This window comes from Legionella jordanis, from assembly GCF_900637635.1.
GTDB lineage: Bacteria > Pseudomonadota > Gammaproteobacteria > Legionellales > Legionellaceae > Tatlockia > Tatlockia jordanis.
In genome coordinates this window covers 853,872-911,542 of the sequence record NZ_LR134383.1, presented here as the reverse complement: position 1 = coordinate 911,542, position 57,671 = coordinate 853,872, and the positions used below count along the sequence as shown (strand labels likewise).

The following is a 57,671-nucleotide window of genomic DNA, read 5'->3' as shown; positions in this document are numbered from 1 at the left end:
AACGCCATCCACATCTGTGTAAATTTGACATTCATCGGCATTTAAGGCCGCAGCGATTGCAACGGCTGTGGTATCTGAGCCGCCACGACCCAGGGTAGTGATATTGCCGTCCCCGTCTACACCCTGGAATCCTGCAATAACCACGACAGTCCCTTGTTCAAGATCCTTAAGAATAGGTTGCGTATCCACAGCTTGAATACGCGCTTTCTTAAATTGGCTGCAAGTCTGAATTCTTGCCTGCGCTCCCGTATAGGAGCGGGCTTTAATGCCACGATTAATCAAAGCCATGGCCATTAAAGCCATTGAAACCTGCTCACCTGTGGAAACTAGAGCTGCGTATTCACGCTCATCCGGAAGTTCACTGATGTTATGAGCAAGGCTGATTAATTTATCCGTTTCGCCACTCATTGCTGAGACGATTACAACCACGCTATGACCCGCTTGCTTCGCCTTGGCGACAATGTCAGCCGCATGATTGATATGCGCAAGCGTAGCCAACGACGTTCCCCCGAATTTCTGCACTAGTAATGCCATTTCAGCGCCCCGTCTTATTCTTATTAAACCGCGTGCTCAACGATCATGGTCTGAATCTGTGAAATCTTTTCCTCAAGATCTTGCGGAACACGTCCCCCACCTTGAGCCATATCTTCCCTGCCGCCTCCTTTGCCGCACAAATGTCTAACCAAATCGGCAGCTGTCGGTACCCGGCCTAGAAGGCTTTTGCTCACACCAACAACAACATTCATCTTATCTTGATCAACAGCAATCAACACGATAACGGCATTATCCAGACTGGATTTCAGCTGATCCAACGTTGTTCTCAGCGTTTGACTGTCCCTATTCTCAAACTGCTTAATGAGCAAGTTAACACCATTTAGCCTCTGTACATCTGAAAGCAGATCAGCACTGGATTTTGCAGTTAATTTATCCTGTAAACGCGCCAATTCTTTTTCCTGCTGCTTAGCATCATGCAAAAATTGTGACAATTTTTCAGTCACATTTACCGTAGAGGTTTTTAATTTTGCAGCAATGCTATTTAATTCATCGATTTGTTGATTAACCCAATCGAGCGCATATTGACCGGTTACCAATTCAATGCGTCTTATACCACTGGCAATCCCATACTCCGCGAGAATCTTAAATAGACCAATATCCCCAGTCCTTGCGGCATGGGTGCCGCCACATAACTCTTTTGAGAAACCACCCATTGAAAGCACCCGCACTGAATCACTGTATTTTTCACCAAAAAGAGCGACAGCCCCGCTTTTTTTGGCTGAATCAATGTCCATCACTTCCGTTACTACTTCTTCATTAGCTCGAACTTGTCCATTTACCAGGGCTTCTATTTCCCTTAATTGTTGGGCTGTGAGTGCCTCAAAATGAGAAAAATCAAACCTGGCCCTTTCCGCATCCACCAGGGAGCCCTTCTGCTGCACGTGAGGACCGACAATGGCTTTAAGCGCAGCATGCAAGAGATGGGTAGCGGTATGATTTAGGCGAATAGCTTGGCGGCGAGAAGCATCGACTTCAGCGCGAATGTTTTGCTGAGGTTTGAGCTCCCCTTTACAGAGTTTTCCATGATGGACAATAGCCTCGCCAATGCGTTGTGTATCTTCTACTTGAAAAACCGCATTGCCTCCAGTCAACTGGCCTCTGTCGCCAACCTGCCCCCCACTCTCAGCGTAAAATGGAGTGTTTTCAAGAATGATGGCGGCATTTGAACCTTCAGACAGGTGATTAACTTTTTCCCCATCGCGAAGAATCGCAATGATCCTGGAATCCAGAGCTATTTTTTCATAACCATGAAAAACAGTAGATTCTGCCAATTGCGTTGTGCTCGAGTAATCTGTGTTGAACTGACTTGCAGCTTGGGATAATTGCCGTTGTTGTTGCATGCACTGATTAAAGCCGTCCATATCAATGGATAAATGTTGCTCTCTTGCTATATCAGCGGTTAAATCCACTGGGAATCCATAAGTGTCATATAACTTGAAAGCCACATCTCCTGGAATTTCCCTAGTCTTTAATTGCTGAATTTGCTCTTGCAATAGACGCAAACCTTGATCCAGGGTGCGGGCAAATTGATTTTCCTCTAACGTTAAAACACGTTCTAATTGCGTACGGTTGCTAATCAGCTCTGGATAGGCATCACCCATCACCTCAATGAGAGGTTTTACTAATTTGTAGAAGAAGGGGCTTGGCAAACCCAATTTATGCCCGTGACGCACCGCGCGACGTATGATTCGACGAAGGACATAACCTCGGCCCTCATTACCGGGCATGACACCGTCTGCAATCAGAAAAGAGCAAGCACGAATATGATCCGCAATTACTTTTAATGAGGGGTTATCGGCGTCGACCCCTGGAGCCAACTGGCAAATGGCTTTGATTAAATGCTGGAAACTGTCTATTTCATAGTTGCTATGGACGCCTTGCACCACTGCAGCAATGCGCTCAAGTCCCATCCCGGTGTCTACTGAAGGTTTGGGCAAGGGGTGCAAATGCCCTTCCTTGCCGCGATTGAATTGCATGAATACCAGGTTCCAAATTTCAATGTAGCGATCCCCATCGGCATCCGGGCTTCCCGGAGGACCGCCAGCAATATCAGGACCATGGTCGTAGAAAATTTCAGTGCATGGGCCGCAAGGACCTGTATCACCCATCGACCAAAAATTGTCTTTTTCACCGCAACGAGAAAATCGCTCTGGCGATACAGCTATTTCTTTTAGCCAAATATCGGCGGCTTCATCGTCGTCTTTATAGACGGTTACCCACAAGCGTTCTTCCGGGAGTTTCAACACCTTGGTTAAAAATTCCCAGGCGTATTGAATCGCATCGCGCTTGAAATAATCGCCAAAACTGAAATTGCCGAGCATTTCAAAGAACGTATGATGTCTGGCTGTATAACCTACATTTTCAAGGTCATTATGTTTACCACCAGCTCGCACACAACGCTGCGAGCTGACCGCGCGGCTGTAAGGGCGTTTTTCCAACCCCAGAAAAGTATCTTTAAATTGTACCATTCCTGCATTGGTAAATAATAAAGTGGGGTCATTTGCTGGAACCAAAGAACTCGACTCCACCACTTGATGGCCTCTTTCGGCAAAATAATTGATAAACGCCTTTCTGATTTCTGAACTGTTCATGCTTTTATAATTCATAATTAATTATAGCTTTGGGTTAATTCGAATAAGGAAATACAATTTTAGCAATGATATCAGCAGGAAAGCCGCGGTAAGACAAAAAGCGCTGTGCCTTTTGTAATTCCGCGAACGATGGTTTGCTGAGCTGTTTAAATTTCTTATCCCATACAGCTTGTGCATAATCACGCCAATTCTCGTGTTCTTCCTTAAGAATTTCATCAATCAACTCACGAGAAATGTGCTTGTTTTGCAATTCCTGAATGATTTTTAAAGGACCACAACCTTGGCGAATACGCAATCGGCATCGTGATTCAGCGAAACGGACATCACTTTGCAAACCGAGGCTCTGGCATCGAGCAATGGCTTCATCAATATCAGATGAGTTATAGCCCTTTTGAGCTAATTTTTCAGCCAATTCTCGAGCACCATGCTCGCGCCTGGCCAGCAGGCGCACGGCACAGTCCAAAGCTTTATTCATCCACGCTCTCAAGTGTCTCTTCCGCCTCAGCATTTACTGGTAATTTTTTAACCAGCAACTCCGCTCTGATTTGTTGTTCCAATACTTGGGCCACTTGAGGGTTTTCTTTGAGGTATAGACGAACGTTGTCTTTCCCCTGGCCAATTTTTTCCTGTTTATAACTGTACCAGGCACCTGATTTTTCAATTAGACCCAGTTGAGCCCCAAGGTTAATAATCTCGCTTTCGCGCGAAATACCTTCATTATAAAGAATATCAAAATCTGTCGTCTTAAACGGTGGCGCCACTTTGTTTTTAACCACTTTCACTCGGGTTTCACTGCCCAAGATTTCATCACCCTTTTTAATGGAGCCCACACGTCGAATATCCAGGCGCACGGAAGCATAGAATTTAAGAGCATTACCACCCGTAGTGGTTTCAGGGTTACCAAACATCACGCCAATTTTCATACGGATTTGGTTAATAAAGATAACCAAAGTGTTGGAACGTTTAATATTAGCGGTTAATTTGCGCAATGCCTGCGACATCAATCTCGCTTGTAAGCCCACATGAGCATCGCCCATTTCCCCTTCAATTTCAGCCTTGGGCGTTAGTGCCGCCACTGAGTCGACAATGATCACATCAACTGCAGCCGAACGAACCAGCATATCGGTAATTTCCAGCGCCTGTTCACCAGTATCGGGTTGAGAAACCAATAACTCATCCACATTCACGCCTAATTTGGCCGCGTAACTGGGATCTAAGGCATGCTCAGCATCAACGAAAGCAGCCGTGCCGCCTTTTTTCTGGCATTCCGCAATCACTTGCAGGGTAAGCGTAGTTTTTCCTGAAGATTCAGGACCATAAATTTCGACAATTCGGCCTCTGGGTAGTCCGCCAATACCTAAGGCAATATCAAGCCCCAAGGATCCGGTAGAAATGGCTTCAATGTCGCGCACTGCTTGGTTATCACCCATGCGCATGACAGAACCTTTACCAAATTGGCGTTCAATTTGAGCGAGAGCCGCACTTAGAGCTTTTTGTTTATTGTCTTCCATTATTTCACCCGACTTTTGTGCAAAGCCGAAATTATCACACAGATATGAGTCGGCAGCAAACTGGCTTTCCAGGGCTAAATCAGGTCCATCGATAACATTCGACAAGCCATAGAATAAATGGTTTGGGATATAATTATTTAACCTATTATTTTAGAACAGAAATGATGCCTTCTAAAGCTCGGATGCAAGCTTTTTCCCGAATCTTTTGCCTTGATGGTTCAGAAAAATGGCATCGCAGGGTTATTACAGGAAAATCCCGCATAGCCCAGGCAAAACAAACTGTGCCAACAGGTTTTTCGCTACTGCCTCCATCAGGCCCAGCAATTCCTGTAACCGCTAAAGAAAGATCGGCTGCGCTGTATTGAAGCGCTCCTAAAGCCATCGCCTCAGCAACCTGCTCACTTACCGCTCCATGACGCTGAATCAGTTCGGATTTAATACCCAGCATTTCTTCCTTAGCCAAATTGCTGTAAGTCACAAATCCCCGCTCAAACCAGTTTGAACTTCCTGGAAGCTCCGTAAGTAACCCGGCAATTAAACCGCCCGTGCAGGATTCTGCGGTAGCAATTTGTAAATGCCTGCTACGAAGTTCATTCGTCACTTTATCAACTAACTGGTTGAGATTGCTCATTCTTCTCTCATATAAAAAACCCCGCATAGGCGGGGTTTTAACAGGAACTATATATTATTGATTTGTTTTGTTCGTGTTATCGGTAGTACCTGTATTTTGGCCTTGAGTTTGCTCTGTAGTAGTTGCAGCGCCATTTTCAGCTTTTTTTTCTGATTGGTTGCCACAAGCAGAGATTAATACTGCCAGTGCGGCGGTTACAGCCAAAAGAGCTATACGTTTCATAATCATTTCTCCGTAGTTGATCATAGGTTTTTATTAGTCCCTTCCATAGTCTAGCAAAAATTTCTCTTAAGTGAAGAACTTACGCAAGATTTGCTGCAAATAAACTTTGATATCTTTCTTAGGCAGCCTGGATTATGTCCTTAGGCAATTTACCTAAACTTAATCACTAATCAAGCGCTCTTATGAAAAAAATTTACTCCCTCACACAGTAAATATCCGTTTGAATTACCTCATGATCGAATGGATTAAAAAAATCCTTGTTGTCCATTTTTGCCACACATGATACATTTAGCAATCATTCGGCTATTGAAGTTGCACAGCATGTTTAGATTAAGAAAACCAAAAATTTCAGAGTACCTCGTAGATATGGATGCTCATTCGTTCACTGTAAAAAACACTCTCTTAAAGACGCACGGGGTTAGCACTTGCATTGCTATTGCAATGAGAGGTTGTTTCCGTGAAGGGGATGATTTGATTCGCTTTTGCGGCCTTTGGCATTGGTCTGGATTTCAACATGCTGCACAACAGCCTACAGGTGAAGACATTCTAAATACCTTTTTTTACCATGCACAAGATGCTTTAGACTTTGAAGATGATGCCATCTTGCATTTGGATGAGTTGAGTTTCATAGGTGGTGAGAAAGAGCAAAGAGACGAGAACGGAGATATCCTGCTGAGCGGAACCGAAAGAGAGGTTCAAGCCCTGCGGAATGCCGTATCCAATTTGCAAAACCTCGATTTTTCAATTGAAATTGCTCCCTCAAACATTCATTGGCATAATTTTTACACTCAGGATGAGATGAGCATAAGCGTAGAGGTTCAGTTAAATTCAATTGTATACAAGATAATTATTGAAGAAGCGCTCATATTAAAACCTTAGAAGTAGCCGAACTCGAACCGTCTGTGTAAAATCCGTGAACTTATGCTTGCTCCTTAAGCAACTCAATCGCATCAGCTAATAATATTCAACGACGCAAGGATTCATCCAGTTGATCACGAATTTTGCCAGTACGCGAATGTGCAGGAGCATGAGCTATTTTTGCTGCAATATTTTGATAGTGAGAATCAGGAAAATTCTTTGTTTGTTTAAAAATTCCAAAAAAACTACTGCTGTGCCGGAAAGAATAATTATGTATAGCTCGGAATAAATTTTCATTAGAAGAATTGACATCCCCTGAATTTCGGGCAAGAGCCCAAGCCATAGCGCTTCTACCATTTGGATGCAGTTTTATATAGGCCGTTATATCGGCAATTGAAAGATCCGGTTTGCAGAGTAAGGGGCTTTTTCTTTTAAAAAATGAACTTTGCCCGTCGTATAAAGCAAGATAAATTTTCTGAAAGGCTAAAATTTTTTCTGCCTCTTTCGCTGAGCTTACTGAAGCAATTTTTTCCTGGTTTTGGGTATTTCCAGCTCGAATTCTTTCTGCAGAAGATCTAAAGATACTAGGCAGGCTGTGATAATCAAGCATACAAAAACCCAACTCGTTATTTGCTGTGGCATTTCCATAGGTTTTGGCTGCATCAATGGTCTTTTTAAGAGAGGGCTCAAGCTTTGCCATTTGCTGTTGAACTTCTTGAAAAGAAAGATTCTGATTTTTAGGAATTAAAATGCATTCCGCCTTTGAGTCAAGCTCAAAATATTTAAGATTGCGAAGGGATAATTGCCTTCGATATTCCAGATACCTCGGACAACCGACAATTACTATAAACCCATCCTCAGCGGTCATATCCCAAGTGTTCTGAAACCCCCTGACTCCTGCATCTCGCCTTTGTTGGGGATAGTCGTTATATGCGGTGAAATCAATGCATTCCAGAAGAGTAAGTTTAAACCGGTTTTTAAATGGTTCCGGCAAAAGATGAGTGATATTGAATTCAAAATCCGGGTTTTGTGAACCGTTTGCGTCAATGGTATAAAAATTTTCCTCATCATCATGTAAATGCTTTGTACTGCAAAAACTATGGAAATGAGAACATCCAATAACAACAGCTTGACCATTAAAATGAGTAATTGAGCGGCCCATAGAGATTTTATCTATACGACAGAGCAATGATTATAACGAAAGAAGATTAAGTAATTATTAGCTCGTTTTTCAACCACATCGGGAATTGATTAAGCAAGAGCATTCCTCTTTAGAGAAATTTTCTTGCATGGCCGAGCGCTTTGTTGTGCTGTTGAAAACAACCGAAGGGGTTTCGTTTACTGACTTAAGGCGGCTCCTTTGTTAAAATTCCAAAATAATTGTCGGTTTGTAACTCCATCATGTCTGTAACTCATACTCCAATGATGCAACAATATTTAGGCATCAAATCCGAATACCCTGATATGCTTTTGTTTTATCGGATGGGTGATTTTTATGAGTTATTTTATGAGGATGCCAAAAAGGCAGCCCAACTCTTGGATTTGACTCTTACCCATCGCGGACAATCTGCCGATAAACCAATCCCTATGGCAGGAGTGCCTTATCATGCCGTGGAAAATTACTTAGCCCGCCTTCTAAAACTTGGCGAGTCTGTCGCCATTTGTGAGCAGACAGGCGACCCAGCCTTAAGCAAAGGGCCGGTAGAGCGTCAGGTCACTCGCATCATTACACCAGGAACAGTTACAGATGAAGCTTTGCTCGATGCCCGCAAAGACAATATTTTGCTTGCCATTCACAAGGCGCCCGGGAACTATGGCTTGGCCTGGGTGGATTTGAGTGCCGGGCGCTTCCATTTGCTGGAGCTTAAGGATGATGCTGAATTGTATGCCGAACTTAGTCGCTTAAGTCCGGCAGAAATTTTGGTAGCCGATTCTGTTCTTCCCAATCAATTAAGCACCCAGTACACCATAAAAATACGTGCAAATTGGGAGTTTGAAACGCAAAGGGCGAGACAGCTGCTTTGTGAGCAATTCTCTGTAACTCACCTGGAAGGTCTTGGAGAAAAACAATATAGCCAGGCTTTTCGTGCAGCTGGATGTCTGCTCGGTTATTTACAAACGACACAACGACAGTCTCTCCCGCATCTAACACAGCTTACTTTAGAGCAAAGTCAGGATTATTTACAGCTCGATGCGTCCACGCAAAAGCATCTGGAATTGTTTGAAAATGTTCAAGGAGGCAAAGAGAACAGTCTCATTGCCATTCTGGACAGCACAGCTTGTGCGATGGGAGGCCGGCTTTTAAGGCGCTGGCTTGGGAAACCACTTAGGGATCGCAGACTGATTCAAAAAAGACAAGAAGTGGTAGCTGAGATTTTGCAAAAGAACCAATTGGCCGCTCTCCATGCTCTACTCAGGCGAATTGCCGATGTTGAAAGAATTGCTTCACGCGTCGCATTAAAGTCGGCAAGACCACGAGATTTGTTGCAACTACGCGACACCTTAACGTTGCTGCCTGAGCTTAATAAGGAATTACAAAACAACAACGCCCCCCTTCTGAGGAGTTTGTCGACACGCCTTGCACCTCAACCAGAATTACAGGAGTTACTGGCGAGCGCCATTGTTGATAATCCCCCAATGCTCATACGTGATGGAGGTGTGATTGCTTTGGGTTTTGATGAGGAACTGGATGAATTAAGAGCTTTAAATGACCATGCTACGGATAAATTGCTTGAGTTAGAAGCGCTTGAAAAGCAACGCTTAGGGCTTTCATCATTGAAATTCGGCTACAACCGCGTTCAGGGTTACTACATTGAGGTTTCACGTGGACAGGCTGAGAAAGTACCCGCCTCTTACCAGCGCAAACAAACCTTGAAAAACGTCGAGCGTTACATCACACCGGAATTAAAATTGTTTGAAGAAAAGGTATTGTCAGCGCAAGTGAAAGCTTTAGCACGGGAAAAATGGCTTTATGAGAAACTGCTAGAAGAAGTGGGTCAATACATTACAACTCTGACACAAATGGCGCAGGCACTGGCAGAAATTGACGTGTTAGTGAGCTTTGCGGAACGAGCCCAATCCTTAAACTGGACTCGACCTCAGTTGATTTCAGAACCGGGGATTCATATTAATCAAGGGCGCCATCCCGTCGTAGAACAAGTTTTACAGGAACAATTTATTGCCAATGATCTTCAGTTAAACCAAGCGCAAAATATGTTATTAATCACCGGGCCGAATATGGGAGGTAAATCAACCTATATGCGGCAAACGGCTCTCATTGTCCTTTTAGCCCATTTAGGCAGCTATGTCCCTGCTTCACAAGCGCGAATAGGTCCAATTGATCAGATTTTTACACGTATTGGGGCCAGTGATGATTTAGCCTCAGGCCGTTCAACATTTATGGTAGAAATGACGGAAACAGCGCATATTTTACGCCAGGCTACTGATAAAAGCCTGGTATTAATCGATGAGATTGGCCGTGGCACAAGCACTTACGATGGTATGGCTTTGGCTTATGCTACTTGTGCCTATCTTGCAAGTACTGTGAAAGCTTATTCGTTATTCTCCACCCATTATTTTGAATTAACCACTTTGACTCAAACCTTTTCTTGCATTAAAAATATTCACTTGAAAGCCACCATCGCAAGTGGCCGCATCGTGTTTCTATATCGAGTGGAAGATGGGGCTGCCAGCCGCAGTTATGGTCTTGAAGTCGCAGAGCTGGCAGGAATTCCTAAAACGGTGCTGGAAATTGCAAGGCAACAATTAAATGTTATGCAAGCTCCCTTAGAAACACTTGAGTCAGGGATAGGAAATACCACAGAATCAGCTTTACTGATTGAATTAGCCAAAATTGATCCGGATAATTTATCAGCTCGGGAAGCTTTAAATGTTGTTTATCGATTAAAGCAGCTGGAAATGGAACAAGCTTCAATTTAAAAGGAGACAGACCGATGCATCGATTTTTTACGATATGAACAATAAATTACGACTCTTCATTGCATTAATTGTTTTGCCTCTCTGTGTGGCAGCTGCATCAGAACCCAATTTTAAAATTTCGGGGGTAGAGGATGTGGTTGTTCATAATATCGAAGAACGCCTCAAAGAGTTGGCCAATGAAAAACAACTCAGTACTCAGTCGAAAGAAGAATTAAAAACCCAAGTGGCCAAAGCCATGCAGCCCTATGGTTATTTCAAGCCAGACATAGATGTCTCGGGCAGCAACCCTTTAAAAATTACCATTAACCCAGGTCCTCAAATTCACATCAGCGGCATCAGAGTAGAAATAAAAGGGGAAGGTTCTGATAATTATTCCATTAAAAAAGTCCTCCAACCTCTTCCTATTAAAAAGGGAGACCCTTTAAATACCATTAAATACGAGGATTTAAAGCAAAGTTTACTAAATGCAGCAGAACATCAAGGATTTTTGCGGGCTAATTTTGAAAAAGCCGAGATTCTAATTCAGGCTGAGGATAATACTGCTTACATCAGCTTGATTTTAAATACAGGACAACAATTTTACTTTGGTCAGGTTAAATTTGATCCGACTTACATCTCGCCGGAACTGTTGCGGCGCTACATTCCTTTTCAATATGGCCAGCCTTATTCCACCGACCAGATTTTAACGCTAAACAATCAATTGTCTGCAAGCGGGTATTTCAGCAACGTTTCGATTAAGCCTGAGCTGGATAGTGAACGATATATCCCTGTTGACGTACATCTGCAACCAGCCCCAAGAAATAATTATTCACTGGGTGTGGGCTTTGGTACCGACACTGGCTTGCGTGGCAGGCTTGGCTATCATGTTATCCCTGTCAATCGCGCGGGACATAAATTCAATGCCATCGCATTAGGCTCCTTTAAAGAGAATGGAATTCAGGGCCAATATGTAATACCAGGAACCAATCCCATCACGGATCAATATTCAATCTCTGGAAATCTTGCCCATCTTAATTATGACAGCGGCTCAAGCAGCTCGTTCTTGCTGTCTGGAGCACAACAACACACCACGCCAAGATTTCAGAGAACCTTGTCTTTGAATGGTTTATTTGAACGCTTTAACTATGTTGCCACCCCCAAGGAAGAAAAAGACACCCTTTTCCCCAAGATGACTTTCACCTGGACGAATGCTGAAAACAAATTATTCACCCCCACAGGTTATGCTTTAACCCTCACAGGCCTTGGAGCCAGTAAAGCCATATTATCAGAGGTTAATTTTGGGCAAATTGCAGCAAACTTCAAAGCCGCCTTAACCGTGGAAGCGATAAGAACTCGATTCTACTTCCACTCGATACAGGGAATAACAGCCATACATGATGTCAATCAAATGCCTCTCTCGCTGGCTTTTTTACTGGGTGGCTCTGATAATCTTAAGGCTTACAGTTACAACTCATTAGGCCCCGGAAAAATCCTGACTTACAATGGATTTGAAATTCAAAAAGAAACCGTTAAAAATTGGTATTTTGTCACATTTTTTGACAGTGGCGACGTTTACATGCCAATATCGAGAAATTTAAAAAACGATGCGGGTATTGGTTTGATGTGGGTCTCTCCGGTGGGTCCCATTAAAATCGGTGTGGCTCAAGCCTTAGACGATCGTTTCAATCGCAATGATAAAAAACCAAAGCTGGTCATTAATATGGGGCCTGATTTGTAGATGCTTAAACTGAAGCAAATAGCCAAATTGTTACTTCGCAAACTGCTCATTATTTTTATTCTGATGACTGCAGTTATCGGCTTGTTGATTAGTACTAACCCAGGCTTGGTTCTGCTGTTTAAAGTCGCTGGTTATTGCGTGCCTGGAACACTGGAGGTAGAAAATATCCATGGCAGTTTATTGAGCAAAATAAGCTTTGACCGACTGAGTTATCATGACAAAACCATGAACTTGAATCTTCGCAATGCGAGCTTAAGTTGGGGCATTACCGCTTTATTGCATCATCAACTGCTCGTTAAGTCCATCACAGCGGATGAAATTCAATTTGAAACCAGAACAACAGAGGATGAAAGCAAAAAAACCACTCCACTTAAATTCCCCCACCTTCCCTTTGAGCTGCTGTTGCAGCAAGTCTCCATTGCTAAAATAAAATACATCCATGGCGCAAGCAACCATCAATTTGAACATTTCTCATTGCAAGCCCAACTGAACAATCAACAATGGCTCGTGAATCATTTGATTTTCGATTATCAATCGATTCATCTTGCCTCCGAAATAAATGCAGAACCTGTGTTCCCTCATCAGCTCCACGCCAGTTTTAAATTCAACAATCCATCGGGCAAAAAACCCTTGCTCCAAGGTAATCTGAACGTAAGTGGTGATTTCTTCCTGTATCATTGGCAAGGTCAGCTCATGCAACCAGGTTCTTTGACCTTCAATGGCATCATTAAAAATGGCAAGGAAGTTCATAGTCAACTTCAATGGCAAAACTTAAATGCACCTATTGGCGGAGTTAAGTTAGCCAGTGAAAATGGTCATCTCAATATTGATGGGCTCTTTCCTGATCTCAAAATGACATTTGAAGCTCAAACCAGCTCTCCTTTGAAATCAACCATTGCAGCTCAGCTAGATAGCAATGCGCAGGGTTTTAATGGTCACGGGACCATTGATTTTCCCGAAGGTCATCTTGATTTTCATAGCAACTACAATGGATCAGCCTCACCCAGTCTAATAGGAAGTGTTAAAGCGCAAGCAGGCTCATTGGGGGCTCCACCCAATCAACTTAAACAGTTTAAATGGTCTTCGCAATTTTTTGGTAATACCCTTGAAGACATCGAATTTGTAGGCCAATTTAGTGGCGACTGGTCAGGCAATGAATTGCTGACTGATATGAATTATCGTAATCAGCAGCTGAATGTCCGGGCTGAATTGGCAGAAAACAAACTGGAAATTTTCGGCAAATTCCCCCACCAGTGGCAGATTAAAGCTGCAATTCCCAAGCCTAAATTCCTTCACCCTGAATTAGCGGGACTGGATACCAACATCAATCTGGACGCCTCTCTACAAAATCCTCAAGCAGGAACAATGAATTTAAGTATTTCACCGGGATCTTATCAATTATCCCAAGATGAGAAATCCAGAAAACTTGAATTCCATGGTGGCAAGCTTAACGCGGTGTTGTCATCCAAATCGCTGAAATTATTGGGTAACATAACCATTGATGACAGCAAACAACTGGATTTAAATTTAATCCTGGAACATTTTAAACTGAACGAAAGCATCCCGGATAAACAAAAAATTCAGGGAAATCTCCGTTTAACAGTTAACTCACTTAATTTCTTACAAAATCTAAGTCCAGACATTTCCAAGCCTCAAGGACGTTTGCAGGCACAATTAAAAGCGAAAGGTACACTCGCCAAACCCAACATTGAGGGTAATCTTAGCTTGAAGGAAGGAAGAGTTTCACTACCTAATTTCGGCCTGGACTTAAACTCCATTGAATTTGAGTTGACGAGTCGTAATAAACGTTGGCAGGGTAATGGCCTAATTCGTTCGAATTCTCAGGCATTAACCATTAAGGGCCAAGGAGTATACGACAAAGGACTGGCAGGCACATTCAATCTGGATGGCGACAGCTTTAATTTGATTAATACCAAAGAATATTCAATCGCCATTTCCCCTAAACTACTTGTTGAATTCAGCCCAGATTCTCTGTCTTTGAAAGGTCAAGTTCTCGTCCCTAAAGCGGAAATCAAACCTCAGTCTTTCAGCAACTCAGCGACCCTTTCAGAAGATGTGGTATTTTCAGAAGCTAAAAAGCCGGATAATCCCTGGCACATGAGCACTGATGTTCAAGTGGGAATGGGTGAGAACGTGGCAATTAGTATAAAAGGATTAACTGGACGATTGATTGGCGCCGTTCATTTAAGTCAATTGCCAAATGAACCTCTCAATGCCAATGGTGAACTTAGTATCCAGGATGGCAAATATAAAGCTTACGGGCAGGATTTAACTGTGGAAGAAGGTCAATTACTATTCACCGGCCCCATGCTTACCAATCCTGGCCTGCGAGTCAAAGCGGTGCGTAAATTCAAAAACAATGCGGCCAATTTCCCCGGGAGTGGGCAATTGTTTGACTTTAACCCTTCCAATTTAGACACACTGAATTTAAGCAATAATGTCACTGTAGGTATTGCCGTCACCGGCCGCGTCAATTCGCCAAAAATTGAATTATTTTCAACTCCAGGCAATCTGTCCCAGGCCGATATTCTTTCCATGCTGCTGTTAGGCAGGCCGGCAAACCAGGCCAATAAGGCAGGGGGACAATTGCTGTTGGCTGCCATTTCCTCCATGAATCTCAACCAGGGGACTGAGGGCACGCAATTAATGGAGCAACTTAAACAAGCTCTAGGCGTTGACGTGAATCTCGAAAGCACAAGTCAATACGATAAAAAAACCAATCAACTTACAGACAGGACTTCAGTCGTGGTGGGCAAATCCATCTCCAAGCGTCTGTATCTAAGCTATAATTTCGGCTTGGCCCAAACCGATAGTAATGTCGTCACCCTGACCTACTTGCTGAATAAATTTTTCAGCATTCAAGTCAACTCCAGTGTGGCTGGCAGTGGCATCGATTTACTTTATACTCATCGAAAGGAATGAATATGACATACAACTTAGCCTTACGCCTGAAACGGTTGCGCCAAACTGAAGTATCACGAGGCTTGGTTCAGGAAACCCATTTGCACGTGCAGCAATTTATTGCTCCTCTCTTTATCAATGAGCGTTTACAAGAAAAACGTGAAATTAAAAGCATGCCTGGACAGTTTCAGCTGTCTTTAAACGACTTAGGCCAAGAGATTGAAGAGCTCACAAACCTGGGCATTCATTCAGTCTTGCTGTTTGGTATACCAATTTGTAAAGATGATTTGGGCAGTGCCTCCTATGATAGCAATGGCATCATTCAGCAAGCTATAGGCAAAATTCGTGAAATAAACAAGGACATGCACATCATTACAGACGTTTGCTTTTGTGAATATACCAATCATGGGCACTGCGGCATACTTGATGGTGAATGCATCGATAACGATAAAACTCTTGAATTATTAGCAAAGCAAGCGGTTAGCCATGCCGAAGCAGGAGCCAACTGGGTGGCACCAAGCAGCATGACGGATGGCATGGTTGCAGCAATTCGACAAGCTTTGGACAATGCAGGCCATATCAACACCGCCATTTTAAGTTATGCGGTTAAATACAGCTCCAGTTTCTATGGTCCATTTCGGGAAGCTGCAGAAGGGGCCCCTAAATTTGGTGATCGCAGAAGTTATCAAATGGATCCTGCCAATGCCAATGAAGCCTATCGTGAGGCTGCGCTTGATTTGGCAGAAGGAGCGGACATGTTGATGGTCAAACCAGCCCAAAATTATCTGGATATTATTTTTCGCATCAAGCAACGTTTTCAAGAAGTTCCTCTTTGTGCTTACCAAATAAGTGGAGAGTATTCATTAATAAAGCATGGGGCAGCTCAAGGACTTATAAATGAAAAACAAGCCATAGTGGAAACCCTTATGGCCATTAAGCGCGCGGGCGCGGATTTCACCATTTCTTATTTTGCCAAGGACATCGCAAGATTTTTAAAGGACGAAATCATTTAAGTGGGCTGAAGATAAGTTTAAAATCTAATCGGTCCTTGCAATCTTTAACAACTTAAGAGTAATTTGCTTAATGCACTTTACTCTTAAGCCGCTTTGACGAGTAAGTTATAAGAACTCCCTTAGTCTCCCTACACTTCTAATATTGAAAAAAAATATGAAATGACAGAACCATACGGCTTAGGGCTTGTCTCTAACAGGGCATTCACCTATAGTAATTGCCGGTTGGAATGGATTCCTGTCTTACGTTGCTTGTAACGCAGGGTTTTGACTCAATAGGAATGCATTTACGCTCCGATTCAAAAAGAGAATTTTGACGTAAAATTAACAAGGCTATTGAGGATAGACGTCTCTATACCAACTTTTTATTAATAACGGAGTGAATTTATATGAAACATTTGTTTAAAAGCTTGGCTGCCGCCGCTTTGGCCTTTGCCGCAAGCGCAACTTTTGCTAGCCCAGCCTATTTGATTACCCATAACAAAACCAATGTCGAATCGAATGCATACGTAGCGGGAGTTCCTTCACCTCATCCTACTCGAGCCAATGCAGATGGCAAGGTATCGTGGTTAGCCGTAAGATTGGCTTGCAATGGTCATGTCAATAAGGAAGGTCGTTGCGCTGCTGTTATCAAAATGGCTACAGATACAGCTTCTCCAGTGGATCTTGGTACAGTATCTGTGCACGTCGATACAGGCGATATTATCCCTAAGCAAATTAGCGGGAATGGTTACACGTTAACTGTTAATGGTCCTGGTGAAGCAACGTTGACTAAAAATTAAAGCGATAAAGAAAAAAGCCACGCAATGCGTGGCTTTTTTTTTGCTATTACTTCGTGGGAACTGGGACAGGTTGATCAATAATCCAGGTGATTTGAGCGCCAACCAAATCTGCATGGGCTTTAGTGATTGCATTTATTGTATAACTGCTGGTACTGCCAACCGCGTCAGTGCGATTAATGCTTGGATCATCCGCTGAAAATAAGTGCGTGTACCCTGCATCAATACCAATATTAGGTCTGACTTGATAGTGGCCACCAATTGAAAGCGCCCAACGATTTGCATCAGGAATACGAATACTTCTGAACGCATCACGTGTTGGAGTTTGGTCGTAACCGCCACCTACCCGCAACATCAGTTGATCGTTCCACCAATAATTAGCACCTAAAGCAAAGCGCCAGGTATCGCGGTAATCTTCAACAGATACGCTATTTACCAGTACTTGCCCACCAGCAAACGTTGCTGAGGGGGGAGCGTAAGCTACGGCATTGTTAAGCTGAATCGTATTCAAACTGCTCCAGCCTGTCCATACCACAGATCCTAGAAGGGCCAAACGCTCATTAACATCCTGATAGGCACTGAGCGTAACAATATCAGGAAAATCAATGTTATTACTGGATAGAATATCGACCCGTTGCAGGGCATTTGGATCAGCGAACAAGACGGATAGTGGATCAGTAACATCCAGGCCTGGTGTAGCCAAACGACCATTCAAGCGACTGAAACCATGGAACTTATGTCTCACTTGAGATTGATAATTCAAGCCAATTCGAGTGTGTTCTTCATTGAACAACCCCATGGCTCCGGCATGGAAGCCTACGCCGAAAGAATCACCCTTATTGTAGCTTTCTGAATCCAGATAATTTGGGGTTACAGGAACACCAAATGCGCTATAAAATCCCAACAGGGTTGGCGAACCTAACATGCGATTGAATTTCACCTGGGAATATTGAAAATCAATACCTGCGCCGAGTGCAAAATGATCAGTAATTCGACCACCAATTTCAGGGGAAATATTAAAAGTTTTCAATTCGCTTAAGGTAGCTGCATAACGTACTGGGCTGGCCTCTCCCCATAGGGTCTTAAGACCAAAGGGTGCAACGACGCTCAAACCAAAGGTAGCAGCATCGCCCAGTGGTAAGGCATAGTGTAGAGAAGGCACAAATCCGTCTTTACCACCATCCAGGTTACTGAAAGATTGTATGTAGGGAGGCAAACCAACTGTACTGAATGTACTTGTTCCGCTAATCTTCGCAGTTGGGAATACACCAACACCCCCAAAGGAAATCTGTTGCTCGCGAATTAACGCAAGCCCAGCTGGGTTATACCAACCAGTTGATGCATCGGCAGCTTCAGCTGCAATACCAGCTCCAAAATTGCCTACGGATACTCCGTTGCTCTCTGTGTATAAAGAGAAGCTTCCTGCATGGGCGGCATTCGCCATCAGCGCAACTACAGCTGCACTGACTAATGTTCTAATGGGTTTTTGCATGCTACTCACACTCCTTACGTTAAATGCATCCCAACTTATTGCAAACTAAGTGATGATAAATGAATTAATATTGATTTCAAACGGCTGAGGAAAAAAAATTCTATTTATAATCAAAAAGAATTTCATAATTAATTCATAGTGAGTAATTTAGATTCATCGTGTTAAAATTGTTGATTTTGCGTTGCTCTGCCAACGCTTGTATTGCCAAGCCAGTCCATGCTAATGTGTTCTTTTTTTGCTCGGACATCGTCATGCAACAACTCGTTACTAAATTTGGGGGCACCAGCGTATCCTCGCTGCAAACTTGGCAACATATTGCTGCTATCACTAAGCAGCATATAGAAAACGGGGTGCAACCCGTTATCGTTTGTTCTGCACTAACCCAGATTTCAAATAAACTTGAGCAAGCAATTGAAGCGGCCTTGATTAACCAACATCAAAATATCGAGGCAGACATCAGCAACAGCCATAAGGAATTGGCTGAGGTACTCAAAGTGCCCTTTAGCCTCATTGAGGATGAGTTGCAGCAACTCAATCAGTGGCTTACCGGCATTGCTTTATTAAAGGAAGCATCAGCCAAAACTCGGGCGCAAATTTTAAGCTTGGGTGAACTGATGATGACTCGGCTCGGGCATGCCTTTTTGCGCAATCAAGGCATTAATGTCCTGTGGTTCGATGTAAGAGAAGCATTGATATCCACAATCATTCCAGGCGTGGATGAAGTGAATTTCCTCGCTGCCCGCTGCACCAGTGAACCCAATCCTGAGCTCAGCCAAAGGCTAGTAGACAGCGGAGCAAAAGCCATCATCACACAGGGATTTTTTGCGGCCAATCCCCAGGGCGAAACCGTTTTATTAGGACGCGGAGGCTCAGACACTTCAGCGGCCTTATTGGCTGCAATTTTACAAGCAAAAACTTGTGAGATTTGGACAGATGTCCCGGGTATTTATACAGCCAATCCACACTTGTTGCCCCATGCCCGTTTATTAAAGCAGCTTACCTATGATGAAGCGCAAGAAATTGCATCCATGGGAGCTAAAGTGTTGCACCCAAATTGCCTGCCCCCGTCCGCCGCGCAGGAATACCCATGGTGGTCAAATTCACCAAAATGCCTGAACATTCAGGCACCCGGATTTCTCATGAAAGTGATGACAAGGCCCCTCCTATTAAATCCATTCAGGTTAAGCACAGCATCATTTTAATTTCGATTGATACGATTCACATGTGGCAACAAGTGGGTTTTTTGGCCGATGTGTTCGCCGCGTTTAAACTCCACGGGTTTTCTGTGGACCTGCTGTCTTCTTCAGAGTCAAATGTCACTTTGTCTCTAGACAGCAATGCCAAACTTCGTGATCGCAGCGCACTTGAGGGTTTGCTGGCTGATTTAAATCGCTTTGGACGTGCCAAATTAATAGAACCTTGTAGTGCTGTGAGTTTGGTAGGACATGACATCAGAACCGTATTGCCGCATTTAGGCCCGACTCTGGAAGTGTTTGATTCGCAGCAAATTTATCTCATGTCTCTTGCTTCAAATGATTTGAATTTGACGTTTGTAGTGAATGAATCCCAAGCCGACAAACTCTGCCAAAAATTGCACAATTTGCTGATAGATGATAATCCACAGAGCTTCTATTACTCTAAAAGTTGGCAAGAAGAGTTTGGAAATCCAGTCAAGAAAAATTCTCCCTGGTGGGAACTTGAACGGGCGAAACTACTCGATTTGGCAGCAACAAGCTCACCCTGTTACGTGTACCATTTACCCACTCAATCCAGCAAAGCCGATGAGCTTTTGAACCTGAAAGCCATTGACCAGTTGTTTTTTGCGGTGAAGGCCAATCCCCATTCGGCTATCTTAAACAATTTGTTTGCCAAAGGCATCGGTTTTGAATGCGTATCCATCGATGAATTACAACATGTACTGAATTTATTCCCTGAAATCGACCGAAGTCGCCTGCTGTTTACTCCTAATTTCGCCTCCAGGAAAGAATATGAATTTGCCTTATCTTTGGGATGTTATCTCACTATTGATAACCTTTACCCCTTGGAAAACTGGCCAGAGTTGTTTAAAAACCGCGAGATTTTGTTAAGAATAGATCCGGGCTGTGGTGCCGGACATCATAAATACGTCTGTACAGGCGGGAATGAGTCCAAATTTGGTATACCCCAAAGCGATCTTGAGCAAGTCAGCCAGTTGACAGAACAGCATGGTATTTCTGTAATAGGTCTACATGCTCATTCAGGGAGCGGGATTCTAACTCCAGAATTGTGGCAACAAACGGCTTCCATGCTGGTTTCTTTGCAGCAGAAGAACTTCCCAAATGTAAGGATCATTAATCTGGGCGGCGGCTTGGGTGTTGTGGAAAAACCCGGGCAGCAAGAGCTGGATTTGCAAGCCCTGGATGCTGCCTTGATGGCTGTGAAATCAAGCAACCCGCAAGTATCACTATGGCTCGAGCCTGGACGCTTTTTTGTTGCGGAAAGCGGCATTATTCTCGCCAAAGCCACTCAGTGTAAGGAAAAAGGGAAAGTGCGTTTTATTGGTATAGAGACCGGTATGAATAGTTTACTGCGTCCAGCCCTCTACGGTGCTTATCATGAAATTTTAAATTTGACCCGATATCAGGAAGAGAAAACTGGCTTTGCCCATATAGTTGGTCCTATTTGTGAATCGGGCGACACGTTAGGCTACAATCGCCTGTTTCCAGAGACGAAAGAAAGCGATGTGATTCTGATTGCTACTGCAGGAGCCTATGGCCATTGCATGAGTTCCCATTACAATTTGAGAGCACCCGCGCAAGAAATCATTTTGGACTAAGATCATGCTCAGCGACAGTCTTCAGCGCAGCAAAGCCACGGATCCAAGAGGTTCTTTTATTGTCCAAGCCCCTGCAGGCTCGGGTAAGACAGAACTTCTGACTCAACGATTTCTAAGGCTTTTGTCTACCGTCAATGCCCCCGAGGAAATCATCGCCCTAACCTTCACCCGCAAAGCGGCCAGTGAAATGAGAGAGCGTATTCTGCATGCTTTAAGGCGGGCCTATGAAGGTGAAAAACCTGACTCAGCTCATCAGCAACAAACGCAGCACTATGCTCAAGAAGCCCTGGCACGGAGTGAACAGCTAGGTTGGGATTTATTAAAACAGCCAGGGCGACTGTCAATTATGACTCTTGATGCGCTGTGTCAGATGATTTGTCATGCAATACCATTGCAAGACCGCCAAATTCCTTATTCCAAAATTACGGAAAAACCGGAAGCTTATTATCACATGGCTGTTCGGTCCTGCCTGGATCATGCCTTATCAGATGCTCGGTTCCATCCCTCCTTAAAAACCTTGCTCGCCCATGTTGATAATCGTCAAGATAAATTGCTCACTTTTTTTTCCGAAATGTTAGCCAATCGAGATCAATGGCTCTCTTCTTTATACATGGCTCGCGAACAAGAACAAACCGCATTTGAAAATATGCTCGCCCAAATCGAAGAATTGGAGCTGAACCGGTTTAAAGAAAGCGTTTACCTTGAAGATCGTGAGCCGCTATGCTTTTTAGCCAGGCTAATGGCAGAAGTTACGGCTCTTCCAGACTCACCTCACTATCCTTTGCGTAATTGGTTTAATTTTGAAGACTTAAACCGTGAACAAGCCTGTGGTTTGGCTTCCATCTTGCTGACTTCAAAAAATGAGATCAGGAGTCGGCTTGACCTTAAGCGAGGTGCCTGTGATAACCAGCTATATGATCAGATCAAAACCCAAAGTACGGAACTCTTTAAACGACTGAAAACTACAGCAAATTTCCTTGAATGTTTACTCAAGGTTAAAAGCTTGCCTGCTCCTCGCTATCATCCAGAACAATGGCAAGTTTTGCAGGCGCTTTTTAATTTATTGCCTTTGCTGGTTGCACATCTGCAACTCATCTTCGGTACTCACAATGAAGTGGATTTCACAGCCATTTCACAACAAGCCTTGTTTGCTTTAGGAGAAGAGGATAACCCAACGGATCTCGCCCTTCATCTTGATAATCGCATTAACCATTTACTCATTGATGAATTTCAAGACACTTCAATTTCGCAGTATCAACTGCTGGAAAAATTAGTGAGAGGATGGGAGCCTCAAGATGGACGGACACTTTTTTTGGTTGGGGATCCCATGCAATCGATTTATCGATTCAGGCAGGCTGAAGTTGGCTTATTTTTGAAAGCCAAGCAGCAAGGGATTGGTTCAGTAAAACTGGAATTTTTAGAACTTTGCTGTAATTTTCGCTCCTCAGCAACCATAGTTAACTGGATAAATAAACAATTTTCCTCGATTTTTCCAGCTAAAGACAGCATTGAGTCTGGTGCTATTTCATTTCACCCGTCTGTAGCTGTTCTTCCTTCTCCGGAGACAAGCTGGATAAAAGCTTATCAATTTCAAAATCGTAGTGAAGAGGCAAAAGCCCTGGTGGATTGTGCCATTCAAGAATTACAGGATTTTCCCCAAGATGAAGTTGCAATTTTAGTCCGATCTCGCAATCAATTGGCTGAGGTGTTCAAAATATTGAGAGCACGGCAAATTCCCTTTCAAGCCGTTGAAATTGAACTACTCTCCAAATTGCCGCATCTTCGAGATCTGTATACTTTAACTGAGGCCTTGCTAATGCCTGCCAACCGTTTAGCCTGGCTTAGTTTTTTGAGAAGTCCCTTCTGTGGCTTGTCGCTCGTGGATCTTCATGCCGTTGCTAATTTTGACAAAAAAAAATCAATTTACCATGCCCTAATGCATTTAAATCAGATTGCATTGAGCGAAGAGGGTCGTCTTCGCCTCGAATTCATTCAGGGGGTCTTGCACAATGCGCTTTTAAAACGGCATCAACTGCCTTTAGTTGAGTGGATTACCGACACTCTTAAAGAGTTGCATGTCGATGCAATTTTACCTGAGACTAAAAGAGCTGACTTGCAGCAATTTTGGGCTTTGCTGGAACGATTTAGCGAAAATGGCTATCCAAACCTGGAGCAATTTCGAGTTGAATTTAATAAACTTTATGCGAAAAGAAGCCATTCCTCACGATTACAAGTGATGACCATTCATAAATCCAAAGGATTAGAGTTTGATTCAATCATCTTACCCGGTCTCAGCACTAAAGGTCCTAATCAGGAAACACCGCTGCTTCGTTGGCTAAAATTCCCCTCAGCCCACAATGACTTTTTTTTGGTTTCCCCTATTAAGGCCGCACACCATGAAAATTGCCTGCTTTACAATTATCTGGCTAAATTGGATGCTGAAAAAAGCAATTATGAATTGCAACGCCTGCTGTATGTGGCTGCGACACGCGCCAAAAAACGACTTTATCTTTTTGATTACAGCGAGAGAGAGAGCAAGGGAAGTTTCCGCAAATTATTAAAAAATCAGGAGTTTATCAGCACTAAATCCCTGGAAACAGAAGAAATCAGCAGTTTTAATCCCCCTCCTCTGCAAAGACTGCCTACCCACTATTATCAAAACAAGGTGACACTCCACCACTCAATCAATGCAATCCGACTGCCAAAGTTTGCACAAAATTTGCGCCAAATAGGCGTCGTGGCGCATGAACTATTGCAATGGGTTTGCAATAACCATCCGGAAAATATTCAGCAATTACCCTGGGACATGGTTAGCCAGCGCTTCAAAACGCTAGGCTTCAATCCAGGTGAGCTGAAAACCGCTTGCGCCTGGTTAAAGGAAAAAATGGCCAATTTATTCGCAAACCCCATCGGCCAATGGATTATTAAGGCACAGGCCGAAGAAGCTAATGAATATGCTTTAATCATTTCGAGAGAGGGGGAAGCAACTACACGCATCCTGGATCGCACCTTCATTTATCAGGGTAAGCGATGGATTATTGATTTCAAAACAGGGAACGACGATGAGCAAGCTCAAGACAGCCATCGTCAACAAGTTAATGAATACGCCAGTTATTTTATAAATTCCATGAACAATCAGGTTCACTGCGGTTTATTTTATTTAGCCAGTGGGAAATGGTTGACTTGGGAATATCAAACCCCAGAAACCTTGTTTATGGCCGCGACGTAACTTTTCCCTTAGCAGCGATTAGGGTTGTTGCTGCGGCAAGGCATTCTGCTGAATTTGGGGGGTCGATTGTACCTGTGGTAATTGCTGTACGCTTGGGGCCTGCTGCAGTTGCGCCGGAATTTGTTCAGGTATAAGCTGGTTACCAGGAGTTATATCGGGTAACTGCTCCAGCTGTGGAGAAGGCGGGGAAACTTTAGGTGGAGGTTGGCTTGGCGGCGGGGGTTGATGTTGGGGATCTTGATTCGGATAAATAACCGTATAACCCACACTTGCCCGTGCCCCAGTCAGGAAAACGAAAAACGCAGCGAAAAACAGATATCGCAGGAAAGAGAAAAAGCTGTTCTTTCTCATAATAAGCTCTGTAAATTCCCTTGATATAAGTATGGACCTAAATTCTATTTTTTAGACAGCAAGATCATAAAACTCTTTCGGTTTTGCTCTTTAATGGCGGCATCTTTAACTGATGAGGAAATCATGGCCAAGCAAATTTGTTACCATGTTTTTATGGGTGATAGTCTCAGCGACCCCGGTTTTATGGATCACAGGAAATTGGCAGGCATTATTCCAATGGATGGTTTAAGTGGTCTTAAAGGCAAGTCTCCCCAAGGTTCTTTCACCAATGGCTATGTCTGGGATAAAAATTTCGGGATTACAGAAGCTGAAGAATGCATCATTAAACAGTTGGAATACAAAGGTCAACGTCCTACGGATATTGCAGATGGAATCATTGACCATGAGGAACGCATTGAACGGCCATTCACAGATGATTTTCAACTCGATGTTTACCGGCAAATCAATTTTAAGCATCAGGATTTTGTTCGCTATTATGCTGAAGGAGGATTAACCTCCTACAATTACTCCGGAAGAATTACGGCCGACTTTAAATTATTGGCAACGGAAAAAATCTTATCCACCCTTGAGGGCAAACGCCAATTATTATTGGAAGACGATAAAGCCCGCGGAATAACTCAAGATCATCGAGATGAAACGCTCATTACCGAATGGTCAGGCGCCAATGACCTTATTACTGTAAACAACCGACCAAGTAAAGAAGAAGCAGAACGGGCAGTTAAAGCGAGACTGGATAATGTTGAACAGTTAATTAAGGTGGGATATTGCCATTTTGTATTATTCGATTTGCCCGATTTATCACTCACTCCACGCTTTCAAAAGATGGAACAGTCAGAGCAGAATAATGCTCATGTTGTTTGCTTGTATTTTAATGAACTTTTAAACCAAGGGGTAGCGCGCTTAAGAAAGGCTTACAGTTACTGTGATATTGATGTCTTTAATGCCTCAGGAATATTCAAAGACGCTTATGAGCATCCTGAGAGATATGCTCTGGATGTGAATAAACTGCACACGCCATACATCACCTCCCCTGATTTTAAGATAAAACCTAATCACACCTCACCTGCACCAGGTTACATGTTCTGGGATGATGTCCACCCGAGCGCCCATGTGCAAGATATTCTGGCGGAAAAATACGCTGAGAAATACAGCTTAAACTATTCATTCTCAACCCCGCATGAATCTTTAATCACACAATTTAAAGAAACTTACGGGCAATGCTTTGAAGATGATTTGCGGGGTTGGTTCAGCTTCTTTAGAACGTCCCACATTTCCTATAATAACCCAATGCTCAAGCTTGAGTGCATTCTTGATCATGCCTTGAACCAGGGTGGTCAACGCAGCCGCAAAGTGATTCAACAGCTAGGCTGGATCAATGGACAGGGCCAACTTCTCTCTAAAAATCCTGAGTTGGTGAAAGCGATGGAACACCTCAGACAACCTAAGTCCACAGTTGATGTTGAACAGGAGTCAGGTGCTCTTTCCTTATTTGATTAAGGTTTAACTGAGAGAGTAGCTAACACTTCCTTAAAACTTTTCTTGTAAATGGTTCAATGCACTTCATTGCTGCGGTATGATCGTTTTAATTTTTAAAAATCAGAACTGGTTTCAATGAACATAGAAGACATTATTCGAGAGTCATTAGTAGATACTTATGAGCCATTGCTGCAATTAAGCTTGCAAGAGATGGGTTTACGCTATGAGCTTGCTGTAAATCAGCAAACCATCCATCTTAAATTACTCGCCGGGTTCCCCAGCGATTGGCTTGAGCAAACTCTCTTGCCTATTCTCCAAAGCAAGTTGGAAAAAGTTCTACCCAATTACCTAATTAACATTTCTTTTGATTTTTTTGTCAAAGCGCATCAAACACAAATGATAGGCAAAGGTTTAAAAGGAGTAAAAAACACGATCGCTATCGCTTCCGGTAAAGGTGGTGTTGGGAAATCAACCGTTGCTGTCAATTTAGCGATTGCCCTTGCAAGAAGCGGAGCCAAAGTAGGTCTTTTAGATGCCGACATTTATGGACCAAGTATTCCTTTAATGCTTGGTTCAGCAGAACCTGTTGCAGTAGCCAATGATCAATATGTGCCCGTCAAAGCTCATGGCATCCAGGCCATGTCCATTGGCTATTTGACGGATAGCAATGAAGCATTAATATGGCGTGGCCCAATGCTGGCTAAATCCCTCATGCAAATGCTGGATTTAACCAAATGGGATGATTTGGATTATCTAATCATCGATTTGCCTCCAGGAACAGGTGATATTCAGCTCAGTTTGGTACAAAAAATTCCGCTTACGGGTGCTATTGTAGTCACAACCCCTCAAAACGTTGCCACTCTAGATGCTCAAAAAGCCATTAAAATGTTTGAAAAAACAAATATTGATGTACTTGGACTCGTTGAGAATATGTCCATGCATACTTGCTCTCAATGTGGGCACCAGGAGGCTATTTTTGGCAGCGGTGGTGCAGAAGAATTAGCGGATACCTTTAAACTGCCTCTTTTAGGCAAGCTTCCCCTGGATAAACGAATACAACAAGAAACGGATGAGGGCAATCCAACAGCGGCACAGAACGAGAATAAGGTGGCGGAGCGCTTCATTCAAATTGCTCTTCGCGCTGCAATTTTTCTGTCGCAAAAACCTCTTAACTACGCAGGAAAATTCCCCAATATTGTCGTTGAATAACTTTCGAAAACACAAGACGTTTGAAGGTCATGTTTAGTATGGACAGACCTGATGATGTCAGGTACAACAATAGAAGAATAACTGGAAAGCTATCTTTTCATGCTAAACTATTTGTATTTTTATAGGTAAGTAAAGTCCATGTCTGCAAGTTATAATGCTGAAGCGATAGAGGTATTGAGCGGGCTTGAGCCGGTTCAGCGGCGTCCTGGTATGTATACCGACACCACAAGACCCAATCATTTGGCTCAAGAAGTCATTGACAATAGCGTAGACGAAGTTATCGCTGGCTTTGCCAGTCAAATCATCGTCACCTTGCACGAAGACGGCTCGGTAGAAGTTGAAGACAATGGCCGCGGCATGCCTGTTGATCTCCATCCCCAGCTGGGCTTGAGCGGTGTAGAAGTAATCATGACCCGCTTACATGCCGGCGGTAAATTCTCGGATAAAAACTACAGTTTTTCCGGAGGATTACATGGAGTTGGGGTTTCAGTGGTCAATGCCCTGTCCACACGTGTGGAAGTGAGTATAAAACGCAATGGCATTATCTACGGCATGGCATTTGCTGATGGAGAAAAAGTACAAGAACTCAATGAGCTCGGCGTTACTAAAAAACGTGACACAGGAACCACAATCCGGTTTTGGCCCAATGCAAAATATTTTGACAGCACCAAAATCTCAATTAAACATCTAACGCATCTTCTTCGCGCCAAGGCGGTGTTATGCCCTGGCCTCTCCATGACTTTCAACAATAAAGTCACTGATGAGGAAATGCATTGGTGTTATGAGAAAGGCTTGGCTGATTATTTACGGCAATCTTTAGTGAGTGACTATTTCCCGGATGAACCCTTTTGTGGAGAATTCGCGAATGAAGAAGCTACGGTTGATTGGGCTTTAGCTTGGGCAAACACAGCTAATGCCGGTTTTAGTGAAAGTTATGTTAATTTAATTCCAACTCCTCAAGGTGGAACTCACGTTAATGGGTTGAGGGCGGGATTGTTTGATGCTTTGGCTGCATTTTGCGAATTGCGAAACCTATTACCCCGAGGCGTTAAGCTCAGCGCAGATGATCTTTGGGAGCCTTGTCAGTATGTGTTATCGGTAAAGATGAAAGAGCCGCAATTTGCAGGGCAAACCAAAGAAAGATTAAGCTCCCGCCAAATTGCAAGCGTCGTGGCCAACATTGTTAAAGATGCGTTTGCACTTTGGCTTAACCAGCATCGAAGCCAAGGGGAAATGATTGCGGCAATGGCCATTGAGCGAGCGCAAAAACGGCTTCGGCAAGCCAAACAAGTCGCCCGCAAACGGGTGAGTCAAGGTCCTGCTTTACCTGGGAAATTGGCAGACTGCCTGCAGCAGGATTTAAGCCAGGCCGAATTATTCCTGGTGGAAGGCGACTCTGCAGGCGGCTCAGCCAAGCAGGCACGTAATAAGGATTTTCAAGCCATTCTGCCTCTGCGTGGGAAAATACTGAACTCCTGGGAAGTTGATTCATCCGAAGTATTGGCTTCGCAAGAAATTCATGATATCTCCGTTGCCATTGGTGTAGATCCTGGCTCAGCTGATCTGACCGGTTTGCGCTACGGCAGACTGTGCATTCTCGCTGACGCGGACTCAGATGGAGCGCACATTGCCACCCTTCTTTGTGCTTTGTTTTTACGTCATTTCAAATCTTTGGTGCAAGCTGGACATGTATTTGTAGCCATGCCCCCTCTTTATCGCATCGACGCAGGAAAAGAAGTTTATTATGCTTTGGATGATGAAGAGAAAGAACAAATAATTGGGAAGTTGAGTAAAAACAGCAGAGCTAAAATTAACGTTCAGCGTTTCAAAGGTCTTGGCGAAATGAATCCTATGCAACTTCGAGAAACGACTATGGATCCAAGCACTCGCCGCCTGGTTCAACTTACTTTGGACAATGAAGAAGACACAATGGCTTTAATGGACATGATGCTGGCGAAGAAAAGAGCTGCAGATCGAAAGATATGGTTAGAAACTAAAGGCAATTTGGCTGAAATTTAGAAAAATTTCGATTCCAGCACATATTAACAGGATTTACTCGCCAACTTAGGAAAGGATTGAAGAATGTGAATACCTGTTTAGGACTATAAATCATGAGGATGTAAACCTTATGCAATGGCAAGGGTTGATTTAGTGTTCTTTAGCGGATTCAAGTATGGCTGCAAATTTGCTTATCATTGACTGTCTTTATGCCTAATCCGCCCTGTTTCTTTTGTGGATAATTTCCCTTCTTTTGTTTCCAAGAGTTACTTTATAACCATTGTATTTAAGAAATGGCTTAGCTTCTCAAGGAGAAGAAAAGCTTTAAGCTTCAAAGTTATCCCCAAAAACTGTGAGTAACTTTGTGGAAATCCATGTAAAGCCATTACATTTTCAATCTTCAGATTTTTAAGTAAAAACTATGGAGTTTCTGAAAGCAGCGTGTAGGGTGGTTATTCAAACCTTTCGGAAAACATGCCTAGCATCTACACTGCCGCTTAATATTCCTTTAATAAATATGCATTAAAATTTAGCATTGTCAGTCAAAAATAAGCTCATATGCCTCCAACATTAATTGATATTCGCAGCCTCAAGCAGCAAAAAGGCGGGGGGCGTGGTAAGTTTTCTCATAAAATAACCAAAGGTATTTTACCTGGTTCTTCCAAGGTCTGGTTTAACAAAGAAATGAAATCGCCTGACACCGCCCGCCTTGAGCTTTTAGCCCAGGAATTTTTCCGCTTGATTATTCCTAGCCAGCCAGAGACACGAATAGCACATCATCCATTATATGGAACGTTTTATATTTTGTCTGAAGAAGTTCCTGGTTACCGAGACTTGCCAACTAACGAGCAAGATAAATTTACGCAAGGGATTTATACTCTACTGGGTTTCATAATGATAGTTGGGGTATTTGTCCAAGAAATTGATCTTAAAAATGGAAACATAGGCCTAAATGATAGAGACCAAGTGATTAAAATTGATGGCGACTGGTCTTTTGTATCCATCAAGGATCCCGATTCTTATGGCAGCGAGCCTAAAGAAATCACTCCTGAATTGTTAAAAAGCCTCCCTTTTCCCGTAGGTTTTTATGCATTCAATTGGCTGGATATTAGAACAGAAGAAATTTCACATTCCAGCAGTCGAATTGTTGATGCAAATTTGGCCAATTCCCCACATTTTCGTCAGGAAATGAATCAAGGCATGTTGAGAATTCTTCTCTTGCCTGACAGTTACCTGAAAAAATTCGTGGATGCCTACATACCCTATGGCTCCAGTGCAGATCGGTTTTATGATTATTTAAGTGAACGTCGTGAGGAGTTAAGGAAAAGTGCCATGCAAGACCAGTCCTTTAAGGATTATCTTGTCACTCAACAGGCGAAAAATGACGCTCGCGAGCACTTGCTGCATATGAAAGGTTTTGTCGCAAACGGTAATCATGCCATTGTGAAAGCAAATGACTATTTTGCCCTGGATCAAGATTTTGATCGATTAAAAAATCTGTTGATCCCTCCTCAAATGGAAATAAATGAAGAAGAGATAGGTGCAATTAAAATAATTCCTACCGCAGATTTAGAGCAGAGTGCATATGATGTTACAGAAGAGTTGGAAGGTCTCGAAGACATAGCAGAAATATCATTTGGCACAACTGGAGAACTAACTCCTGTTGAACAAAGTCCAACTTTAGTCAACAAGACCTGGAAAGGATTCTTAGGAGGTTTCCTAATTGCAGCAGCTGCAGTCATAGCACTTATGGCGCTCAGAGTGATTGATGTATTTAGCTTTGGTCTAAGTTTACCCCTGACCCTTGCTGCGAGTGCCGGGATAGTGATAACCGCCGGAGTTGCCTTGGGTGTGCTTGGTGGAGCAACCCAGTATTCCCTTGGCGCCGCTCAAAAAGAACAAGTGGTGGCGGCTCCTGAGCCTTCTGCATCATTTAAGGAAACGAAAGCACCTACAGTGAGCAAGGTGAACATTGAGTCTAATAATATTGTAAAATTATTTAAACAAAAAACGCAAAAAATAAGTACAATTACTGACCCAGGCACCGCTGAACCAACCCAATTAATACCAGCAATTAATCCAGTTTGTGAGAAACAATTGGATTTAAAAATGAGTCATTAGAAGGAGGCGCTACAATGGCACGCAATAAATTTGAACTGTTGAAAGGGTTACAAGTTGCTGTGGCTCATGGTGGCAATGCACAGTTGGGAAACTTGAAGAACATTACCCGTGAATATAGGGCCCTACATAACCAAATTGTAGAAAACATCTGGAAATTAACTTTAGAATTACAACGCAGCAATTCAACAGACGGCAATTTGACCGACGAATTAGCGCAATTACAAAATACGCTCCAAGAGTGTAATTCTGAAGCCAAACTAAAAGCGTTATTGGCAAAAGTAAATGCTATTGAAACGGAGTTATTTGGCTCCTCAAAGGTGGGAGGCAATTCTCCCTATGTTTTATAGCCACATTGCATGGGTTCCAGCGGTGGGCATTTGGTTGTCATTTCCCTATCCAGCCTCAATCCTGTCCGGTTTAACTTTCACAGGAATTTATTTTAACAAAGGGATTAGATTGGAGTAATCATCAGTCCATAACTGTTGATTTTCCATGCTCACGAAATGCCAGCCCCCTTTTTGCATGAGTTTAACCGCCAAAGGTTGATTCATGGTTAAAGCCACCCAGTCGGATGCCAGTTGTTTTTCAAGTAAATTTTCCTGCTGATGCTTCTTCAATACAATTAAATCCAATTGGCGACCCACTGCCGTTAAAACTGGCAAGAAATCCAAATTCCGGTTTGAAATATGAACCAAAATCACCCCATCCGATGAAATTTTTTGAGCATATAATTTGAAAGCCTCCAAAGTCAGTAGATGCGTAGGAATGGCATCTGAGGAAAAAGCATCAAGTGCCAGTAAATCCGCACTGGCATTGACTACTTGCCTCAAAGCCATACGGCCGTCCCCTTTTATAATGGACGCTTTGGCAGGACAATCCCTGAGATAGCTAAACCAGCGGGGATTATTGGCAATTTTTATAACTTGCTCATCAATGTCGATGATCTGAACCTGATCCCCTTTTTGAAATTGGCATACCGCTGTTCCCGTACCTAAGCCAATTATGTTCGCTGTTAATGTATTTTTATCTTCCCTGAGCAGTGAAACTACTCCTTGCATGGGGCCATAATAAGCAACACCCCCATTGAGATGGTCTTTATCGGGCATTTGAAAGCCATGTAAGGTGTTGTGACTCATTAAAGCATAAGCACCCGCCACTTTTGAAACCTGTTTAATCCCATAGAAATTTCTTTCTTGCAGCAGCACATCCTTATTTTGAAATGCTGGAAAAAACAGGAAAATAAATAAAATGCTAAAACCCAGGAATAGGTTTAAGCGGTTTCCCGACCAAAGAACAATTAAAATGAGGCTCAAAATTTCAATGACATGATACTGCTTCAAAAGATGAAAGACTTCACCATCCATTAAGTAATAATTCAATGCAAGCAGTATCAAAATAAGCAGAGGCATATAAGTAAAGCCTCGCTCCTCCTTTAGGGGAATGCATAAGAGCGCCAGGGCTAGGACCAAAGGATATTCATAAATTCCTGAAAACAGTCTTGGTGCAATTAAACCGTTAAAAATTCCTGCCAATACACCACCCAGAGCGAGGCAAAAATAAAATAAGGTTAACTGGTTCGGTACCGGCCTTAATTCCACTAATTGTTGATGGCACAGCAAAGACAAAACGAAAAAGTTTAATAAGTGAAAAATAACAATCTGGCTTACCGAAATGTTATTGCCACCTATTATGAATCCCAGTACTGGAAAAATGAAGAAAAAGAGAACTTGTTGTTTCAGCCAATCAAAAGAAATAATTGATCGTTTAGCGAAAGTAATTATAAAAGTAAGTAAATACAGGGCCAGTGGGATAGTCCATAGCAGAGGCGTAGGTGCAACATCCGTGGAAATGTAAAAGCTAACTCCGAGCAGCAAACTGCAAGGAATAAAGCTGTAGGTTACCCACTTAAGTACTTGCGACCAGGAAAGTTTAAATCTTGTATAAACCTGGGAAAGGGGCTGGTAGTAAAAAGCCAGAAAAATAATAAAAAGCAACAATAGAAAGACGCAATATCCCCAAGTCCAGTAATAAAATTGCAACTTTAGGCCAATATAACGCTCAATTAGCCATGGATAGGCAAGTAAAGCCAATAAACTACCTATATTACTGGCGACATATAAAAAATAAGGATCACTGGCCTTTTTACCTCGTGTTTGGCTGTATGCAAACTGCAATAAAGGGGCTGAAGCCCCCACAACTAAAAGTGGAAATCCAAGTTGCAAAAGCAGATTACCGAGAATGCTTAATTCCGGCACAGCATTTTTAATTGAGGGCGAAAACATAAGCGGTAGGTTCAATAAGCTAATCAACATCAAAGCAAAATGTGAGGAACGCCAAAGCCAAATATCATTAATCTTGCTCAGCAAATAAGCATAGCCATAAGAAAGTAGCAGCAAAACCTGGAAAAAAAGCATGCATACAGTCCATACGGCAGGTGTCCCACCATAAACTGGAAGCAAAGCTTTGGCAACCATAGGTTGAATAATGAATAAGAGGCTGGCGCTGAGAAACAGGCCACTTGAAAAAAGTAATTGAACCACCTGAAATCCTTTGCTGTGTGTAACCCTGCCTTATTTGGCTGGGATGATCGAATCATTGATTCTATCAAAAAATCCAAGTGATTCTGTATTGGTATTTCGCAAAAAAACTCAGTCCAAGCCCTTAGAAAATGTTTATTATCTCTGCAAGAGATTTAGCATGAACAATTCGGTTAAATGCATGGCCCATTATGGGCCATCTCTTAATATTGGTATCTGGAATGAACCCTCCTACGCTCTTTCACGTGAGGCATTCAGCATCCATCGGGCTTTTTCGTGAGCAGCCAGGCGATCGCCTAATAAGGTAGCAGTTCCTTCATCTTTATGATCTTCCACTAAGGCTAATGCCTGATTCAAATCTTTAACGAGGGTATCATGATCATGCGCCAGTTCTGTAACCATTTCATTGGCAGATTTACCAGCGTCCCCGTCTTTAATTCGTTTTAAATTTTCGAATTCTTTAAAGGTTGCTGGCGCTTGATGACCTAGAGCGCGAATACGCTCTGCCAGAGTATCCACTGCTTCGGCTAATTCCTGATATTGCATTTCGAATAATTCATGCATGGATTTAAATTGGGGGCCTGTCACATGCCAATGATAATTTTGCGTTTTTAGGTAGAGAGCATAGGTATCTGCCATAAGTACTGATAATTTTTTAATAACGTCATCCATTTTAATCTCCTCGTTGTTATTCCATTGTAAAGATAGCCGAAAACCAAATTTAAATAAAATCGATTGATTAGATAAATTCAATAGATAAAATTTATCTAAATAAGGCATTAATTCAAGTCAAAAATGCCTCGATGAAACTCTAAGAGTTCGATTGCTTCCTGCCCTATTCCCAAGCTTTTGCGCGCATAATTTGCCGCTGACAAAAGCGCGTCTAAATCATATTGCTTTAATTTAACCGCTTGCAGGTAGGCAGCGAAGAACTCCGTCTTAAGATTTCCTATTCCTTTCCCCATTCCTGCAAGAGAAGCATCAATAAACTCTACTCCCGCATTTATGGCCGATATGGCATTTGCCTGTGCCAAACCCAAATTATCATGGGCATGAAAACCAAACGGAACAGAGTATTGTCGGTTCAAACTTTGATAGATTGAATCGACTTTTTCAGGCAACATGCTTCCATTAGAGTCAGCTAAATAAATAATATCGGGCTTATACTGTAATGCTTTCTCTATCATCGCATCAAGTTCATTCTTTTGATACTGGGACATGCCGGTAAGATTGAAGGAAATTTTAAAATCTAGCTGCCGGGCCATGTGCGCAAGCTCACCAGCTTCAGGCATTTGGTTTTTTGCAATGCAAATACGAATCATATCCACCCGATGTTGTTTCAATTCTTGTAAATCTTCGAACTGGACATTCCCTGGGTACAGCATAACCACCATCTTTGCCCTTTTAATCCAAGAGGCGCAATCATTCAGATAATCCTTGTGGCAGAGTCCGGCACGACCAAGATCATTGTTTAAAAGCAAGCCGTTGCGGTAACCAATTTCAATGTATTCAATGCCAGACTCATCCAAAGAGGATAATATCTGCTTAAGTTGTGCATTTTTGAAGTGAAAATTGGTTCTGTAACCCCCATCCCGTAATGAAACATCGAGCATATGTAGCTTTTTCATAACTTTAACAGTAAAAACATGGTACACCATAGAATGAGTATAGCTTTTTCCCAAAATCTGGACTTTAATGATTATGAAAGTTTTATAGTTTGGAGAATTGTTGCAATGAAACGAGCAAGACATAAGAAACGTAAGTTTGCAGATTATTTCACTGACTTCGCCCACGTGGTCTCTGAAGGTGTAGGAAAAGTTTGGGCTTTTATTTTAGCATTATTAATTGTTTTGGTTTGGCTCATCACTGGCCCATTTTTTCACTATTCAGACACTTGGCAGTTGTGGATTAATACGGGAACCACCATTATTACCTTTCTGATGGTTTTTCTAATTCAACATACGCAAAACCGGGATACCTTCATATTGAATTTAAAACTTGATGAATTAATTAAATCTCATAGTGGAGCAGACAACTCTTCCATTGATCTAAGTAAATTAACCGATGACGAATTAAAGATGCTGGAGGAGGAATATCGTAAAATTTGCAATCAAAGAACGGGTATTTAAGTATTTGGCTCACTAATTCAATTTTATAGGGTTTTGTCTACTATTCTTTAGTATAAGGATAATTAAAAAGGAACGATCATGCGAAAGGAAAGCGGAATCGGTACGGGACAACACCCTGACAAAAAACGATCTCAAGATGAATTGCAACACAATCGTGACAAACAGGGAGAATCTCGCTCAGGCCAGTTTCATCAGAATCGAGAGCAACGCCACCGTTTGGGTCAAGAACAATCGCGTCCTGAACAGCAAGACAAAAGCAGCAAACATGTTTCGGAAGGCGAATCCTTCAACAAAAACCCCAATTCAGTGGAGAACCCTCGTAATCAAAGAAAATGATTTATGCTGCCGCTATCTACGGCAGCATATTTGCATCTGTGTTGCTCATTAACAGCTTGGAATGACTGGAAATTTTTTCAATTTCTCTAAAAGAGACTATATTTAATAAGGCTAAACCTGATTTTTCTGTTTATTTGACAGTTGTGCCTCACTAAAGCATAGGCTATGCTAATTTAGCCATAGTTACATTAAGGATGATTACAAGATAGAGCAATTCAGCAATATTAATTTTATAAGGAGATTGAAATGCTTAAATACCTTATCGCCTGGTTACTGGGTGTCCCGCTTAGTATTCTGGTAGTTATCTGGTTACTTGCGCGGATTTTTTAATTAATTACTAAACAAGGATAGTTAAAATGGTTAACGAAACAATTCATTCCCCTACCCATCCGACCTTGCCTCATGAGCATCACCATCATTGCGCCGTTCACCCATTCAAACGGGTTTCATGGACTGCCATTTTTGCAGGTGCACTGGTTGGAGTGGGTCTCGGATTTTTACTTAATGTTTTTGGTTTTGCAATTGGTCTTAGTGCATTTACTTTAAATAATCAAGGAGCCACTGTTTTAGCTATAGGTGGTTTGATAGGAATCATTATAGCCGTTGTCGTCTCAATGGTCGTTGCTGGTTACACAGCAGGTTATCTTGGCAGGCTCTATTGTCCTCAGCGGAATCTCGGTATACTTTATGGATTCCTGACCTGGAGCGTTGCTTTAATTTTAAGCGCTATCCTGGCAGGACATGTGAGCAATTTTGTGGGTGGCTATACCAATGCGGCTACCAATTCTGTAAATGTTTCATCGCAGAATGCCAATACGGTAACTCCACAAATTACTGCGCAGAATCAGAATGCTAGTGGCAACACGAACGTGAATGTTAATGCTTCACCGCGTAGCTTGGCTTGGGCTGCCTTCATAATTTTTATCTTATTCTTTATTGGGGCGGTTTCAACTTGCTTTGGTGCTCACTGGGGCATGAGTTGTCGCCGAGAAGATTAGATTAATCGAGAAGATTTAGATTAAATAAAGAGAGGGCAATCCCTCTCTTTATTTTTTGCAGCTAGTTAAATTCAAAGAATTTGCCTGACGAAGGGTGGAGATTGGGGCGGTTTCAACTTGCTTTGGTGCTCACGGGGGCATGATGTCGCCGAGAAGATTAGATTAATCGAGAAGATTTAGATTAAACAAAGAGAGGGGCAATCCCTCTCTTTATTTTTTGCAGCTAGTTAAATTTCAAAGAATTTGCCTGACGAAGGGTGGAGAAGGTAGTAGCTAAGAGAAATTTCCCAAAGCGCTTCATACCTTGCCCTGACTGCACCTTCTTTCCTTCTTGCCAACCCCCAATAAATGTCGGCAGTATAAAAATAGCCGCTAAGAGAAGTTGATGCCTATTCTTTAGCCTCTGAAAGTAATGCTTATGTTCCTCGAGTTTAGCTCTCTCGATGCGAATATTGCTTTCCATTAGCTTAATGGAGTTCTGTATCTGTTTTCGTGAGCTCATGACTTTCTCCAGGCTGATAGCTTAACAGTGCCCTAGTTTTTTCAAAACTCATTTGCTTGATACAGGAAGATAAACTCTTCACCGTTAGCCATAACGCGATTAGATTCAAAAACAGGGTGATCACAATCGCCAGCAATGGCCCGGTCAATAGCATAATGAGATAGCCTATTAAAACCATAAGCGTCAACCAACCAGAGAAGCAAAGGGCAATCAATGCACCAATACTGGCCAGAAAAGGTACAATATTTAATTTTGCCAGTCTGGCTTCGAGCTTAAACAAGCTAAATAATGCTTTACCCAGAGTGTACTTGCTGACGATTAAGCCTTCTAAATGATCAATGAATTTAATCATAATCATTTTTTAAAGATGGATGATAAAATAAATCCAACTCCACCGGCTATAAGCAGGGATTTTAAAGGATTTCTTTTTACATTTTCGGCAAGCTCATCGGCATATTCTTTCCAGGATTCCTGGGCATCCGCCAAAGTTGCACGAACATCCTCCAATATATCAGCGGCACTGTCTTTTAATTGCTCGTAATGCTCGGTGACTTCATCTTGCTGAGCAGCCCTGGTTCTCTTCTGATTTTCACTGGAAATAGGATCAGCTGTTGGATTATCCTCGTGATGTGAACGATTGCTTTTCTTTTCAGAAGAAGTGGCTTGTTTATCTTTTTTACCATTAAACCCATTTTTTGAAGAATTCATGATTATTTCCTTATTAGTTATTCATAATACTTATGGATTTTCGTTGCGAATTCTGGCGACGCAAAGTCAGGCCAGTTGTCCTTATCAAAGCCTGGGGCATTGTGTAATCTTTCCTTATCAATATCTATTATAAAGCAATCTTCATCCTTATCGTACTTAAATAAATGCCAGGGAAGCGCGAAAAATTTATTGCCAAATCCAAGAATTCCACCAAAGTCCAAGACTAAATAATTTACCTTTCCAAACGCTTTGTCTATAACTACTTCATTAATCGTGCCAAGATGTTCACCAAGCATGTTTCTCACATCAACGCCGGTCACCTCACTCGCTTTCACCACGCTTTTGTTCATACTAACACTCCTTGTCAGCCTTACTTTTTTAGCCTATCTCAGTTACTTAGTTTAGACCATCCCGCACTAAAGATTTTAATAACGTATTGCCCTGTTGTCCGCCGGGAAAATACCAGATCTTCTGCGGGTTACCGCGTAGTAGCTACAGGGTAATCCATAGCCGGCTGCACTTATAGAGTCAAAGGAAAGCATTTCACTTCAAGCCCTCATGCAAATAAAAAAACCCGCCGAAGCGGGTTTTTTAAGGTTGTGACCAGGCTTACATCATGCCCATGCCACCCATTCCGCCCATGCCGCCCATGTCGCCAGCACCTACAGCTTCTTCTTTTTTAGGAAGATCAGCAATCATGCACTCGGTGGTGAGCATCAAGCTTGCCACAGAAGCAGCATTTTGCAATGCAGTGCGGGTTACTTTGGTGGGATCCAGAATACCCATTTCCACCATATCACCGTACTCGCCAGTAGCTGCATTGAAACCAAAGTTATCTTTGTTTTCAGCCACTTTGTTGACGATTACAGAAGCTTCATAACCAGCGTTGGTTACGATTTGACGTAGTGGTGATTCGATAGAACGACGCAGAATGTTGATACCCATATCTTGATCAGGGTTATCACCTTTCAAGCCATCCAATGCTTTTTGAGCACGAATCAGGGCAACACCACCACCAGCTACGATACCTTCTTCAACGGCAGCACGAGTAGCGTGCAGGGCATCCTCTACGCGAGCTTTCTTCTCTTTCATTTCAACTTCAGTAGCAGCACCGACTTTGATTACGGCAACACCACCAGCTAATTTGGCAACACGCTCTTGCAATTTCTCGCGATCGTAGTCAGAAGTAGTCTCTTCCATTTGAGCACGAATTTGGTTGATGCGTGCGCTGATTTCAGCTTCTTTACCTTCACCATCAATGATTGTGGTGTTTTCTTTGGTAACAACAACGCGTTTTGCAGTGCCTAAATCGTCTAATGAAGCACCTTCCAGATTCTTACCAACTTCTTCAGAGATAACCTGGCCATTGGTGAGAATAGCGATATCTTGCAACATGGCTTTACGGCGATCGCCAAAACCAGGAGCTTTAACGGCACAAACTTTAACGATACCGCGCATGTTGTTAACAACTAAAGTAGCCAAAGCTTCGCCTTCAACGTCTTCTGCAACGATCAGTAAAGGACGGCCAGATTTAGCAACTTGTTCCAACACAGCAAGCATTTCACGGATGTTGGAAATTTTCTTGTCAACCAGCAGAATGAATGGGTGCTCCAGTTCAGCACTCATGTTTTGTTGGTTGTTGATAAAGTATGGAGAAATGTAACCGCGGTCAAATTGCATACCTTCAACAACGGATAATTCATTCTCAAGGCTGTTACCGTCTTCCACAGTAATAACACCTTCTTTACCTACTTTTTCCATAGCTTCAGCAATGATATCGCCGATGGATTGGTCAGAGTTAGCAGAGATGGTTCCGACTTGAGCGATTGCTTTACCGTCTTTGCAAGGCTTAGACATAGCTTGCAATTCCTTAGTAACTACTGCAACAGCTTTGTCGATACCGCGCTTCAGATCCATGGGGTTCATACCAGCAGCAACGGCTTTGTTACCTTCAACCATGATAGCGCGGGCTAATACGGTTGCAGTTGTAGTACCATCACCAGCGGCATCAGAAGTTTTAGAAGCAACTTCTTTAACCATTTGTGCACCCATGTTTTGGAAACGATCTTCAAGTTCAATTTCTTTGGCAACGGATACGCCGTCTTTGGTTACTGTAGGAGCACCGAAAGATTTCTCCAGAACCACATTACGACCACGAGGACCCATTGTAACTCGTACCGCATTTGCCAGAATGTTTACACCGGCAATCATTTGTTGACGTGCATCGTCACCAGAACGTACTTCTTTAGCCATTATAATAATCTCCTTTAAATACTTTCGTTAGATTACTTCTTCTCGATAACGCCCATGATGTCGTCTTCACGCATCACAACCAACTCTTCACCTGCAACTTTAACTTCAGTACCAGAGTACTTACCGAACAGGACTACGTCACCAATTTTTACGGCCAAAGCACGAACGTCACCGTTATCTAATACTTTACCAGCACCAACAGCGATGACTTCGCCTTGCATTGGTTTTTCAGTAGCGCTATCTGGAATTACAATTCCACCTGCCGTGGTGCGCTCTTCGGCCAGACGACGGACGACAACACGATCGTGTAAAGGACGAATTTTCATACTTGTTTTCTCCTGGTTTTTTGGTTATCACCTATAATTTTCAGAGTAAGGCTCTGATTTTATAGCGACTTACAATCGCTCGTTTCCTTATTAAGCCATTGTGCATCGCTGATGACAGCAATATGGGGGCAAAAAAATGGCTTTCAAGGGGGCAAGTAAAAAAAATTTTGGTTTTTTTTAATACTACTACTAAAATGATCTTCAATTTAATTGGGTTATATTACAATGAAACATTGGGTTTTATTTACATTGCTTTGCTTAAGCTCCTGGATGAGTCACGCCGCTCCCCTACCAGCAGCAGAAGTGTTTAAGGTTGAAGCTAAACGCATTGATCCAAATACTTTAAGCATAAACTGGGACATTAAACCGGGGTATTTTTTATACAGTGACCGCATTTCTGTGACGCTTCCTTCACAAAGCGATGCCCATTTAGGAACCATACGTTTTCCAACGCCCTCGACCAAAACAGATAAACAAGGCCGTGTTTATACTGTCTATCGAAATCACTTATCTATACCCGTGCCCATTTTAGGTGAACAGGCGGGGGAAACACGGTTGGACTTAAGCTACCAAGGTTGTTCCGATGACGGTTTCTGCTATCCCCCTGAAACCAAGCAATTCAAACTTACTATCGATAGCAATCTGGCATTAAGTAAAGTCGATATAGAAGATTCCAATGGCGCGGCGGTTTCCAATCCTAATGTTCAACCCAATAATGAAATCGAACGCGTATTGGTGAATCAGCATTGGCTGATGGTAATCCTTTCCTTTTTTGGCTTTGGTTTGCTGTTGGCGTTTACCCCCTGCGTGTTACCAATGGTTCCGGTTCTATCCGGAATTATCGTAGGGCATGGCAAGGATTTAACCACACGCAAAGCATTTTTCCTGTCCTTAAGTTATGTTTTAAGCATGTCCATCACTTACGCCATGGTGGGAGCCATTGTGGCGTCTTTAAGTAGTAATCTTCAAGTTCTTATGCAAAGTACTTGGGCTATCGTGGGTTTTAGTTTGCTTTTTGTGCTTTTGTCTCTTTCAATGTTTGGATTTTATGAACTGCGTCTGCCGGTAACTTGGCAAGCCAAATTAGCCAACATCAGCCGACGTCAAGGGAGTGGACATTATCTGGGCGCGGCCATTATGGGCTCCCTTTCTGTTCTAATCCTATCCCCTTGCGTAACCGCACCCTTAATTGGGGTTTTAAGCTATATTGCCCATACCGGTAATATCCTATTTGGCACCTTAACATTATTTTTCCTTGGATTGGGCATGGGTAGCCCTTTATTGCTCATCGGGATTTCAGCAGGAAAATGGCTTCCAAAAGCTGGCCATTGGATGAATGGTGTTAAAGCATTTTTTGCTGTGTTGCTGTTGGGAGTCGCCATTTATCTCTTGCAACGCATATTAGCAGGCCCAGTAAGCATGGTTTTATGGGCAAGCCTTTTAATTTTTGTTGGGATTTATAGTGGTGCCTTGACGGCCGCCCACTCCAACCATGCTAAATTCCGCCAGGGCTTTGGCATTATGAGTCTCGTTTATGGCCTGCTTATTTTAATCGGTGCCAGCATGGGAAGCAGCAATCCCTTGCAGCCCCTAGCCGGATTTCAAGCCACCGCCAATGCCGCAAGACCTTTTTCAGTAGAAACCGTTAAAACGGTTGAAGAAGTCCAACAGGCCATTATCAGAGCGCAAGGAAAGCCTGTGATGCTCGATTTCTATGCGGACTGGTGTGCTTCTTGTCAAATCATGGAGGCTACTACCTTCAAGGATCCTAAAGTTGAAGCGGCTTTAAAAAAATTCGTCGTATTAAAGGTCGATGTGACCGCTAATGATGCACAGGATAAAGCTTTACTCAAGCAATTTGCTGTTGTGGCACCGCCCACTTTTATTTTCTTTAACAAGCAAGGCAATGAAGAAAGCAGTTTACGTGTGGTCGGTGAGGCTTCAGCCAGTGAATTTTTGCAACAACTTTCACAAATAACGATGCTCGATTAGGTGCAATAACTTTCAACTATAAAAATTCAAGATAGAGACAACGAATAACGCTGAATAAATGGACAAATTCCTGATGTGCGCGTATAATTCGTTCACTTTTTTTACAGAAAGAAAATTATGAATCACAAGGTGGGCTTTGTCAGTTTGGGCTGCCCTAAGGCGCTGGTAGATTCTGAACGAATCATTACCCAACTTCGCGCTCAGGGGTATGAACTGGTTTCAAGTTATGAAGATGCGGGGATTGTGGTCATCAATACCTGTGGTTTTATCGATGCAGCCGTGAAGGAATCTTTAGAAACCATTCAGGAAGCCATGGCTGAAAATGGCCGCGTTATTGTTACCGGCTGCCTTGGAGCCAAGGCTGAACTGATTCGTGAAGCTTGCCCCGACGTTCTTCATATTAGCGGCGCCCATGCTTACGAAGAAGTCGTACGTGCCGTGCATCAGCACCTTCCGCCCCCTGCTGACCCATTTTCGCAATTAATCCCCCCCAAGGCATCAAGTTGACGCCAAGGCACTATGCTTATCTGAAAATTTCTGAAGGCTGCAATCAAAAATGCACGTTTTGCATCATCCCTACCATGCGCGGCAAATTGCAGAGTTATCCTTTAACTCAAGTGTTATCTGAAGCCAAACGGTTAAAAGAAGCGGGAGTGCAAGAGCTTTTAGTCATCTCCCAAGACACCAGTGCCTATGGTGTGGATACCCGCTATCAGCCAGTAGACTGGCAGGGAAAAACCTTAGGCACGAAATTTTATGACTTATGCGCTGAACTTGGGGAACTCGGAATCTGGGTGAGGCTTCATTACGTATATCCTTATCCCCACGTGGATGAAATTATTCCCTTAATGCGCGATGGCTTAATCTTACCTTATCTGGACATTCCGCTGCAGCATGCCAATACACGCGTATTAAAAGCAATGAAACGCCCTGCCAGCAGTGAAAATACCCTGAGTCGAATTGCCCAATGGCGAGACATCTGCCCTGACATCACCTTACGTTCAACCTTCATTGTTGGTTTTCCGGGTGAAACGGAAGAAGAATTTGAAGAGTTGCTTGAATTTTTGCAAACGGCTCAACTGGACCGGGTGGGTTGCTTTCAATATTCCCCAGTAGAGGGAGCAAAAGCCAATGAACTCGCTAATCCGGTTCCCAATGATATTAAGGAAGAACGCTATCATCGCTTTATGCAAGTTCAAGCTGAGATTAGCCGTAATAAACTGCAGAAAAAAATTGGTTCCCGCCAAACGGTGTTAATCGATGAGATCAGGGAAGATACAGTAATCGCCCGCAGCAAAAGCGACGCTCCAGAGATAGATGGTTTGGTTTACATCCCAGGTGATGAAAATCTTAAGCCAGGAGCTTTTGTTGAAGTGGAAATTACAGACAGTGATGATTATGATCTCTATGCGGAAGTTATCTGAGGATAACTTCTTTGGCATAGCCTCTAAAGGCCAATTAACTACTCAATGAAAACTCTTATTTCCCTGTGTTTATCAATGCTGTGTTTGATGGTGCTCGCCAAACCCATCGATTCAGCCCATTATGACCAGGTTTTTAAGAGTTATCATGCTTGTTTTATTCTTTATGATTTAACTGAGGGTAAAATAATCAATCTATACAATCCTCTTCAACGCTGCAGTGAACGCCTCGCCCCTGATTCCACGTTTAAAGTGGCCCTTTCTTTAATGGCCTTCGATCAAAAGCTAATTCATCAAAATACCAGGTTTAAATGGGATGGCCAAATCAGGGAGTTAGCCGACTGGAATCAAGATCAAAGCCCTTACAGCTGGCTCAAATACTCAACAGTATGGGTTTCACAACGCATCAGTAGCCAATTGGGAATGCCACGCATTAAGCAATATTTGGCTAATTTTAACTACGGTAACCAGGATTTCTCAGGTGACCCAGGTTTACACAATGGCCTTAGCCATGCCTGGCTGAGCAGTAGCCTTAAAATTTCAGCCTGGGAACAGCTCGATTTTTTGAAAGCCATGCTCAATGGGAAATTAGCACTGGATTCACAGGCAATAGAAAACACCAAGAAAAATATGTACCTGGGCAAGCTCCATAATGGCGCTAACTATTTCGGTAAAACAGGGAGTGGCAGGCATGGACGTAATGAACGCATGAGCAATCCTAGTCCACTGCGAGATGGCTGGTTTGTCGGTTTTATACAGAATGGCAAACATCAGTATATTTTTGTCAGCAATCTTACAGATAAATCCGTTCCTGCAATCAAAAATAACGCTTACGGCAGTGCTCTGTTAAAGCCTATTACCATGTCTTTATTGAATCAGTATTTTACAAAATAAAATAGCCAGCATTTACTGGCTATTTAAACATTAAAGAGCTTAAGCCGTTGGCTTTAAAGACTCTTGCAGGTCTTTATTTAGGATATTATAACGATCACTTAACTCAGCAATTACTCTTTCGGGTTGACAGTCTTCCATTTGTTTTTTAAACCTCTCAATGGCCGAATTTAAGGAGGCCATTTTTATTTTTAGCAATGGATTAGGAGATTTTTCGTTCTCTGCTTTCAAATCATTATAAAGATATTCTTGTGTGTCAAGAAAGTCTAAAGCTTCCCTCAGATTATAAATCCTGGAATCAATCTCTTCCTTTAGATCCTGCAAAGCTTTCTGAGCTTTTGCCAATCGAACCAGGTGATCTTCATGCTCAACCTGGCGTAACGTTTTAGTATAGGTGGAACCAGCATCTCCAAAAAAAGTGGTTTTAGACATAAGTAGCTACTCCGTAATTAATTATGCAGACCATTACTGCTCGCCAGAATTGGATCATCCACTGAAGAAGTTTTATCGTTTAGCTGCTCTACAACACCCAACTCCTCAGTTATGCCACCCGTTAACACTTGACTGCTCTTTTTTCCATCAGTCTTGGTAGCTGCAACCGCTTTCTCAGCGATTATGCCTTTGTCTGAAGGAGAAGCTGCAAACAAAACTTTAGAAGTCATTAACTCAAATTGTGCATGATCAATGCCTTGAACGACATCACGACTGGCTATGGTTCTAATAGCATCCGTGAATTCGTTTTTACAATTACTCATTAATCCTTCTGTTTTGCCAACCTCTTGCTCATGCTGGCTATGATCTTTCTCAAATTCGGCAACGGCGTTACTAAATTGGACTTCGTTATAAGCCATTTTGCCTGCAGAGGCCAATAAACCTACTGCACCAGCTACTGCCAAGCCAAGGGTAATTAAGGCCAAAGGAGCCAAAATGCCCGTTGCCACCAGAATAACTGAAGTGATTAGCATGGCAACAGAAAAGCCACCAACCCCCAATGTACCCGAATTACGCTGGGCAAAAGTTATGTCTGGCTCTTTAGGGGAATTATCGTGCTGGTCTTTCAGCTTGGCTGACAGTCCACCTGCATTATTAATAAATGCTTGAGCTAAATCTTCAAACTCTTTTTGGTCAAACTGGGCTCGATACTCTGGATCAGTTACCAGCCTAATCTGTAAAGAATTTAAAGCATCCACAACAGGGGTAGAATCCTTGAAGGCCTTTATGGCAGTTTCCCTTGCTTGACGTAACAAGGTGAATAAAGCTATCTCATCTTCAGCCTTTTTCGAAAAATCCTCAAAAGCATCTAGGTCAGCTGAAATTAGCTCCTCAAAATTCTGAATTGCTTCAAGTACATTCTCTTGATGAAGTCCATATTTCAAAGCTGTAAGCGCCTGATCTACCTTATCGGCTTGAGCTTGAGGGTCTTGCTCCACAGCATTATTTAAGATTGCTCTTGCTTGGGAAAGATGGGCTTGGCGCAACAGATAATTACGCTCTACACCCGTTACTATATCCCCAAAATTAACATCCATGGCTGCAGTTAAAAACAATTGATTTGCCGCTAACAGTTTTTCTTGTTGAGCTTCATCCTCAATTTGACTAAACGCTTCATTAAATTTGGTATAGAGTTCCAAAAAAGTTGGTTGAAAACTGCTTTCTTTATAAAAATCAATATCCAAGGAGTCTCTTTCAATTTGTTGAATATCCTCTACCAACGAGGGCAAATACTGTTTGCCAAATTCTAAATAGCCATGGAGTATAGATTTCTTCTCGTCTCGATTATCGATATTGTGATCGGAAATAAACCGGGAGTCTAACTCTTCAAAGGTTTCTCGAGAAAATGTTTCACTGTCGAACGCTCCTTCTAGAATTTTACTCAAATTTCTGCAATTTATAATGGGAGTTATACGTTCAAAGATATCTGCATTATCAACTTCTTGTGAGGCTTCTATAAGCGCTTTTGCTTCAATTTGCTCTTCTGAGTTTGCCCTGGGCAACAGAATAGGATGGGTTATGAATGTAACCTCTCTATCTTCTGGTTTTCTGGTGACTCCTCTTATATGACTAATAGAATAATACAGAGGGCGTTCTTCCAGTGGTACATCAGTTTCCTTGGTACCCGACTCATCCAAATCATTTCTTGTGACCGTGATGCATAAACCACAAAGCTCACCATTATCATCCTCATAGCAAACCCGCATAGCCTTGTTTCCCAGAGGTTGCCCCGAAGCTGCAATTGAATTCATATTCAACTTGGAGAGCATTCCGAAGGTGGTACCAAAAATTCCACCGTCAAACATACCCTGAGTAAAAGAGTAATTTTTATCCTGGTCAAGGTGCTCAGTATTGAGCAATTTGCTATGCATTCCTTTTATAGAAGTCTGTTGTGCATAATAAGTGGTTCTTCGTAAATCCTTTCCTATTTCATAAAGATAATGTTCCTTATTAGAGCTTGATGTTGCCAAGAACCCCCAATGCATAAGTTGAGCAAATTCGGTATAACTACCGGTGTACATTCTAAATTTTGCCACTTGCTTTCTCCTACGGAGCTTATATTAGTTACAGTATATAGGTTAAACATTACCAAAATATTAAATGAGCGGCCGTTTAATTCATTTTACATGTTCGTTATTAAAGATTATAGTTAAATTTTTAACCATTACTGATCATGGTGATGGTCATTTTAATTTAATGCTTTTAATATTCTCTTAATTATTCACAAATATACTATTTGTCCATTTTTTGACAAATATTAAGTGCAAAAACTTAATTTACATAAGCTATTTATGAAAGAACTCCAACAACTCCTTCATTGCAGTTTACTCCCAGAACGCAATGATGCGTTCGACTTCCCATTCCCTGAATCCTTTCTTTACTATGACCTAAAGATTGATCCGGCTGAAACTCCCTTAGTGGTGGATGACAAACAAGTAGTGAAACTGCGTTTATTGTTGAAAACCAACCCTAAGGCTCAAGCCTTACATACAGGTAGTGGCGTCAATCGTGCTGTGTGCTGCATTAATTTTGCCAACGGAAGTAAAATAATCCGCTCAGTACTTGAAGACCATTTGGAAAAGCTCGAACACTGTTTCATAAAGCAGTCACCGAAATTCATCCAGACCTTTGCCAGAATGAATGCCAAATCACTGGATTGGAGCCATCACTCCATGAGGGCTTATTATGCAAAACAGAGCACCAACCCTTCGGAATTTTACCGAGAACTGCATGAAAAAATCATCAGCAGCATTGAGGGGCTGATTGCTGGCCAGCAATTTGAAGGCATCAATATTGTGGATGCAGGCTGCGGCGATGGCGAGCTCCTAAAAAAAATAGAATCACGGTTACAAGCGAATTGTAAACTTCTGGGCTTTGATTTTAATCAAAGCAATATTTCAACCTGTCAGCAGCAATACTCCGGACAGTGCCTCTTTCGTCACGGCGATATGCTTCAAATTAAGGAAATTCTTGAAGACGCATTCTTTGATAAAACCTTCAACTCGAAATGGCCTGTCGTTCTAACCTTATCGGGTTCTTTAACTCGTCTGGTTCTAAACAACGGTTTTGAAGCCAGTTCTATTGTAATGGATGCAGCCTCACTTGGAGTTCATTATGTCATTGGTGGGGGTATTGGTGAGCCGCTGATTACTCCCGCAACGGTTAAACGCATTGGCTATAAGCCCCTGTCGTTGGTAAAAGAAAAGAGCATGCACAACTTCTTTGCTTTACAGCTTGTGGAAAGGGATGAGTTTGAAAAGTCCAAAATAGCAAAACTCCAGCGAAGTAATCTGCTCGATTTATCTCTTTGCCCCAATGCACTCAAAGTTCTCGAGCAGGCACAACCATACTTAGAGGAGAACAGTACAATTGATTTTTCATTTCTTCCTTTTAGCAGAGAATTGAAAAAAACACTCAAATCCCTTAGCAAAACCCATTCTGATTTATCTTTAACCTATTGCCATTACGACGCGAAACAGGTTAAAGCCTTTCTGAAGGAGTTTTTCTTACGCGCCAAAGTCTCTATTAAACTTGTATCCCAAGATGCAGTCTTAATCTCCTCAAGCCGGTTTTTTAATCGATTGCAATGCGTTCCTGACCATTTAAGTCCCGAAGAGGCGTTGGCCAATGACGCTATCCTGAATTATTTTACTGAAAACATCCGCCAGCGAGGGAGGCGGCAGTCCGCGCACTGGCTGACGCAACAAAAGGATTTGCTCGAGAGTGTCATTGCAGAATTAAACCTTCACCGATTGGATAGTTTGGAGGATGATAGACCCGTTGCCTTAATTCCTGCCAGTCAGTTGGAAACATTTAAAGACTTGTTGAACCAACGCATACTAACAATTAAATCTGCAGTGCTCGCTGGAAACTTAAGGCAATTGCCACTCCTGCTGTCTTTCTATCGCTATAATTTAGCAGTCAGGGAGCCGGGTAAATTTGAGTATGAATTCATTCAGGTTGGTTCTTTGGAAGAGGAAATTCAATTGTATGCTTGTCTGGCAAATAGTGATGGCGAACGCTTCCTCCCACAAGCCATGAAAATGCTGTCTTGCAATGCAGTAGCAACGAAAGCAAAGCCTCATTCGCCTGAATACATCAAGGCCATCGAATGGATAAAAGCCTTGTATTGTCCCAGGGATGATTGTCAATCTTCACGGACAATGCGCTCCTAGTTCAGGCTTGTAAAAATAAGTTCTTTGTCTTGTAAATGTCTCGGCAGATTTCCAACACGTTCTGTTGATGTTCCTTTAAATTGTTTTTCCTTAAGTTAAGGATGTCCTCATGCAGTTGCTGATGAAAATGTTGATAGGCTGCCCTGAGCTGAATGAATTGTGTCCGAGTTAAGGCCTTCATGCCATACAATGCTTGCAGCAAGCTCAAAATATTAGTCGAGCGCAACAAGCTGTCATTGGAGTGGGTGAGCACCAAAAATTGCACCAGGAATTCAATATCGATTAAACCTCCAGGACCATATTTGATTTCATCCCCACTGCTGTGTTTATGGATTTTGATTCTCATGGCAAGAACTTCATCACGTAAAAGGCTTTCCTCTCGAGAAGTCATCAAAATATCTTGCCGCAAGCGTTTAAATTGCTGCTGAATTTTCAAACTGCCAGTTAGAAATCTTGCACGAATCAGAGCCTGATGTTCCCAAGTCCATGCATGGTGGCGCTGATATTCAGAAAACGCATCGATATGGCTAACCAGAAGACCTGCCTCCCCAGAGGGGCGTAATCGCGTATCAACTGAGTAGAGAATGCCTGACTGCGAGCGGGTGGTGAGCATGTGCAAAATTTTCTGCGTTAGCCGGGTAACTAAACCTTCCTCATCGGCATGAGTTGCATGAATAAACACCAAATCCAAATCTGAATTGTAGTTCATCTCTCTGCTGCCTAGTTTTCCATAGGCCACCACGGCAAAGTTCGATTTTATTTTGGGCATTTGTGGATAGCGCAGGGATAAACGTTCACTGGCTAAACTTAACACTCTGGCCACCACTACTTCAGCCACAGTGGATAAAAAACGGCTGACGCGAATCGCAGGATAGCAGCCATAGACTTCAGCCCTTGCCGCTGAAAGCCAATTCATCCATTTAAATTGCCTCAATGCTTCTTCCTGTTGCTCGCTTTCAGTAGTATGAGCTAACAGTTGGGTTAAATTGTCTTCCAATTGTTTTCGCGATGGCAGACGCCAATCTTGCTCTTGATCCAACAACACTTCCAATAAAAAAGGGTGATTTAACAATAAACTTGTTATAAAAGGACTGTGCCCGAACCAATGCAGCAACTCTTGCAATACAGGAGGATTTTCAGTGATTAAGGCCAGGTAAGAACTCCGGCCTACAATATTTTCCAGCATTTGAATGACTTTGAGCAACAGGTTTTCAGTATTGGGGCGCGTCCCTAATTCACTCAATAGCAAAACCATGAAGCGATCCAAACGCAGCCTCGCTGCTTGCGACAGACGACGGCAACGTGCTGAATGCCGGAAAGCATGTATCATTTGATAGCAACGCTCAGCTTTATCAAAACCGAGACTTACTAAGAGATTAATCGCCATTGTAGTTTCAACGTGCCCCTGCCATAAGCTCATTAATTGATTGGCTAAAACCCTTTTTTCATCTTGATATGGATCAGCTTTAGCCAGTACTGAACGAAACGCCGCACTGATGATGCGCTGAAACTGCTCAAGCCTGTTCAACAATCCTTGCCAGTTTGAATAACCCATTGCAATGGCAATTTGTGCTTGTTTAACTTCGTCCTTGGGCAAAGAATGAATTTGTTGATCATTTTGACTTTGAATTGTATTTTCCAGTTTTCTTAAAAACAAATAAGCTTGCTTCAGGGCATTAGTATGCGACAGGAGGTTAAGTTGCTTTAAACGGGCGAGCGCTTTTAATGTATTTTGCTCCCTTAATTGTGGAAATCGACCCCCTCGAATGAGTTGGATATTCTGTATAACAAATTCAATTTCACGTATTCCTCCAAATCCTCTTTTAATGTCGTCTAGTCTGGGATTGAGCTGCACTTCTCGCTCGATCATGGCTTTCATGCTTCGCAATGATTCAATCACACTAAAATCGACGTAGCGGCGATATACAAAAGGGGTAATTAAACGATGAAACCAATGGTTAGGTTCTTCAACGCTGTCCCCAATTAGACGGGCTTTGATCATTGCATAGCGTTCCCAATCCCTGCCCTGCTCTTGGTAATAAGTTTCCATAGCCGATAAACTTGAAACCAAGGCCCCACTGTCGCCATTGGGACGCAAGCGCAAATCCACGCGAAAAACAAAACCATCTGGGCTGATAGTTTGCAGAATTTGAATAAAGGCTTGCACGACTTTACTGTAATACTGCTGATTGCTGATGATTTCATCCCCGTTGGTCCAGCCTGATGCCGAGAATGCAAAAATTAAATCAATATCTGAAGAATAATTCAGTTCTCGCCCACCCAGTTTTCCCATGGCTAAACAGAACAGTGCACATGATTTGCCATGAGCATCACAGGGCTGACCATAGCGGCGTTGTAATTCCTGTTCGCAAAATTCAAGTGTTTTTAAAATGATGGCATCAGCGCAGTTTGACCACTCCAGCATACTGTCCTCAGTTGAAGCCAGTCCTGCCAATTCCCTGAGGATTAAACGCAATAAATGTTTGTGGCGGAAACGACGAAGCGCTTGTCCAAAACTTTGCATGGATTGAGTATTAAGTGTCGCCAAAGCAGATTGAAATTCGTTAAAGCTGAGAAAACCCTGCCACTCTTTGGAGATTAGTAACTCTTTTAAAATATTGATATGTCGGCAAGCATAATCGCTGGTGCCGATTAACAGTTCAAAAGCCTTGGGTAAATCCTGTTCTGCGAAATCACGCTGATAAGCACTGAGTCTATTTTCCAAAAGAGAGGAAATATCAATCATCATTGTCCTTGTGCATCTTAAATCTCTTGTTTCCAAATGGCTGAACTGATCATATTCTATAGGAATAAAAGGAAGCTTGTGGCCATATATGAAAAAATTAATTTTTGTTTTAACTCTTTTTGTCAGCAGTGTTTCACTGGGTGCACAAGGACAGGATGCAAATGTACAAGCGCAGCAACCCTTAAGGGTTGCAGTGGACAGCTTCACCCCTCCTTTTGTTATGGAAGGGGCAAATCATCAATTATTCGGTTTTGACATCTCCATGATGGATTACCTCTGCCGACACCTACAAAGGCGTTGTATCTTTGTGCCCATGCCATTCGAGCAGATTTTGCAGTCAGTCGAAATGGGCAAAGTCGATGCAGCAGTCAGTGCTTTAACCATCACCTCAGCCCGGGCTACCCGAGTGAATTTCTCTCTTCCTTATCTACTTAGTAATTCACGGTTTTTAACTACAAGCGATAAGGCGAAGCAACCTTTTGGATTGGAATCACTAAATAACCGCACGTTTGGGGTTGAAGAGGGAACCATTTTTCCAACGGTAATTAACCTTTTAGGCGTTAGAAACCCAACCATTAATGAGTATCAAGACGCACCCACCCTAATAGATGCTTTGCAATCAGATAAAATCGATTATGCTTTAATGGATGATCCCTCTGCCATGTACTGGCAAGCCGCATCTACGGGGATATTGGCGGTTGTAGGACAACCCTTCTCTTATGGATTTGGTTTTGGAATAGCAATCAATCCGAAAGCAACTGATCTATTGCAGGACATTAATAAAGCACTCGTTGATTATCAAAATAGCAAAGAATTCAAGCGGGATTATGGTAAATACATTGCCCATTTTTAACTTAGCAGGGATCTCGCAGACTGCTAAATTCCTGCCTAAAATTTTCAGGTTCCTGGCTATGAGTTTTAAACACCATCAACTTAATGTAGTGTCTCACCTTTGGTTATGTAGCGACTGATGACTTGCCGGGTTACAAAATCCCCCTGGCTATCACCATAAAGCGATTTGAAATGCTCAGCTAGGAGACTAACCCAGGAAGACAGGCGAAAATCCATTCTTTTTTCTTCCGTATTGACTACTAATTCAAACAAACCCAGGGAGTCGGTATTTTGTTCTCTAGCGTATTCTTCCATAATTTGTTGAGCCGCGAACATGTCCTTATCTTTTGTTGGCCAATCTTTATTCATTATTCCCCCTAAAACGATGGGTCTTGCAAAACTTCTATTAAAGATGGGGCCTGCGGGCGAAATTGCAAGGTCTACCGCTAATTTGTAAGATGTGGAACTTTAATTATAGGTAGCGATAAAATAATCGGCAATTAATTGTCAATTTGGGCAACTACTGTTTATTGGGCATTGGCTTTACAGCTCCTTGCGGCTCCTGCCAAAGCGTCACAAAAAGTACCATGATAATAGGCCCGACAAATAAGCCCAGTAAACCCAGTGTTTCAACTCCCCCGAGAATACCAAAGAGAACAGCCAAAAATGGCAATTTAATGGCTCCACCAATTAAAACGGGTTTAATAAAATGATCCGCCACAAACATTACAAAAGTACCCCAAACAATAACAAAAATAGCGGAAATCATTGAGCCTGTAGAAATAAGAATAAGAGCTACGATGACAAATACAATGGGAACAACAAAGGGAATCATTGCGGCAAACGCTGTGATAAAACCCGTGAGTGTCGGAGCTGGAAAACCAACCAGAAAATAACAAATGCCCATAAGAATACCTACGCCCAAACCGACAACGATTGTTCCATTGACCGTAGCCCGTAAGGCAGAAGGTAAACGATCCGCATAGCGAAACCACCGTTTTCCAAGACAAAATTCACCAATATGATTGATTTGCTGAATCAGCTTATCGCCATCTCGATAAAAGAAAAACAACGTTAAGAGTGTAAAGCCAAGTTGAAACCCCCGATGCGCTAAATTAACACCAACTTGTTTTATATAGTAACTTGCAGGCGTCAACGAGATGTGTAAATTGGACAACAAATGTCTGACATTACCCGGATTGCCAATATTGCTGTTCCAATAATTAACTAAATCATTACCAATCATCGGAAACTGCTGCAAAAAAGACGGGGCTTGTCCTCCGACTCGATTTACAACTTGCAAATAGTTAATAAATAACTGCAATTCTTTAACCAGAATACCAATCAGCCAGCTCAGCGGAAGCAAAAACAATAAGGTCAAAATAAACGTAAAGCAAAACGAGGCTAAATTATGACGATGGCCAAACCAGGTTCGCCAGCGTAGATATAAAGGATAGGTGGCTATGCCAATGATGCTCGCCCAAACCATGGAAGGAATGAAACGATGAACAATAAAAATAGTCAAAGCAACGATGGTTATGGTTAAACCAATGCTAATCAATTCTTTATGGTTATCATTCATGAATTAAACGCCCAGACTAGCAATTGCAACATAATCCAAGCGGGTATGGCTGCCAACAAATCATCCAACATTATTCCAAGTCCTCCGCCAACATGTTGGTCAATCATTCTTATAGGTTGAGGTTTCCAAATGTCAAATAAACGGAACAGTAAAAAACCTATGATAATCCAAGAAGCACTTAGAGGCACAGCCGTCATGGTCAATAAAAAACCGACCACTTCGTCCCAGACGATCCCGGAATAATCATGTACGCCTAAATCCTTAGACACCTTATCGCAAACCCATACTCCAAGCAGAAAAGCAAGGAGCGTTAATAATAAATAAAGCCAAACCGCCTCACCTGCAATTAATAAATAAACGGGAATTGCTGCCAATGTTCCCCAGGTGCCAGGAGCGACAGGCATTAATCCACTGCCAAAGCCAAAGGCTAAAAAATAAATCGGATTTTGCCAAACCCTGCTTTCCAGATTCGCCATGCTCATTTCATTCTCCTTCAGCCCTAGCTAAAATGTTGATACCCTTGAGTACTTAAAGATGTGATACAACCATCCTCTTGTTCAATCCTTAATCCAGGCTGTTTTTCAATCACACCAATTGGAAAACACTGGATACCTTTCTTTTGTATGGCATGTAAAAAAGCAGGCTCCAGTTTTTCGGGAATTGTAAAACATAACTCATAATCATCCCCGCCTCGAAGTGCAAAAGCAGTTGCCCCTTGCCGCTCATATTTCACAACTAAAGGGTGCACCGGAATGTGTTGTTTCACCAGACAAGCACCAACCTTGCTGCTGTCGCAAATATGGTTCAGGTCGGCACTTAAACCGTCCGAAATATCAATGGCGGCTGTAGCAAACTGTTGCAAAATAGCCTGCAAATCCACTCGAGGTTTTGGGTGTTTTAACTTGTCAAACAAGATTTTTTGATCTTCCTGAGGCAAATCCTTGTTTTCTAAAAAGGTCACTGCAAGGGCGGCCGCCCCCAATTCGCCACTGACGTAAATTTTATCACCCGCCTTGGCCCCACTTCGACGAATGGCTCTTCCCTTAGCTGCCAAGCCATGAATGGTAAGGGTTATCGAAAGGGGACCTCGGGTTGTATCTCCGCCAATTAAAGCAATATTAAACTGGTTCAGTGAATCGTGGAGCCCCTTTGAAAAACGCCCCAACCAACTCTCGTCGCATGAAGGTAAGGTTAAAGCAAGGCTAACCCAACATGGAAGGGCTCCCATAGCAGCAATATCGCTGACATTGACCATAACGCTCTTGTAAGCAATATCATAAGGATCCCAGCTGCTTAAAAAATGAACCTCAGCCACAAGGGTGTCGGTACTGATTAGTAATTCATAACCTTCAGGAATGCTTACGCAAGCCGCATCGTCACCAATCCCGAATACGACGTCAGTTCGCAACTTTGCCGGCTCTTTAAAGAACACATCAATTAAGGAAAATTCATCCATTACTAATTTCGATTTTTCTAATTTTTTGCGCCAGATTGTTTAATACACCGTTTACATAGCGATAGCCATCTTGTGAACCAAACTCTTTATTGAGCGAAATGGCTTCATCCAATACGACTCGATAAGGAATTTCAGGGCAATGCAACAACTCAAAAGCCCCCAATCTCAACACGGTAAGTTCAATCGGATTTAAGGCTTCAATTTGTCTGTCCAAGAATGGCTTGATGTTTTCTTCCAATTCATTGAGATTGGCAGGAACACCATGGAGCAAACGAGTAAAATAATCCACATCCACTTTTGCCATATTGTTATTCATGTGAAACTGCGTTTCAATTTCATATAACTCATGCTTGGACATAAGCCATTGATAAAGAGCCTGCAGCGCCAACTTTCTGGCCCTTCTTTTTCCAGCAATTGCCTGTTTTTCCACCACTTACCTCATGAATTTTTATTGTCTTTCATTTCATCAATTGTTTGTCTGAAATCACTCACGTCTTTAAAGCGCTTGTATACTGAGGCAAATCGAACATAAGCCACATGATCAAGACGGTACAACTGCTTCATAACCAACTCCCCGACTTCACGCGAATCAATTTCCCGTTCTCCCCGTCGACGGATTTCCTGAGTAATGCTGACAATAGCTTCTTCAAGGGCATCCAGACTGACTGGACGTTTTTCTAAAGCACGCAGCATTCCAGCTCGCAAATTACTTATATTAAAAGGCTCCCGACGACCGTCTCGCTTGATAATGGAAGGCATTATCAGCTCGGCGGTTTCAAATGTTGTAAAACGCTCATGGCAGACGAGACATTGCCTTCTTCTGCGGACTTGTGCGCCCTCAGCCACCAGTCGAGAATCCACCACCTTAGT

Annotated in this window: 45 protein-coding genes and 2 pseudogenes (2 of these 47 cut by a window edge); 21 read left to right on the top strand and 26 right to left on the bottom strand. The window is 42.5% G+C overall.

Features of this window, described 5'->3' with window-relative positions:
* The 6 genes from EL203_RS04240 to EL203_RS14295 form a co-directional block, all read right to left on the bottom strand.
* On the bottom strand, positions 1-534 hold the start of the coding sequence (locus EL203_RS04240) for an aspartate kinase (RefSeq protein ID WP_064108335.1). 762 nt of this gene lie to the left of the window's left edge; 534 of the gene's 1,296 nt are visible here — the first part of the coding sequence; it begins with the start codon at positions 532-534; its stop codon lies beyond the left edge, outside the window.
* 23 nt (positions 535-557) lie between these two features.
* Positions 558-3,146: an alanine--tRNA ligase gene (alaS, locus tag EL203_RS04235; protein WP_058472161.1), complete on the bottom strand. Its 2,589-nt coding sequence runs from the start codon at positions 3,144-3,146 to the stop codon at positions 558-560.
* A 34-nt stretch (positions 3,147-3,180) separates the two neighbouring features.
* A complete protein-coding gene (gene recX, locus EL203_RS04230) occupies positions 3,181-3,621 on the bottom strand; it encodes a recombination regulator RecX (protein WP_058470362.1) in 441 nt (146 codons plus the stop codon).
* On the bottom strand, positions 3,614-4,657 hold the full coding sequence (gene recA, locus EL203_RS04225; RefSeq protein WP_058472162.1) for a recombinase RecA: 1,044 nt from the start codon (positions 4,655-4,657) through the stop codon (positions 3,614-3,616). The genes recX and recA overlap by 8 nt, the downstream gene beginning before the upstream one ends.
* Positions 4,658-4,802: 145 nt before the next feature.
* Complete coding sequence (locus EL203_RS04220; RefSeq protein WP_058470363.1) at positions 4,803-5,288, bottom strand: CinA family protein; 486 nt, start codon at positions 5,286-5,288, stop codon at positions 4,803-4,805.
* Between the two features lie 54 nt (positions 5,289-5,342).
* The gene (locus EL203_RS14295; RefSeq protein ID WP_156413820.1) at positions 5,343-5,510 is read right to left on the bottom strand and encodes a hypothetical protein; all 168 of its coding nucleotides are present in this window, start codon (positions 5,508-5,510) and stop codon (positions 5,343-5,345) included.
* Between the two features lie 321 nt (positions 5,511-5,831).
* Here EL203_RS14295 and EL203_RS04215 point away from each other — a divergent pair, with 321 nt between their 5' ends.
* Positions 5,832-6,389 carry a hypothetical protein gene (locus tag EL203_RS04215; RefSeq protein WP_126320092.1) on the top strand — a complete coding sequence of 186 codons (558 nt, stop codon included), beginning with the start codon at positions 5,832-5,834 and terminating at the stop codon, positions 6,387-6,389.
* An 85-nt stretch (positions 6,390-6,474) separates the two neighbouring features.
* Here EL203_RS04215 and EL203_RS04210 read toward each other — a convergent pair whose 3' ends face one another.
* A complete protein-coding gene (locus EL203_RS04210) occupies positions 6,475-7,530 on the bottom strand; it encodes a hypothetical protein (RefSeq protein WP_058470366.1) in 1,056 nt (351 codons plus the stop codon).
* Positions 7,531-7,769: 239 nt separating this feature from the next.
* On the opposite strand from EL203_RS04210, the gene mutS reads away from it, so the two are divergent.
* The 5 genes from mutS to EL203_RS04185 all read left to right on the top strand — a co-directional run bounded on the left by mutS (position 7,770) and on the right by EL203_RS04185 (position 16,738).
* Positions 7,770-10,307, top strand: coding sequence for a DNA mismatch repair protein MutS (mutS, locus tag EL203_RS04205; protein ID WP_058470367.1), 2,538 nt, complete (start codon positions 7,770-7,772; stop codon positions 10,305-10,307).
* A 34-nt stretch (positions 10,308-10,341) separates the two neighbouring features.
* A complete protein-coding gene (locus EL203_RS04200; protein WP_058470368.1) occupies positions 10,342-12,024 on the top strand; it encodes an autotransporter assembly complex protein TamA in 1,683 nt (560 codons plus the stop codon).
* A complete protein-coding gene (locus EL203_RS04195) occupies positions 12,025-14,967 on the top strand; it encodes a translocation/assembly module TamB domain-containing protein (protein ID WP_058470369.1) in 2,943 nt (980 codons plus the stop codon).
* A gap of 2 nt (positions 14,968-14,969) precedes the next feature.
* Positions 14,970-15,959 (top strand): porphobilinogen synthase, encoded by a 990-nt coding sequence (gene hemB / locus EL203_RS04190; protein ID WP_058470370.1) that lies wholly within the window; start codon positions 14,970-14,972, stop codon positions 15,957-15,959.
* A 386-nt stretch (positions 15,960-16,345) separates the two neighbouring features.
* On the top strand, positions 16,346-16,738 hold the full coding sequence (locus EL203_RS04185) for a hypothetical protein (RefSeq protein WP_058470371.1): 393 nt from the start codon (positions 16,346-16,348) through the stop codon (positions 16,736-16,738).
* 46 nt (positions 16,739-16,784) lie between these two features.
* Here the strand turns inward: EL203_RS04185 and EL203_RS04180 are convergent, their stop codons facing one another.
* Positions 16,785-18,227, bottom strand: a complete 1,443-nt coding sequence (locus EL203_RS04180; RefSeq protein ID WP_058470372.1) for an OmpP1/FadL family transporter — start codon at positions 18,225-18,227, stop codon at positions 16,785-16,787.
* A gap of 251 nt (positions 18,228-18,478) precedes the next feature.
* On the opposite strand from EL203_RS04180, the pseudogene EL203_RS04175 reads away from it, so the two are divergent.
* Together EL203_RS04175 and EL203_RS04170 are read left to right on the top strand one after the other, a co-directional pair.
* Positions 18,479-21,042: pseudogene (locus EL203_RS04175) on the top strand (bifunctional aspartate kinase/diaminopimelate decarboxylase).
* Between the two features lie 4 nt (positions 21,043-21,046).
* Positions 21,047-24,271, top strand: coding sequence for a UvrD-helicase domain-containing protein (locus EL203_RS04170; RefSeq protein ID WP_058470373.1), 3,225 nt, complete (start codon positions 21,047-21,049; stop codon positions 24,269-24,271).
* An 18-nt stretch (positions 24,272-24,289) separates the two neighbouring features.
* On the opposite strand, the gene EL203_RS04165 is transcribed toward EL203_RS04170, so the two are convergent.
* Positions 24,290-24,622 carry a hypothetical protein gene (locus EL203_RS04165; protein WP_058470374.1) on the bottom strand — a complete coding sequence of 111 codons (333 nt, stop codon included), beginning with the start codon at positions 24,620-24,622 and terminating at the stop codon, positions 24,290-24,292.
* A gap of 123 nt (positions 24,623-24,745) precedes the next feature.
* Here EL203_RS04165 and EL203_RS04160 point away from each other — a divergent pair, with 123 nt between their 5' ends.
* The 5 genes from EL203_RS04160 (at position 24,746) to EL203_RS04140 (ending at position 31,773) form a co-directional block, all read left to right on the top strand.
* Positions 24,746-26,119, top strand: coding sequence for an SGNH/GDSL hydrolase family protein (locus EL203_RS04160; RefSeq protein ID WP_165481220.1), 1,374 nt, complete (start codon positions 24,746-24,748; stop codon positions 26,117-26,119).
* A 114-nt stretch (positions 26,120-26,233) separates the two neighbouring features.
* Positions 26,234-27,307, top strand: coding sequence for an iron-sulfur cluster carrier protein ApbC (apbC, locus tag EL203_RS04155; RefSeq protein ID WP_058470376.1), 1,074 nt, complete (start codon positions 26,234-26,236; stop codon positions 27,305-27,307).
* Between the two features lie 138 nt (positions 27,308-27,445).
* The gene (parE, locus tag EL203_RS04150) at positions 27,446-29,326 is read left to right on the top strand and encodes a DNA topoisomerase IV subunit B (RefSeq protein ID WP_058470377.1); all 1,881 of its coding nucleotides are present in this window, start codon (positions 27,446-27,448) and stop codon (positions 29,324-29,326) included.
* 537 nt (positions 29,327-29,863) lie between these two features.
* A complete protein-coding gene (locus EL203_RS04145; RefSeq protein WP_058470378.1) occupies positions 29,864-31,426 on the top strand; it encodes a hypothetical protein in 1,563 nt (520 codons plus the stop codon).
* A 14-nt stretch (positions 31,427-31,440) separates the two neighbouring features.
* The gene (locus EL203_RS04140) at positions 31,441-31,773 is read left to right on the top strand and encodes a hypothetical protein (protein WP_058470379.1); all 333 of its coding nucleotides are present in this window, start codon (positions 31,441-31,443) and stop codon (positions 31,771-31,773) included.
* Between the two features lie 87 nt (positions 31,774-31,860).
* Here the strand turns inward: EL203_RS04140 and EL203_RS04135 are convergent, their stop codons facing one another.
* From EL203_RS04135 to EL203_RS04125, 3 genes are all read right to left on the bottom strand, one after another.
* Complete coding sequence (locus EL203_RS04135; protein ID WP_058470380.1) at positions 31,861-33,966, bottom strand: spermidine synthase; 2,106 nt, start codon at positions 33,964-33,966, stop codon at positions 31,861-31,863.
* A 228-nt stretch (positions 33,967-34,194) separates the two neighbouring features.
* Positions 34,195-34,635 (bottom strand): Dps family protein, encoded by a 441-nt coding sequence (locus EL203_RS04130; RefSeq protein WP_058472164.1) that lies wholly within the window; start codon positions 34,633-34,635, stop codon positions 34,195-34,197.
* A 107-nt stretch (positions 34,636-34,742) separates the two neighbouring features.
* A complete protein-coding gene (locus EL203_RS04125; protein ID WP_058470381.1) occupies positions 34,743-35,591 on the bottom strand; it encodes a beta/alpha barrel domain-containing protein in 849 nt (282 codons plus the stop codon).
* A gap of 105 nt (positions 35,592-35,696) precedes the next feature.
* Here EL203_RS04125 and EL203_RS04120 point away from each other — a divergent pair, with 105 nt between their 5' ends.
* From EL203_RS04120 to EL203_RS04110, 3 genes are all read left to right on the top strand, one after another.
* A complete protein-coding gene (locus EL203_RS04120; protein WP_058472165.1) occupies positions 35,697-36,092 on the top strand; it encodes a low affinity iron permease family protein in 396 nt (131 codons plus the stop codon).
* Between the two features lie 78 nt (positions 36,093-36,170).
* The gene (locus tag EL203_RS04115) at positions 36,171-36,428 is read left to right on the top strand and encodes a hypothetical protein (RefSeq protein WP_058470382.1); all 258 of its coding nucleotides are present in this window, start codon (positions 36,171-36,173) and stop codon (positions 36,426-36,428) included.
* A gap of 356 nt (positions 36,429-36,784) precedes the next feature.
* Entirely contained in the window at positions 36,785-37,426 is a 642-nt protein-coding gene (locus tag EL203_RS04110; RefSeq protein ID WP_058470383.1) for a hypothetical protein, read from the top strand.
* 467 nt (positions 37,427-37,893) lie between these two features.
* Here EL203_RS04110 and EL203_RS04105 read toward each other — a convergent pair whose 3' ends face one another.
* The 5 genes from EL203_RS04105 to EL203_RS04085 form a co-directional block, all read right to left on the bottom strand.
* On the bottom strand, positions 37,894-38,280 hold the full coding sequence (locus EL203_RS04105) for a hypothetical protein (RefSeq protein WP_126320091.1): 387 nt from the start codon (positions 38,278-38,280) through the stop codon (positions 37,894-37,896).
* 2 nt (positions 38,281-38,282) lie between these two features.
* On the bottom strand, positions 38,283-38,636 hold the full coding sequence (locus EL203_RS04100) for a DUF883 family protein (RefSeq protein ID WP_058470386.1): 354 nt from the start codon (positions 38,634-38,636) through the stop codon (positions 38,283-38,285).
* Positions 38,637-38,653: 17 nt separating this feature from the next.
* Complete coding sequence (locus tag EL203_RS04095) at positions 38,654-38,986, bottom strand: PRC-barrel domain-containing protein (RefSeq protein WP_058470387.1); 333 nt, start codon at positions 38,984-38,986, stop codon at positions 38,654-38,656.
* Positions 38,987-39,245: 259 nt separating this feature from the next.
* Complete coding sequence (groL, locus tag EL203_RS04090; RefSeq protein WP_058470388.1) at positions 39,246-40,889, bottom strand: chaperonin GroEL; 1,644 nt, start codon at positions 40,887-40,889, stop codon at positions 39,246-39,248.
* A gap of 32 nt (positions 40,890-40,921) precedes the next feature.
* Entirely contained in the window at positions 40,922-41,215 is a 294-nt protein-coding gene (locus tag EL203_RS04085) for a co-chaperone GroES (RefSeq protein ID WP_058470389.1), read from the bottom strand.
* Positions 41,216-41,440: 225 nt separating this feature from the next.
* On the opposite strand from EL203_RS04085, the gene dsbD reads away from it, so the two are divergent.
* The 3 genes and pseudogenes from dsbD to EL203_RS04070 all read left to right on the top strand — a co-directional run bounded on the left by dsbD (position 41,441) and on the right by EL203_RS04070 (position 45,522).
* Positions 41,441-43,207, top strand: a complete 1,767-nt coding sequence (gene dsbD / locus EL203_RS04080) for a protein-disulfide reductase DsbD (protein WP_058470390.1) — start codon at positions 41,441-41,443, stop codon at positions 43,205-43,207.
* 117 nt (positions 43,208-43,324) lie between these two features.
* Positions 43,325-44,631: pseudogene (gene rimO, locus EL203_RS04075) on the top strand (30S ribosomal protein S12 methylthiotransferase RimO).
* Between the two features lie 45 nt (positions 44,632-44,676).
* Entirely contained in the window at positions 44,677-45,522 is an 846-nt protein-coding gene (locus EL203_RS04070; RefSeq protein ID WP_058470392.1) for a penicillin-binding transpeptidase domain-containing protein, read from the top strand.
* Positions 45,523-45,561: 39 nt separating this feature from the next.
* Here EL203_RS04070 and EL203_RS04065 read toward each other — a convergent pair whose 3' ends face one another.
* Together EL203_RS04065 and EL203_RS04060 are read right to left on the bottom strand one after the other, a co-directional pair.
* Entirely contained in the window at positions 45,562-45,951 is a 390-nt protein-coding gene (locus EL203_RS04065; protein ID WP_058470393.1) for a hypothetical protein, read from the bottom strand.
* Positions 45,952-45,968: 17 nt separating this feature from the next.
* Positions 45,969-48,047, bottom strand: a complete 2,079-nt coding sequence (locus EL203_RS04060) for a hypothetical protein (RefSeq protein ID WP_126320090.1) — start codon at positions 48,045-48,047, stop codon at positions 45,969-45,971.
* 255 nt (positions 48,048-48,302) lie between these two features.
* On the opposite strand from EL203_RS04060, the gene EL203_RS04055 reads away from it, so the two are divergent.
* A complete protein-coding gene (locus EL203_RS04055) occupies positions 48,303-50,186 on the top strand; it encodes a methyltransferase domain-containing protein (RefSeq protein ID WP_058470395.1) in 1,884 nt (627 codons plus the stop codon).
* A gap of 1 nt (position 50,187) precedes the next feature.
* On the opposite strand, the gene glnE is transcribed toward EL203_RS04055, so the two are convergent.
* A complete protein-coding gene (gene glnE, locus EL203_RS04050) occupies positions 50,188-52,935 on the bottom strand; it encodes a bifunctional [glutamate--ammonia ligase]-adenylyl-L-tyrosine phosphorylase/[glutamate--ammonia-ligase] adenylyltransferase (protein ID WP_058470396.1) in 2,748 nt (915 codons plus the stop codon).
* A gap of 85 nt (positions 52,936-53,020) precedes the next feature.
* Here glnE and EL203_RS04045 point away from each other — a divergent pair, with 85 nt between their 5' ends.
* Entirely contained in the window at positions 53,021-53,785 is a 765-nt protein-coding gene (locus EL203_RS04045; protein ID WP_058470397.1) for a transporter substrate-binding domain-containing protein, read from the top strand.
* 80 nt (positions 53,786-53,865) lie between these two features.
* Here the strand turns inward: EL203_RS04045 and EL203_RS04040 are convergent, their stop codons facing one another.
* The 6 genes from EL203_RS04040 to nrdR all read right to left on the bottom strand — a co-directional run.
* Positions 53,866-54,132 (bottom strand): hypothetical protein, encoded by a 267-nt coding sequence (locus EL203_RS04040; RefSeq protein ID WP_058470398.1) that lies wholly within the window; start codon positions 54,130-54,132, stop codon positions 53,866-53,868.
* 151 nt (positions 54,133-54,283) lie between these two features.
* On the bottom strand, positions 54,284-55,345 hold the full coding sequence (locus EL203_RS04035) for an AI-2E family transporter (RefSeq protein WP_058470399.1): 1,062 nt from the start codon (positions 55,343-55,345) through the stop codon (positions 54,284-54,286).
* The gene (locus tag EL203_RS04030; protein WP_058470400.1) at positions 55,342-55,827 is read right to left on the bottom strand and encodes a phosphatidylglycerophosphatase A family protein; all 486 of its coding nucleotides are present in this window, start codon (positions 55,825-55,827) and stop codon (positions 55,342-55,344) included. The genes EL203_RS04035 and EL203_RS04030 overlap by 4 nt, the downstream gene beginning before the upstream one ends.
* Before the next feature lie 17 nt (positions 55,828-55,844).
* Positions 55,845-56,801: a thiamine-phosphate kinase gene (thiL, locus tag EL203_RS04025; protein ID WP_058470401.1), complete on the bottom strand. Its 957-nt coding sequence runs from the start codon at positions 56,799-56,801 to the stop codon at positions 55,845-55,847.
* Entirely contained in the window at positions 56,794-57,231 is a 438-nt protein-coding gene (gene nusB, locus EL203_RS04020) for a transcription antitermination factor NusB (protein ID WP_058470402.1), read from the bottom strand. Before nusB ends, thiL begins: the two co-directional genes overlap by 8 nt.
* A gap of 8 nt (positions 57,232-57,239) precedes the next feature.
* Positions 57,240-57,671, bottom strand: partial view of a transcriptional regulator NrdR gene (gene nrdR / locus EL203_RS04015; RefSeq protein WP_058470403.1) — the 3' portion only. It continues 30 nt past the right edge of the window; only the last 432 of its 462 coding nucleotides appear in the window; its start codon lies beyond the right edge, outside the window; the stop codon is at positions 57,240-57,242.

Bases quoted from the DNA above. Each gene is read 5' to 3' on its own strand.
- alaS (WP_058472161.1), bottom strand. From the start codon at position 3,146: ATGAACAGTTCAGAAATCAGAAAGGCGTTTATCAATTATTTTGCCGAA.
- recX (WP_058470362.1), bottom strand. From the start codon at position 3,621: ATGAATAAAGCTTTGGACTGTGCCGTGCGCCTGCTGGCCAGGCGCGAG.
- recA (WP_058472162.1), bottom strand. From the start codon at position 4,657: ATGGAAGACAATAAACAAAAAGCTCTAAGTGCGGCTCTCGCTCAAATT.
- EL203_RS04220 (WP_058470363.1), bottom strand. From the start codon at position 5,288: ATGAGCAATCTCAACCAGTTAGTTGATAAAGTGACGAATGAACTTCGT.
- EL203_RS14295 (WP_156413820.1), bottom strand. From the start codon at position 5,510: ATGAAACGTATAGCTCTTTTGGCTGTAACCGCCGCACTGGCAGTATTA.
- EL203_RS04215 (WP_126320092.1), top strand. From the start codon at position 5,832: ATGTTTAGATTAAGAAAACCAAAAATTTCAGAGTACCTCGTAGATATG.
- EL203_RS04210 (WP_058470366.1), bottom strand. From the start codon at position 7,530: ATGGGCCGCTCAATTACTCATTTTAATGGTCAAGCTGTTGTTATTGGA.
- mutS (WP_058470367.1), top strand. From the start codon at position 7,770: ATGTCTGTAACTCATACTCCAATGATGCAACAATATTTAGGCATCAAA.
- EL203_RS04200 (WP_058470368.1), top strand. From the start codon at position 10,342: ATGAACAATAAATTACGACTCTTCATTGCATTAATTGTTTTGCCTCTC.
- EL203_RS04195 (WP_058470369.1), top strand. From the start codon at position 12,025: ATGCTTAAACTGAAGCAAATAGCCAAATTGTTACTTCGCAAACTGCTC.
- hemB (WP_058470370.1), top strand. From the start codon at position 14,970: ATGACATACAACTTAGCCTTACGCCTGAAACGGTTGCGCCAAACTGAA.
- EL203_RS04185 (WP_058470371.1), top strand. From the start codon at position 16,346: ATGAAACATTTGTTTAAAAGCTTGGCTGCCGCCGCTTTGGCCTTTGCC.
- EL203_RS04180 (WP_058470372.1), bottom strand. From the start codon at position 18,227: ATGCAAAAACCCATTAGAACATTAGTCAGTGCAGCTGTAGTTGCGCTG.
- EL203_RS04170 (WP_058470373.1), top strand. From the start codon at position 21,047: ATGCTCAGCGACAGTCTTCAGCGCAGCAAAGCCACGGATCCAAGAGGT.
- EL203_RS04165 (WP_058470374.1), bottom strand. From the start codon at position 24,622: ATGAGAAAGAACAGCTTTTTCTCTTTCCTGCGATATCTGTTTTTCGCT.
- EL203_RS04160 (WP_165481220.1), top strand. From the start codon at position 24,746: ATGGCCAAGCAAATTTGTTACCATGTTTTTATGGGTGATAGTCTCAGC.
- apbC (WP_058470376.1), top strand. From the start codon at position 26,234: ATGAACATAGAAGACATTATTCGAGAGTCATTAGTAGATACTTATGAG.
- parE (WP_058470377.1), top strand. From the start codon at position 27,446: ATGTCTGCAAGTTATAATGCTGAAGCGATAGAGGTATTGAGCGGGCTT.
- EL203_RS04145 (WP_058470378.1), top strand. From the start codon at position 29,864: ATGCCTCCAACATTAATTGATATTCGCAGCCTCAAGCAGCAAAAAGGC.
- EL203_RS04140 (WP_058470379.1), top strand. From the start codon at position 31,441: ATGGCACGCAATAAATTTGAACTGTTGAAAGGGTTACAAGTTGCTGTG.
- EL203_RS04130 (WP_058472164.1), bottom strand. From the start codon at position 34,635: ATGGATGACGTTATTAAAAAATTATCAGTACTTATGGCAGATACCTAT.
- EL203_RS04125 (WP_058470381.1), bottom strand. From the start codon at position 35,591: ATGAAAAAGCTACATATGCTCGATGTTTCATTACGGGATGGGGGTTAC.
- EL203_RS04120 (WP_058472165.1), top strand. From the start codon at position 35,697: ATGAAACGAGCAAGACATAAGAAACGTAAGTTTGCAGATTATTTCACT.
- EL203_RS04115 (WP_058470382.1), top strand. From the start codon at position 36,171: ATGCGAAAGGAAAGCGGAATCGGTACGGGACAACACCCTGACAAAAAA.
- EL203_RS04110 (WP_058470383.1), top strand. From the start codon at position 36,785: ATGGTTAACGAAACAATTCATTCCCCTACCCATCCGACCTTGCCTCAT.
- EL203_RS04105 (WP_126320091.1), bottom strand. From the start codon at position 38,280: ATGATTAAATTCATTGATCATTTAGAAGGCTTAATCGTCAGCAAGTAC.
- EL203_RS04100 (WP_058470386.1), bottom strand. From the start codon at position 38,636: ATGAATTCTTCAAAAAATGGGTTTAATGGTAAAAAAGATAAACAAGCC.
- EL203_RS04095 (WP_058470387.1), bottom strand. From the start codon at position 38,986: ATGAACAAAAGCGTGGTGAAAGCGAGTGAGGTGACCGGCGTTGATGTG.
- groL (WP_058470388.1), bottom strand. From the start codon at position 40,889: ATGGCTAAAGAAGTACGTTCTGGTGACGATGCACGTCAACAAATGATT.
- EL203_RS04085 (WP_058470389.1), bottom strand. From the start codon at position 41,215: ATGAAAATTCGTCCTTTACACGATCGTGTTGTCGTCCGTCGTCTGGCC.
- dsbD (WP_058470390.1), top strand. From the start codon at position 41,441: ATGAAACATTGGGTTTTATTTACATTGCTTTGCTTAAGCTCCTGGATG.
- EL203_RS04070 (WP_058470392.1), top strand. From the start codon at position 44,677: ATGAAAACTCTTATTTCCCTGTGTTTATCAATGCTGTGTTTGATGGTG.
- EL203_RS04065 (WP_058470393.1), bottom strand. From the start codon at position 45,951: ATGTCTAAAACCACTTTTTTTGGAGATGCTGGTTCCACCTATACTAAA.
- EL203_RS04055 (WP_058470395.1), top strand. From the start codon at position 48,303: ATGAAAGAACTCCAACAACTCCTTCATTGCAGTTTACTCCCAGAACGC.
- glnE (WP_058470396.1), bottom strand. From the start codon at position 52,935: ATGATGATTGATATTTCCTCTCTTTTGGAAAATAGACTCAGTGCTTAT.
- EL203_RS04045 (WP_058470397.1), top strand. From the start codon at position 53,021: ATGAAAAAATTAATTTTTGTTTTAACTCTTTTTGTCAGCAGTGTTTCA.
- EL203_RS04040 (WP_058470398.1), bottom strand. From the start codon at position 54,132: ATGAATAAAGATTGGCCAACAAAAGATAAGGACATGTTCGCGGCTCAA.
- EL203_RS04035 (WP_058470399.1), bottom strand. From the start codon at position 55,345: ATGAATGATAACCATAAAGAATTGATTAGCATTGGTTTAACCATAACC.
- EL203_RS04030 (WP_058470400.1), bottom strand. From the start codon at position 55,827: ATGAGCATGGCGAATCTGGAAAGCAGGGTTTGGCAAAATCCGATTTAT.
- thiL (WP_058470401.1), bottom strand. From the start codon at position 56,801: ATGGATGAATTTTCCTTAATTGATGTGTTCTTTAAAGAGCCGGCAAAG.